This is a genomic window from Streptomyces sp. CB02959, assembly GCF_002803155.1.
Taxonomy (GTDB): domain Bacteria; phylum Actinomycetota; class Actinomycetes; order Streptomycetales; family Streptomycetaceae; genus Streptomyces.
Map to the genome: position 1 here is coordinate 140,687 of NZ_NNBP01000014.1, position 56,505 is coordinate 197,191.

At 72.0% G+C, this 56,505-nt stretch carries 53 protein-coding genes (1 of these 53 running past the window's edge); 26 read left to right on the top strand and 27 right to left on the bottom strand.

Translation table 11 applies throughout. The features are described from left to right. Positions 1 to 64: the 3' portion of a hypothetical protein gene (locus CG747_RS23185; protein WP_100603721.1), read on the top strand. The gene continues 995 nt to the left of window position 1, outside the view; only the last 64 of its 1,059 coding nucleotides appear in the window; its start codon lies beyond the left edge, outside the window; it ends in the stop codon at positions 62 to 64. A gap of 7 nt (positions 65 to 71) precedes the next feature. Here CG747_RS23185 and CG747_RS23190 read toward each other — a convergent pair whose 3' ends face one another. Beyond that, positions 72 to 626 carry a TetR/AcrR family transcriptional regulator gene (locus CG747_RS23190; RefSeq protein WP_100603722.1) on the bottom strand — a complete coding sequence of 185 codons (555 nt, stop codon included), beginning with the start codon at positions 624 to 626 and terminating at the stop codon, positions 72 to 74. A gap of 211 nt (positions 627 to 837) precedes the next feature. On the opposite strand from CG747_RS23190, the gene CG747_RS23195 reads away from it, so the two are divergent. Both CG747_RS23195 and CG747_RS23200 read left to right on the top strand, forming a co-directional pair. Next, complete coding sequence (locus tag CG747_RS23195; RefSeq protein ID WP_100603723.1) at positions 838 to 2,058, top strand: cytochrome P450; 1,221 nt, start codon at positions 838 to 840, stop codon at positions 2,056 to 2,058. A 26-nt stretch (positions 2,059 to 2,084) separates the two neighbouring features. After that, a complete protein-coding gene (locus CG747_RS23200; protein WP_100603805.1) occupies positions 2,085 to 2,285 on the top strand; it encodes a ferredoxin in 201 nt (66 codons plus the stop codon). Positions 2,286 to 2,410: 125 nt separating this feature from the next. Here CG747_RS23200 and CG747_RS23205 read toward each other — a convergent pair whose 3' ends face one another. From CG747_RS23205 to CG747_RS23215, 3 genes are all read right to left on the bottom strand, one after another. Continuing rightward, positions 2,411 to 3,394: a helix-turn-helix domain-containing protein gene (locus CG747_RS23205; RefSeq protein WP_100603724.1), complete on the bottom strand. Its 984-nt coding sequence runs from the start codon at positions 3,392 to 3,394 to the stop codon at positions 2,411 to 2,413. Between the two features lie 319 nt (positions 3,395 to 3,713). Then, a complete protein-coding gene (locus CG747_RS23210) occupies positions 3,714 to 4,301 on the bottom strand; it encodes an HAD family acid phosphatase (RefSeq protein ID WP_100603725.1) in 588 nt (195 codons plus the stop codon). Between the two features lie 329 nt (positions 4,302 to 4,630). Beyond that, positions 4,631 to 5,875 carry a Gfo/Idh/MocA family protein gene (locus CG747_RS23215; protein ID WP_100603726.1) on the bottom strand — a complete coding sequence of 415 codons (1,245 nt, stop codon included), beginning with the start codon at positions 5,873 to 5,875 and terminating at the stop codon, positions 4,631 to 4,633. A gap of 120 nt (positions 5,876 to 5,995) precedes the next feature. Between CG747_RS23215 and CG747_RS23220 the strand changes: the two genes are divergently transcribed. The 6 genes from CG747_RS23220 (at position 5,996) to CG747_RS47380 (ending at position 12,845) form a co-directional block, all read left to right on the top strand. Further along, positions 5,996 to 8,071 carry a DUF2264 domain-containing protein gene (locus tag CG747_RS23220; RefSeq protein WP_100603727.1) on the top strand — a complete coding sequence of 692 codons (2,076 nt, stop codon included), beginning with the start codon at positions 5,996 to 5,998 and terminating at the stop codon, positions 8,069 to 8,071. 289 nt (positions 8,072 to 8,360) lie between these two features. Then, positions 8,361 to 9,272 carry a hypothetical protein gene (locus CG747_RS23225; protein ID WP_257980649.1) on the top strand — a complete coding sequence of 304 codons (912 nt, stop codon included), beginning with the start codon at positions 8,361 to 8,363 and terminating at the stop codon, positions 9,270 to 9,272. A 353-nt stretch (positions 9,273 to 9,625) separates the two neighbouring features. Then, entirely contained in the window at positions 9,626 to 10,498 is an 873-nt protein-coding gene (locus CG747_RS23230; protein WP_257980650.1) for a serine protease, read from the top strand. 170 nt (positions 10,499 to 10,668) lie between these two features. Continuing rightward, entirely contained in the window at positions 10,669 to 11,631 is a 963-nt protein-coding gene (locus CG747_RS23235; RefSeq protein ID WP_100603729.1) for a GNAT family N-acetyltransferase, read from the top strand. A 315-nt stretch (positions 11,632 to 11,946) separates the two neighbouring features. Further along, on the top strand, positions 11,947 to 12,387 hold the full coding sequence (locus CG747_RS23240) for a hypothetical protein (protein WP_100603730.1): 441 nt from the start codon (positions 11,947 to 11,949) through the stop codon (positions 12,385 to 12,387). A 107-nt stretch (positions 12,388 to 12,494) separates the two neighbouring features. Next, a complete protein-coding gene (locus CG747_RS47380) occupies positions 12,495 to 12,845 on the top strand; it encodes a hypothetical protein (protein WP_146022137.1) in 351 nt (116 codons plus the stop codon). A gap of 257 nt (positions 12,846 to 13,102) precedes the next feature. Here the strand turns inward: CG747_RS47380 and CG747_RS23245 are convergent, their stop codons facing one another. Further along, complete coding sequence (locus tag CG747_RS23245; RefSeq protein WP_100603731.1) at positions 13,103 to 13,681, bottom strand: dihydrofolate reductase family protein; 579 nt, start codon at positions 13,679 to 13,681, stop codon at positions 13,103 to 13,105. Positions 13,682 to 13,771: 90 nt separating this feature from the next. Between CG747_RS23245 and CG747_RS23250 the strand changes: the two genes are divergently transcribed. Then, a complete protein-coding gene (locus tag CG747_RS23250; RefSeq protein WP_100603732.1) occupies positions 13,772 to 14,395 on the top strand; it encodes a TetR/AcrR family transcriptional regulator in 624 nt (207 codons plus the stop codon). Between the two features lie 291 nt (positions 14,396 to 14,686). Next, the gene (locus tag CG747_RS23255; RefSeq protein WP_100603733.1) at positions 14,687 to 17,218 is read left to right on the top strand and encodes a hypothetical protein; all 2,532 of its coding nucleotides are present in this window, start codon (positions 14,687 to 14,689) and stop codon (positions 17,216 to 17,218) included. A 54-nt stretch (positions 17,219 to 17,272) separates the two neighbouring features. Here CG747_RS23255 and CG747_RS23260 read toward each other — a convergent pair whose 3' ends face one another. Further along, entirely contained in the window at positions 17,273 to 19,300 is a 2,028-nt protein-coding gene (locus CG747_RS23260) for a S8 family serine peptidase (protein ID WP_100603734.1), read from the bottom strand. Between the two features lie 176 nt (positions 19,301 to 19,476). Between CG747_RS23260 and CG747_RS23265 the strand changes: the two genes are divergently transcribed. Further along, on the top strand, positions 19,477 to 19,848 hold the full coding sequence (locus CG747_RS23265; protein WP_100603735.1) for a VOC family protein: 372 nt from the start codon (positions 19,477 to 19,479) through the stop codon (positions 19,846 to 19,848). Between the two features lie 217 nt (positions 19,849 to 20,065). Then, complete coding sequence (locus CG747_RS23270) at positions 20,066 to 20,155, top strand: K(+)-transporting ATPase subunit F (RefSeq protein WP_100603807.1); 90 nt, start codon at positions 20,066 to 20,068, stop codon at positions 20,153 to 20,155. A gap of 87 nt (positions 20,156 to 20,242) precedes the next feature. Here CG747_RS23270 and CG747_RS23275 read toward each other — a convergent pair whose 3' ends face one another. The 4 genes from CG747_RS23275 to CG747_RS49715 form a co-directional block, all read right to left on the bottom strand. Then, a complete protein-coding gene (locus tag CG747_RS23275; RefSeq protein WP_100603736.1) occupies positions 20,243 to 20,668 on the bottom strand; it encodes a DUF3592 domain-containing protein in 426 nt (141 codons plus the stop codon). A 73-nt stretch (positions 20,669 to 20,741) separates the two neighbouring features. Continuing rightward, entirely contained in the window at positions 20,742 to 23,276 is a 2,535-nt protein-coding gene (locus tag CG747_RS23280) for an ATP-binding protein (protein WP_100603737.1), read from the bottom strand. Positions 23,277 to 23,479: 203 nt separating this feature from the next. Next, entirely contained in the window at positions 23,480 to 23,710 is a 231-nt protein-coding gene (locus tag CG747_RS23285) for a hypothetical protein (RefSeq protein WP_100603738.1), read from the bottom strand. Continuing rightward, entirely contained in the window at positions 23,707 to 24,504 is a 798-nt protein-coding gene (locus CG747_RS49715) for a TMEM165/GDT1 family protein (protein ID WP_257980651.1), read from the bottom strand. The genes CG747_RS23285 and CG747_RS49715 overlap by 4 nt, the downstream gene beginning before the upstream one ends. Positions 24,505 to 24,693: 189 nt before the next feature. On the opposite strand from CG747_RS49715, the gene CG747_RS49720 reads away from it, so the two are divergent. Beyond that, complete coding sequence (locus tag CG747_RS49720; RefSeq protein WP_257980652.1) at positions 24,694 to 24,840, top strand: hypothetical protein; 147 nt, start codon at positions 24,694 to 24,696, stop codon at positions 24,838 to 24,840. On the opposite strand, the gene kdpC is transcribed toward CG747_RS49720, so the two are convergent. The 11 genes from kdpC to CG747_RS23355 all read right to left on the bottom strand — a co-directional run bounded on the left by kdpC (position 24,821) and on the right by CG747_RS23355 (position 37,606). After that, positions 24,821 to 25,477 carry a potassium-transporting ATPase subunit KdpC gene (gene kdpC, locus CG747_RS23300; RefSeq protein WP_100603739.1) on the bottom strand — a complete coding sequence of 219 codons (657 nt, stop codon included), beginning with the start codon at positions 25,475 to 25,477 and terminating at the stop codon, positions 24,821 to 24,823. The two genes, CG747_RS49720 and kdpC, sit on opposite strands and share 20 nt — an antisense overlap. 29 nt (positions 25,478 to 25,506) lie before the next feature. Beyond that, positions 25,507 to 27,636 (bottom strand): potassium-transporting ATPase subunit KdpB, encoded by a 2,130-nt coding sequence (gene kdpB, locus CG747_RS23305; RefSeq protein WP_100603740.1) that lies wholly within the window; start codon positions 27,634 to 27,636, stop codon positions 25,507 to 25,509. Continuing rightward, entirely contained in the window at positions 27,636 to 29,300 is a 1,665-nt protein-coding gene (gene kdpA / locus CG747_RS23310) for a potassium-transporting ATPase subunit KdpA (RefSeq protein ID WP_100603741.1), read from the bottom strand. Before kdpA ends, kdpB begins: the two co-directional genes overlap by 1 nt. Before the next feature lie 12 nt (positions 29,301 to 29,312). Beyond that, positions 29,313 to 29,402, bottom strand: a complete 90-nt coding sequence (gene kdpF, locus CG747_RS23315) for a K(+)-transporting ATPase subunit F (protein WP_100603742.1) — start codon at positions 29,400 to 29,402, stop codon at positions 29,313 to 29,315. A 297-nt stretch (positions 29,403 to 29,699) separates the two neighbouring features. Further along, positions 29,700 to 30,995, bottom strand: coding sequence for an MFS transporter (locus CG747_RS23320; protein WP_100603743.1), 1,296 nt, complete (start codon positions 30,993 to 30,995; stop codon positions 29,700 to 29,702). Next, positions 30,992 to 32,107 (bottom strand): PLP-dependent cysteine synthase family protein, encoded by a 1,116-nt coding sequence (locus CG747_RS23325; protein ID WP_100603744.1) that lies wholly within the window; start codon positions 32,105 to 32,107, stop codon positions 30,992 to 30,994. Before CG747_RS23325 ends, CG747_RS23320 begins: the two co-directional genes overlap by 4 nt. 132 nt (positions 32,108 to 32,239) lie before the next feature. Continuing rightward, on the bottom strand, positions 32,240 to 32,668 hold the full coding sequence (locus CG747_RS23330) for a hypothetical protein (protein ID WP_100603745.1): 429 nt from the start codon (positions 32,666 to 32,668) through the stop codon (positions 32,240 to 32,242). Positions 32,669 to 32,864: 196 nt separating this feature from the next. After that, complete coding sequence (locus CG747_RS47385; protein WP_146022138.1) at positions 32,865 to 33,725, bottom strand: hypothetical protein; 861 nt, start codon at positions 33,723 to 33,725, stop codon at positions 32,865 to 32,867. 48 nt (positions 33,726 to 33,773) lie between these two features. Beyond that, entirely contained in the window at positions 33,774 to 34,307 is a 534-nt protein-coding gene (locus CG747_RS23345) for a hypothetical protein (protein ID WP_100603748.1), read from the bottom strand. 100 nt (positions 34,308 to 34,407) lie between these two features. Further along, positions 34,408 to 36,552 (bottom strand): HAD-IIB family hydrolase, encoded by a 2,145-nt coding sequence (locus tag CG747_RS23350; RefSeq protein WP_100603749.1) that lies wholly within the window; start codon positions 36,550 to 36,552, stop codon positions 34,408 to 34,410. A gap of 55 nt (positions 36,553 to 36,607) precedes the next feature. Continuing rightward, complete coding sequence (locus tag CG747_RS23355; RefSeq protein ID WP_100603750.1) at positions 36,608 to 37,606, bottom strand: carbohydrate kinase family protein; 999 nt, start codon at positions 37,604 to 37,606, stop codon at positions 36,608 to 36,610. A gap of 265 nt (positions 37,607 to 37,871) precedes the next feature. Here CG747_RS23355 and CG747_RS23360 point away from each other — a divergent pair, with 265 nt between their 5' ends. After that, positions 37,872 to 38,192 (top strand): hypothetical protein, encoded by a 321-nt coding sequence (locus tag CG747_RS23360; protein WP_100603751.1) that lies wholly within the window; start codon positions 37,872 to 37,874, stop codon positions 38,190 to 38,192. 62 nt (positions 38,193 to 38,254) lie between these two features. On the opposite strand, the gene CG747_RS48205 is transcribed toward CG747_RS23360, so the two are convergent. Further along, positions 38,255 to 38,425, bottom strand: coding sequence for a hypothetical protein (locus tag CG747_RS48205; protein WP_180985674.1), 171 nt, complete (start codon positions 38,423 to 38,425; stop codon positions 38,255 to 38,257). A 646-nt stretch (positions 38,426 to 39,071) separates the two neighbouring features. Continuing rightward, on the bottom strand, positions 39,072 to 40,019 hold the full coding sequence (locus CG747_RS23370) for an MBL fold metallo-hydrolase (protein WP_374701804.1): 948 nt from the start codon (positions 40,017 to 40,019) through the stop codon (positions 39,072 to 39,074). Between the two features lie 195 nt (positions 40,020 to 40,214). On the opposite strand from CG747_RS23370, the gene CG747_RS23375 reads away from it, so the two are divergent. The 4 genes from CG747_RS23375 (at position 40,215) to CG747_RS23390 (ending at position 43,260) form a co-directional block, all read left to right on the top strand. After that, positions 40,215 to 40,430, top strand: coding sequence for a hypothetical protein (locus tag CG747_RS23375; RefSeq protein WP_100603753.1), 216 nt, complete (start codon positions 40,215 to 40,217; stop codon positions 40,428 to 40,430). Further along, positions 40,417 to 41,808, top strand: coding sequence for an amidase (locus CG747_RS23380; protein WP_100603754.1), 1,392 nt, complete (start codon positions 40,417 to 40,419; stop codon positions 41,806 to 41,808). Before CG747_RS23375 ends, CG747_RS23380 begins: the two co-directional genes overlap by 14 nt. A gap of 62 nt (positions 41,809 to 41,870) precedes the next feature. After that, the gene (locus tag CG747_RS23385) at positions 41,871 to 42,503 is read left to right on the top strand and encodes a TetR/AcrR family transcriptional regulator (protein WP_100603755.1); all 633 of its coding nucleotides are present in this window, start codon (positions 41,871 to 41,873) and stop codon (positions 42,501 to 42,503) included. Between the two features lie 202 nt (positions 42,504 to 42,705). Continuing rightward, positions 42,706 to 43,260 carry a hypothetical protein gene (locus CG747_RS23390; protein ID WP_100603756.1) on the top strand — a complete coding sequence of 185 codons (555 nt, stop codon included), beginning with the start codon at positions 42,706 to 42,708 and terminating at the stop codon, positions 43,258 to 43,260. Between the two features lie 211 nt (positions 43,261 to 43,471). On the opposite strand, the gene CG747_RS23400 is transcribed toward CG747_RS23390, so the two are convergent. Beyond that, positions 43,472 to 45,643 (bottom strand): long-chain-fatty-acid--CoA ligase, encoded by a 2,172-nt coding sequence (locus CG747_RS23400; protein WP_180985675.1) that lies wholly within the window; start codon positions 45,641 to 45,643, stop codon positions 43,472 to 43,474. 208 nt (positions 45,644 to 45,851) lie between these two features. Here CG747_RS23400 and CG747_RS23405 point away from each other — a divergent pair, with 208 nt between their 5' ends. The 7 genes from CG747_RS23405 to CG747_RS23435 all read left to right on the top strand — a co-directional run bounded on the left by CG747_RS23405 (position 45,852) and on the right by CG747_RS23435 (position 53,949). Then, positions 45,852 to 46,859: an AraC family transcriptional regulator ligand-binding domain-containing protein gene (locus CG747_RS23405; RefSeq protein ID WP_100603759.1), complete on the top strand. Its 1,008-nt coding sequence runs from the start codon at positions 45,852 to 45,854 to the stop codon at positions 46,857 to 46,859. Between the two features lie 92 nt (positions 46,860 to 46,951). Continuing rightward, the gene (locus tag CG747_RS23410) at positions 46,952 to 48,010 is read left to right on the top strand and encodes a 3-keto-5-aminohexanoate cleavage protein (protein WP_100603760.1); all 1,059 of its coding nucleotides are present in this window, start codon (positions 46,952 to 46,954) and stop codon (positions 48,008 to 48,010) included. Positions 48,011 to 48,131: 121 nt separating this feature from the next. Then, entirely contained in the window at positions 48,132 to 49,103 is a 972-nt protein-coding gene (locus tag CG747_RS23415) for a quinone oxidoreductase (protein ID WP_100603761.1), read from the top strand. A 21-nt stretch (positions 49,104 to 49,124) separates the two neighbouring features. Further along, on the top strand, positions 49,125 to 50,000 hold the full coding sequence (locus tag CG747_RS23420; RefSeq protein ID WP_100603762.1) for a TauD/TfdA family dioxygenase: 876 nt from the start codon (positions 49,125 to 49,127) through the stop codon (positions 49,998 to 50,000). 42 nt (positions 50,001 to 50,042) lie between these two features. Beyond that, positions 50,043 to 51,386, top strand: a complete 1,344-nt coding sequence (locus tag CG747_RS23425) for an MFS transporter (RefSeq protein WP_100603763.1) — start codon at positions 50,043 to 50,045, stop codon at positions 51,384 to 51,386. Next, on the top strand, positions 51,383 to 51,973 hold the full coding sequence (locus tag CG747_RS23430) for an alpha/beta hydrolase (RefSeq protein ID WP_100603764.1): 591 nt from the start codon (positions 51,383 to 51,385) through the stop codon (positions 51,971 to 51,973). Before CG747_RS23425 ends, CG747_RS23430 begins: the two co-directional genes overlap by 4 nt. After that, the gene (locus CG747_RS23435; RefSeq protein ID WP_100603765.1) at positions 51,967 to 53,949 is read left to right on the top strand and encodes an acetoacetate--CoA ligase; all 1,983 of its coding nucleotides are present in this window, start codon (positions 51,967 to 51,969) and stop codon (positions 53,947 to 53,949) included. Before CG747_RS23430 ends, CG747_RS23435 begins: the two co-directional genes overlap by 7 nt. A 56-nt stretch (positions 53,950 to 54,005) precedes the next feature. Here the strand turns inward: CG747_RS23435 and CG747_RS23440 are convergent, their stop codons facing one another. The 3 genes from CG747_RS23440 to CG747_RS48210 all read right to left on the bottom strand — a co-directional run bounded on the left by CG747_RS23440 (position 54,006) and on the right by CG747_RS48210 (position 56,352). Further along, positions 54,006 to 54,590 carry a hydrolase gene (locus tag CG747_RS23440; protein WP_100603766.1) on the bottom strand — a complete coding sequence of 195 codons (585 nt, stop codon included), beginning with the start codon at positions 54,588 to 54,590 and terminating at the stop codon, positions 54,006 to 54,008. Between the two features lie 149 nt (positions 54,591 to 54,739). Next, positions 54,740 to 56,200 (bottom strand): MFS transporter, encoded by a 1,461-nt coding sequence (locus CG747_RS23445; protein WP_257980653.1) that lies wholly within the window; start codon positions 56,198 to 56,200, stop codon positions 54,740 to 54,742. Next, on the bottom strand, positions 56,197 to 56,352 hold the full coding sequence (locus CG747_RS48210; protein ID WP_180985676.1) for a hypothetical protein: 156 nt from the start codon (positions 56,350 to 56,352) through the stop codon (positions 56,197 to 56,199). The genes CG747_RS23445 and CG747_RS48210 overlap by 4 nt, the downstream gene beginning before the upstream one ends. Positions 56,353 to 56,505 lie beyond the last annotated feature (153 nt).

The following is a 56,505-nucleotide window of genomic DNA, read 5'->3' on the forward strand; positions in this document are numbered from 1 at the left end:
CCGGCTTCCGTCGTCGACCGCGCCCATGCCGGCGTCGGCGGCGGCCCGGCGGGCGGGGTGTTGACCGACTCCTAGCGGGTGTCGCCCGCCCGCTTCGGTGCCGGGTGCAGGATCAGCGGGAGGAAGACGTCGTCGACGATGTCCGCGATGGCGTCGTCGGCGACGGGGGCCCCGAAGAGCAGGAATTCGTTGCGCAGCAGGTCGGCGGCGACCGTGGCGCGCCGGGACTCCAGGATCCAGGCTTCGATCTCGCCGCGTTCGACGGCGCGTTCGAGGATGACGCGGAGGGTTGCCGGGCCGACGGTGTGGACGCTCTCCCGGACCAGTGTGGCGAAGTCGGGGTCGCGGGTCATCTCGGCCAGCAGACCGCGCAGGATGCCGCCGAGCGGGCTGGCCACCTTGGCGGCGATCTGCTGCATCAGGTCGATCACGTCCGTCCGCAGGACGCCGGAGTCGGGCGGGTCGATCTCGGCGACACCGGCCAACCTGCAGGCGTCCACGACCAGTTCGGCGCGGTTGGACCAGCGTCGGTAGAGCGCGGCCTTGCCGGTTCGGGCGCGGGAGGCCACCCGTTCCATGGTCAGTGCGGCATAGCCGGTCTCGCTGAGCTCCTCCAGGGCCGCCATCAGGATGGCGTGCTCCAGCTCCGCGCCGCGGCGGCGGGGGCCTTTGCGGTGGTCGGCGGCGGGGGCGGCGGTGGGATCGGCGTTGGGGGACAGCGTGACTCCTGAAGTTGTCCGGTAGAGGCCGTTGCGTTCTCTATGGGGTCAGTCTATTCTCCAAATTAGAGAACATGGCGTTCTTTAACGGTGAGAGATTCCGATTCGGAGTGGACCGATGACCGATACCGCCACAACGCCCCAGACCACGGACGCACCCGCCTTCCCGAACGACCGGACCTGTCCGTACCAGTTACCGGAGGGCTACGCCAAGCTGCGGGACACCCCCGGACCGCTGCACCGGGTGACCCTCTACGACGGCCGCCAGGTGTGGGTGGTGACCAAGCACGAGGCCGCGCGCAAGCTGCTCGCCGACCCGCGGCTGTCCTCCAACCGCGCCGACGCCGACTTTCCCGCCACCTCGCCGCGCATCCAGGCGATCCGGGAGAGCCGTCAGGCGTTCATCGGAATGGACCCGCCCGAGCACGGCCCCAAGCGACGGATGACGATCAGCGAGTTCACCGTCAAGCGGATCAAGGGCATGCGCCCCGAGGTCGAGCAGATCGTGCACGGCTTCCTCGACGAGATGCTCGCCTCGGGCCCGACCGCCGATCTGGTGAGCCAGTTCGCGCTGCCGGTGCCGTCGATGGTGATCTGCCGACTGCTCGGTGTGCCCTATGAGGACCACGACTTCTTCCAGGAAGCGAGCACGCGCCTGGTGCAGGCCACGGACGCGGAGAGCGCGGCCGACGCCCGCGATGACCTCGCACGCTACCTGGACGGCCTCATCACCCAGTTCCAGGCCGAGCCCGGTCCGGGACTCGTGGGCAGTCTCGTCGCCGACCAGCTGGCCAACGGTGAGATCGACCGCGAGGAACTGGTCTCCACCGCGATGCTGCTGCTCATCGCCGGCCACGAGACCACGGCCTCGATGACCTCCCTCAGCGTGATCACCCTGCTGGAGCACCCTGAGCAGTACGCGGCCCTGCGCGCCGACCACAGCCTCATCCCCGACGCGGTGGAGGAACTGCTCCGCTACCTCGCCATCGCCGATATCGCCGGCGGCCGCGTCGCCAAGGCCGACATCGAGATCGAGGGCCAGGTCATCCGGGCCGGCGAGGGCGTGATCGTCACCAACTCCATTGCCAACCGGGACGGCACGGTGTACGAGGACCCGGACACGTTCGACGTCCGCCGCTCCGCGCGCCACCACCTCGCCTTCGGCTTCGGCGTGCACCAGTGCCTGGGGCAGAACCTCGCCCGCCTGGAGCTGGAAGTCATCCTGACCGCACTCTTCGACCGCGTCCCGACACTGCGACTGGCCGTCCCGGTCGAGCAGTTGAAGCTGCGGCCGGGCACCACGATCCAGGGCGTCAACGAGCTCCCGGTCACCTGGTGACGCGGGAAAGGGGGACCGGAATGACCATGCGGGTGAGCGCCGATCGAACGGTCTGCGTCGGTGCCGGTTTGTGCGCACTGACCGCTCCGGGCGTCTTCGACCAGGATGACGACGGGATCGTCACGGTGCTGGAGTCGGCCCCAGCCGCCGACGACCGGGCCACGGCGCGAGAGGCAGGCCACCTCTGCCCCTCTGGCGCCGTCCGCATCGTCGAGGACACGGAATAGGCGACCCGGGCGCCCCCTGGTACCGGGGAGCGGGGTAGGGCGGGGCCGGTTTCCGCACCGGACGGGGCGGAGACCGACCCCGCCTTCCCTGTTGGGGGACGGCTCACCGCATGAGACGGCGGGCGTCAGATCCACCCTTTTCGCGCCGCGTACAGGGCGAGTTGGAAGCGGGTGGTGGCGTCGGCGGCGCGGTTGAGCTGTTCCAGCTGGCGGGAGAGGGTGCGGCGGCTGATGCCGAGGAGTTCGGCGATGGTTTCGTCCGTGACGCCGCTGCCGAGCAGTTCCAGGATCCTGCGCTGGACCGGGCGCAGCGCGGCCGGGACCCGCCCGCCGAAGTGCAGCGGATAGGCGGACCGCCAGGAGGTCTCGAACAGGCCGGTGAGCGCGCGGAGCAGGCTGGAGGGGTGGACCAGCAGCATCGAGTCGTTCACCTCGGCGTCGCCGAACGCCATCGAGACGATGGCCAGCCGCTGGTCGAAGATGCCGAGTTTGACCGGCAGGGACTGCAGCACCCGGGCCTGCTCGCCCGCCGCGATGCACGGCCGGATGTTGCAGGCGTAGTAACCGCTGTGCTCCACCGCGGACTTGGAGTACACGATGCGGTAGGACACGCCGCGCTCCAGGTTGCGGATCTCGGTCGGGTTGGGCGTGCCGCCGGTGTGCCACGGCGGCGCGTCGAAGCGCAGTACCTCGGTGGCCGCGGCGTCCTCCACCTGCAGGATGCGCTCCACGATCTGCGGTCCGGTGACCACTTCGACGAGGTCGTCGGTGGCCTGCGGGTGCACGTGGCGCCGGTAGGTGCGGTACGCGTCCATGGCGACCAGATGGGCCTGTTGCAGCTCCGCGGAACGGGCGCTGGCGAGGCGGCCCAGGCCGATGGACGGCTCGATCGGGGCGATGCCGGCGCGCTCGGGCCCGTGGCTCGTGGCCAGGCCCAGGTGGATGAGCCCGGTGAGGGTGCGTTCGGTGTCGGCGGGTTCCCGGCCCAGTCGTCGGGACAGTGCGGCCAGGGTGGTGGGTCCGCTGTCCAGCATGGCCAGGTAGGCGGCGGCCTCGGTTTCGGACAGGCCGAGTCGGACGAGATGGGCCGGCCGGTCGTCTTCGCTCATGAGGGGCTCCGGGCGGGGGTGAGGGGGGAGGAGTGCGGTCGCGGAGGTGGGGGCGCGACGGGTGACGGGTTCGGGGGCCCACGGGAGGGCGGTCGACCACTGCCACGGCAGGCGGCGGTCGACCGGTGGTCCGGCGGGGTGCGCGAACGGCGTTGGCGGCCCGCCGCACTTTCCATCCGGCACCGCGTTGCTCCACGCGCGAGGCGCCGGCATCGGCATCGGCTGATCCGCGTCCCGAAGCGCTCGGTTCGCGGTATGCGTGTGGGCCCGCCGATATCGGCGGGCCCACACGCATACCGGAATCCCCGGACCCCGGAAGTCAGCTCAACTGCCCGTCGTAGTCGGGAAGTTTGAATCCCTTTTCGTAGTGACCGCCCTCGAAGTCGGTGCTGCGATTTCCGACGTCGGCTATGAGGGTGTATCCCTGCGCCTCGTACTTCTTCCGGCAGCCGAGCTTGACCTGGGCCTTGCCGGGGCTGTCACCGTCCGGCTTGAGGCAGAGGCCGTCGACGGTGTAACCGGCCGACTCCAGTTCCTCGGTGGTGGCGTCCTGCTTGTCGGCCCCGCGATAGGACGCGAACAGCACCGCCGCGCCGTGCTCTTGCGCGTACCGCGTGGCCTTGAGGATCGCTTCGATCGGCTTGCCCCGGTCGTAGTGCGTCGCCAGCGAGGTGTTGTCGATGTCCAGGACCACCGCGGGCCTTTCGCCGCTCCGGCCATGGGCCAGGCGCTGTTCCAGGTAGTCCTGGAGAGACGCGGCAACCGGAGCGACGTCGTCGAGCCACTCGCTCTCGCTCGGCAGCGAGTCCGGTCGGGCGGCCGCCTGCGCCGACAGGGGCAGCGCCGCCGCCATGGCCAGCCCCAGCACCGGTCCCAGCACAAGGGCGATCCTTTTCCCCTTGACCATGTTTTCCACCACTCCTTCTGTGTGCGTTCGCGTGATGACCGATACGGAATTTCCGCGCCGGAAGTCCGTAGTCGCCCACGACATTGCTACCTGAAGCAGTGGTCCGGCAGTGTCCAGGTCGTGCCAGTGGCCAGGATGGGCGCGGGAGTCGCCACCTGCCGCTTCGCCGGAGAATTCCACCGGTCTGGGCAATGTGGGCGTTTTGCATACCGAGAAAGTGGGGGTTTCCGGCGTGTACGTGGTGGGTTTTCCCGGTGGTGGGAAGAGCGTGCGGGGGGAAGGAGTCGGCCTCCCGGGAAGTCGGGGTTTTGCGGGCGGTCCAAGGGGATTCACCCGGCCGCGGTGGCGAAGTGGTCGGCCAATTCCCGGGACAGCGCCGGGACGTCGACGGGGACGCCGTCGGCGCGGAGCGAGTCGGTGGCGGCGCAGCCGGCGGCCACCGCCTGCCGTGCCGCCACCGGCGAGGTGAGCGTGGGAACGCCGTCGCGTACGAAGTCCACGAATTCGGCCACGAGCCGTGGGTCGGCCCCGCCGTGCCCGCCGTCGTCCGCGGGCACGTCGACGACCAGATCGGCGTCCGCCCGGTAGCCGCTGCGCCGACCGTTCCACACCTTCACCACCGCACCTTCGGTGTCGCCGAAGTTCTCCAGCCGGCCGTGGGTGCCGATGACGGTGTAGTTGCGCCAGTAGTCGGGCGTGAAGTGGCACTGCTGGTAGGTGGCGAAGACGCCGTTGTCCAGCCGCATTGTCATCATCGACAGGTCCTCGACGTCGACCACGTCGTTCAGGCCGGTCAGCGAGGTGGGCGGCCAGTTGGCCTCCGGATCGAACCACTCGGTCATCGTCCGCCCGCCCTGCCCGCCCCGGGCGGTGATGTCGCCGTAGACGGTCAGCCCGCCCATCGCCTGGGTCCGCACGGTGTAGCCGCCGGCCAGCCAGTGGATCACGTCGAGGTCGTGCGCGCCCTTCTGCAGCAGCAGACCGGTGGTCCTGCGCCGGTCCGCGTGCCAGTCCTTGAAGTAGAAGTCGCCGCCGTGGCCGACGAAATGACGGCACCAGACCGTCTTGACCTCGCCGATGACGCCCTCGGCGACGAGTGTGAGCAGGGTCCGGACGACCGGCATGTGCCGCATGTTGTGTCCGACGTAGAGCCTGGTGCCGGTCCGCCGGGCGGTGTCCAGCACCCGGTCGCACCCCGCCGTGGTGATGGCCAGCGGCTTGTCGACGAACACCGCGACGCCGGCTTCCAGGAAGGCGATGGCCAGCTCCTCGTGGGTGTCGTCCGGAGTCGTCAGGAACACCCCGTCCAGCCCCTCGTCGGACAATCGGCGGTGGTCGGCGTACCGGGCCGCCTCCGGATACCACTCCCGGCTGCGTTCCCGGCGGGCCGCGACCGGGTCGCACACCGCCACCACCCGCGCCGGCAGGTCCTGCCCGGCCACGTGCCTGCCGAGCGTTCCGCGCAGGCCGAGACCCACCACCGCGAGCCGCAGGTCTTCCCGTGCGTCGGACTTCCGCCGTGCGGCGGGCTCTTGCCGTGCGCCGGACTCATCCCGGGTGTCTGACAACGTCATCAACCTTCCTTCGGGGCGATGCGGTGGGCGTTTTGCTACGGGGTGCCGGAGCACAACACCACAAGAGCAGCACACCACGGTGGCCGCCCGCCACCAGGCCGCAACGCCTCAAGGAGACCCATGCCGCACACGATCCGGACCGGACCGCCACTGCCGCCCGAGGACCGCACGCTGTCCCCCTTCACCGGATTCGGCCGCGCCCACTGGCTGGCCGTCGCCGACCGGCTGCTGACGGACGCGCACCGCTTCGCGTCCCCGTCCGGCGCCCGCCTCCTGCTGCCCGGCCGGCCCTCCTCGTCGGGCGCCGACTCCGACCAACTCGAAGGCTTCGCACGGACGTTCCTGCTGCTGGCCTTCCGCACCGCGGGCTGCGGCGGGGAAGCGCCCGCCGGACTGCTCCAGTCATACGCCGAGGGCATCGGCGCCGGCACCGACCCGGGACACCCCGAAGCCTGGCCGGCCCTCGGCCAGGAGTGCCGGCAGACACTCGTCGAGGCGTGCTCCCTCGCGCTCGGCCTGCACCTCACCCGGCCGTGGCTGTGGGACCACCTGCCGGACGCGGTCCGGGAACGGGTCGTCGGCTGGTTGCAGGGTGCCTGGGGACTGCGGATCCCCGACAACAACTGGCACCTGTTCCGGGTGATCGTCGGCGAGTTCCTGGCCGGTGTCGGCGGCGCCCACGACCGCGCCGCGATCGACGCCGGCCTGGCGCGCACCGAGGAGTTCTACGTCGGCGACGGCTGGTACCGCGACGGCGGCGACGCCCGCACCGCGGACAACTTCGACCACTACAACGGCTGGGCCCTGCACACCTACCCCCTCCTGTGGGCCCTGATGGCGGGCGGGCGCACGACGGACCCGGCGGGGCGGCTGCCGGTGTTCAGGGCGCGGTTGCGACGGTTCCTGGCGGACTACGCGCTCTTCTTCGGCGCCGACGGAGCCCCCGTGCACCAGGGACGTTCCCTGATCTACCGGTTCGCGGCGGCCACCGCACCGTGGATGGGAGCGCTGGTCGACGCCACCCCGCTCAGTCCGGGCCAGACCCGGCGGCTGGCCAGCGGCGCGCTGCGGCACTTCACCGACCGGGGGTTCCGCGATCGGAACGGGATCGCCACCCTCGGCTGGTACGGGCCGTACCCGCCGCTGGTGCAGGGCTACTCCGGTCCGGCGTCCCCGTACTGGCTCTCCAAGGCATTCCTCGGCCTCCTGCTGCCGGCCGACCACCCGTGCTGGACGTACCCGGAGGAGCCGCTGCCGGTCGAGCGGTGCGATCGGATCCAGGCCCTGCCCGTCCCCGGCTTCGTGATCTCGGCGACCCGCGCGGACGGCATCGTCCGACTCGTCAACCACGGCAGCGACAACTACGCCACGGCCGACCAGGCAACCGGCGACCCGGCAGCGGGCGGCGCCGGGAGCGGCACCCGCGCCCCGGTGCGGGCGGACGGGGATCCGCACTACGCACGCTTCGCCTACTCCACGGCGACCGGCCCGTACCACGGCACCGGCGCCCCGCACCGCCGCCGGCCCGACAACCATGTGGCCCTCCTCCACCCCGAGCTCGGACCGTCCCGCCGCACCCGCATCCACCGCCTGCACCTCCAGGACCGCTACGCCGCGTCCTGGCACCGGCCGGTCTGGCATGGCAGGGCGGACTCCGACGCCCGGATCGAGACCGCGAGCGTGGTCCACGGAGCGTACGAACTGCGTGCCCATCTGGTCGACGCACCCCCGCACCTGCCGGTGTACGACAGCGGCTGGCAGGTCGCGGGCGGGCGGCCACCCCGTGTCCGGACTGCCGGACGCTGGGCGGCAGCCGTCACCGAAGACGGCCTGACCAGCACGTTCGTCTCCCTCGCCGGCCACTGCGAGGTGGCCGTGGCGACCGCTGAGGGCACCAGCGCCTTCGGCCGTCACACGGCTGTACCGCATGCCGTCGGCCGGCGCTCGACGGCACGGACCGTGCACGTCGCCCTGGTCGGCCTCACCGGCCGAGGCACGGATTCCGCGCCTCCGCGGGTACAGTGCGCGGTCGAAGGAACCACCGCCACGGCCGTCTTCCCCGACGGCACTTGGGTCCTCGTCGCCCTGGGCACGGAGACTGCCCAGTCACCGGTCGTGGGCGGGGTGCCGCTTACCGGGCCGGTGCGCTACGCCCGACTGTCCCCGGAGGAGGATCCGGTGGTCGTCCCCGGGTGAGCGCCGTAGCGGAACGACGCTCCGTACAACGCACGGATTCGCTCAATAAATGACAAGTATCTGACAAAATAGTTGAAAATGGGGCCCATGTGGGTGAAGGTTCTGGACGAGGATGTTCCGGGATCTGAACGGATGGGCCTGAGTATCGGGTGCGTCTCGGAGTGCGGGCGGCGGATTGCGTGGCCGGTCGACGCCCGTACGATGCCGGGACCCCGTCCCGCCCGCACCTCATCCGGAAGGCCACCGCGGAATGCCCGTCTTCAGACGCCGCAAAGGCAGTCGTCCCCGTTTGCTCCCCGAACTCGACGATGCCGACCTGGGCCGCGTCCGGCGGCGCGTCGAGACCTGCTGGGACCGCGGTTCGCTCGATACGCCTGTCATGGCCCTGATGGCGGAGACGCTCGACGACGCCGGGGAGGACTGGGACCGCAAGGCACACCGTCTCCGCGTGCTCGCCTGGTCCGCGGGGCGCGCCCTGCCTGGCATCTGGCGGCAGCACAACCCGCGCAACCAGCATGCCCTGCTGCTGCATGCCTGGTCCGACCTGCTGCAAGCGGGACAGGACGGGGCCACCGTCGATCTCGACGCCACCCGGGAGACCTGCCGCCTCGCGGCCGAGCTGCTGCCCGCCGACCCCACACCCTGGATCGTGTACCTGGCCACGCTCCGCCTGGAACGGCATCCGTCCACCGAACTGGCGGCGATCTGGCGTGAGATCAAGGCCCGTGACCCGTGGAACCGGGAGGCCCACCTCCAGGCCCTGGGCTACCTCTCGCCGGACGAGTGCGGTTCCAGCAGCCAGGTGCTGGACCTGCTCGACAGCGTCCGCTCCGCGATGCCCCCGAACGCCCCCGCGGCCGGCCTGGAACTCACCGCCCTCGTCCGCAACCACCAGCGGGCCATGGCCCCCGGAGGGGTGTCGGCCCTCGGCGCCGGCGAGTTCTGGCGTCGCCACGACGCGGTCGCGGCGCTCGACCAGGCGTCGCACTACTGGCCGAGCCCGGGGTTCCTCGACCACGCCCAGGCACTCGCCGATCTGAACCTGCTGGCCTACGCGCTGATCAAGGCCGCGCGGCCGGGCGAGGCCGCGAACGCCCTGCGCGCCACCGGCGGCATGGGCGCGCCCTGGCCGTGGAGCGCGGACGGCGAGCCACTGGAGCGGTTCTCCCACTACTACGCCCGCGCCCGCGAGAGCGAGTGACAGGCACTCCCGCGCCGGGCCGTCGCACGACCCCTCCTGCCTGCACCGCGCCGACACGCGTTCCCTGAGGGAACAGCCAACTCGTCAGCTCAGCCTTGGAGTTGATGCCCCTGCGGCACCCGCTGGCCAGGGTGGCGTCTGCCGCTTGCGGAGGAGTTCGCCGTAGGGGCGGGGTGCGAGGGGCGAGGCGAGCGGCCCGGCGGCCGTCCGGGCAGGAGCTGCCGCCGGCGGAGTGCGCCCGTGCGGGCTGGTCGACAACCCGGACACCACCGGTGGGCCGACCTCCGGGTGGACGGGACGCCGCTGGATTCGCTACGTACCGCCACCCCGGGCCGGTGCCCTACGATCCCGCCATGAACCAAAGGTTCGCTGTGATGGTCGCCGTCCTGGCCGTGCTCGCCGCCGCCTCGGGCTGTGCCGGCCGGGAGGTGCCTGCCGCGGGCAGCATGATGTCCGCCTCGCCCTCCGCCTCCGCCACGCCATCGGCGCAGCACCCTCAAGGGTGGTCGGCCGCCCGGATGCGTGACGCCCACCCGTTCCGCCACCAGCCGGGGGTCTCCCACACCCCGCCGCCCACCACGGCGAACGCCCGCGTGGGCGCGGTGTTCAGCCACGACGGGACCGGCGACCACTTCTGCACCGGAAGCGTCGTTGACAGTCCGAAGAAGTCCATCGTCATCACCGCGGCACACTGCCTCCACGGCGGCAAGGGCGGCGGCTACCAGACCGACCTGGCCTTCGTCCCCGGATACCGCGACGGGCAGGCGCCCAACGGCACTTGGAAGATCACCAAGATGATCGTGGACGACCGCTGGACACAGTCCTCCGACCCCGCCTTCGACGTGGGCTTCGCCGTCGTCGACAAGCTGGACGGCAAGCGGATCGCCGACGTGCTGGGAGCCAACCGCTTCGGCTACAACGTCGGCTACGACAACCATGTGAAGATCACCGGCTATCCGGCGAGCGGCGAGGACCCCATCTCCTGCGCCAACACGACCGTGAAGTTCCAGACGGACCAGATGAAGGTGGACTGCACCGGATACAGCGGCGGCACCAGCGGCAGCCCCTGGCTGGCCAACTTCGACCGGACCACCCGCACCGGCGAGGTCGTCGGCGTCATCGGCGGCTATCAAACCGGCGGCGACACCGACGACATCTCCTACAGCCCGTACTTCAACGACGCCATCAAGTCCCTGTACGACAAGGCCGTCAGCACGGAGGGCTGAGCCGCCGACGGCGGCCGTGACGGGCGCCCGCGCCGGGGGAGCGGAGATCCCCGTGGGCCGCCCGGTGGCCCGAACCAGGCCGGCTGCCCTCTCGCAAAAGTAGGCTCGACGATGACCGTCCCCACGCGCGAGAAAGAACGACGGCAGCCGAACCGACGGAAAGGCAGGGCATGCACCCCATACGCCGGGCCCGCACGGCCGACCACCCCGCTCTCGTGGAGTGCGTCCAGAAGTGGTGGGGCGATTCCCGCAGCCCCCAACAGGCCCGGGAGCTGTCACTGCTGCTGCCGCGGCTGTTCCTCCAGCACTTCGCCGGGACCAGCCTGGTCCTGGAGGACCCGACCGGCATCCGGGCGTTCCTGGTCGGCTTCCACTCCGCGGACAACGGACACCAGGCATACGTCCACTTCGTCGGCGTGGACCCGCAGTTGCGCCGGCAGGACATCGCCCGCCGGCTCTACACCCGCTTCTTCGAGCGCGCCGCCGCGGCCGGCCGCACCGAGGTGTGCGCCGTCACCTCACCGCACAACACCGGTTCCGTCGCCTTCCACACGGCCATGGGTTTCGAGCTGGACCCCGGTGGCCACGAGGCCCGCGGCCTGCCCGTACACAGCGACTACGACGGCCCCGGGCAGCACCGGGTGGTCTTCCGCAGGAAACTCGGCGCGCCGGGCACGGGCACCCTGGAGCCCTTCACGACGCGCCCGGCGGAGCCGGAGGATTTCGACACCGTCGTCGGGGTGATCGACCAATGGTGGGGCCGCCCCGCCTCCCGCGACCTGACGCGGGTCTTCGTCGACCACTTCTTCGCGACCAGCCTGATCGCCGAGCGCGACGGCGAGCTGGCCGGTTTCGTCATCGGCTTCCTCTCACCGTCCAAGCCCGACGAGGCGTACATCCACTTCATCGGCGTCGCCCCCGCCTGGCGCCGCTCCGGCCTCGGCCGCTTCCTCTACGAGCGCTTCTTCGAGCTGGCGCGCGCCGACGGCCGCAGCCTCGTCAAGGCGATCACCTCCCCCTCGAACAGCCGCTCCGTCGCCTTCCACAACGCCATGGGCTTCACCAACTCCGCCCCGATCGCCGACTACGACGGCCCGTCCCTGGACCGGGTCACCTTCACGCGCCCCCTCTGAAGCACCGCTCCAGCCACACCGAACCGCGGCCGCACGACGCGCCCCCGCCGCTTGTCCTCGAAAGGCCGCCGCCCGAGGCCGTTCGCCGTGGAGGGCGCCGTGGCTGCCGGTTACGTTGCGGCCGGCTGCGGCTCGGGGAGCCGGAGCCCGTCGCGGCGCACGCGGAGGCGATGCGCCGGATCTCCGCCGCGGAGTGGGATCACATATACGACTCATAGCCGGAACGAGTGGAATAACCGACACTTTCCACTCTCTCCCGAATGTCCCGATCTCTCCCAGGGGATCCCCTTCCCGGAAGAGCGTTGGGAGATCCGCATGCGTGACACCTCCGGCACCGGCCGCTCGGCGGCGACCGGCGGCTGCCGCATGCTCTTCCTCCTGGCCCTGCTGGCCTTGCTGATCACGGCGTTGACCGCCGGCTACTCCGACGCCGCGTCGTCCGCCACCGGCAAGTGCCCCACGCACGCCGGTGCCCCTGCCCTCGGCGGCACAGCGGAACGGACCTGCGACACCACGGGGTACGTCCTGGCGCCGTCGAGCGACGCGCACCATCACCCGGGCAACGGCTTCCGGCGGTTGTGCCACGCCACGGCCTGCCATCTGCGTCCGCACGTCCCGACCGGGCCGAGCGGCAAAGCCCTGCGGGAATCCGCCGCGGGGGAGTCCTCGGACGCGCCGGGGCACACCGCCCCTCGTGCCGTCCTCCCGGCTGCCGCCACCGGCACGCCCGCGCGGGTGACCGTTCTGCGCTGCTGAGCGAGCCCCGTCGCGCAGCACGCCCCGCCCTCCCCGCAACCGGGCCGATGGGGCCGCCGCGACCTGCCGCACCAGCGTCCACGCCTTCGCCACGCAGGAGTTCCGGCATGCCCGACATCTTCGCCGCCCTCGGCGCGCTCGTACGCGCCGAGGCCCGCCGCAACGCACGCCCGCCAGAGCAGCGCCCGTCAGCCCCGTCCGCACCCGCCGATCCGCCCACGCCGCAGGGCCCGGCGGCACCCGTTCCCGCGCAGCACCCCACCCCGCCGGCCAGGCCGCACGGCGAAACCGCACCCGCCGCCTCGCCCGCTCCCTCCTCGCTTCCCCCCACGCCCTCCTCTTCCGCCGAGAGGCGTCCGCGTCGCGGGCTGCTGCGCAGGCTGTTGGCCCTCGTCGCCTCGCTCGTCCGCCGACGCCGTCGCGGCACCGCCGAACGCAGCCCGGCCTCCGATTCCTAACGGACCGGCCTGCCGGTCACGCCGGTGGGAACGGTGCCGGGTGAGGGGTGGCGCGGCGGTGCGGGTGTCCGGGGTTCCGGTCACCGAGCCGCCGCGCCTGCTCGGCCGCGCATCGACGGCCTGCCCGAACGGGTCGCATCCGGCCCCCGGTTCCGGCCGGTCGGACCCGGGTGGTGAGCCGTCGGGAGTCCGCGGTCGGGGCGGGTCGGGGCCGGCGGCCGCGCCATGGGGCGCCGAGGTGTCCGCCGGTGGCGAACTCAGCTGGTCGGGCGGTAGGTGCTGAGCGACCCGCCGTGGCTGAAGGTGCGTGTCTCCACCAGGGTGAACGGACGGGGGCTGAACCGTCCCGCGAAGACCGGCAGGCCGCCGCCGGCGACCACCGGGTACTGCTTGAGCAGCAGTTCGTCGATCTCCGGCAGGAGCTGTGCCGCCAGCACGCCCCCGCCGCACAGCCAGATGTCGCCGTCGCCGGCTTCGGCCTTGAGCCCGCGCACCAGGCCGATCGGGTCGTCGGGTACGAGTTCCACGGCCGGGTCCGCGATCTCGGGGAGCGAGCGCGAGACGACGTACTGCCGAAGGTGTGCGTAGGGGCTCGTCACGTCGGCGTCCAGGGCCGGTTGGTAGGTGCCGCGCCCCATGATGACGGTGTCGAAGCGCTTGTTGGGCGCTCCCTCCAGCCCGATGTGCGGGCGGATATGGGTCGGGTTGGTCTCGGGGAACTCGGCGCGCAGGTGGTCGACCATGTCCGGCGCCTCCGGGTAGAAGTCGAACTCCCCGTCCGGGCCCGCGATGAAGCCGTCGATGGAGACCGCGACGTAGTACACGAGCTTGCGCATGCAGGACCTCGAATCCCCGAAACAACTTCGGGTGTAGTACTTTGTTTGGAGTGACTGGACCGTAGTACTACAACTGGAGTGGTGTCAATCATGGTGCGACGCAATCCCGAACGAAGGGCGGCACTGCTCGACGCCGCCATCGAGGTGCTGGCCCGCGAGGGCGCACGCGGCCTGACGTTCCGCGCGGTCGACCAGCAGGCGGGCGTTCCGGTGGGAACGGCCTCCAACTACTTCGCCAACCGCGACGAGATGCTCACTCAGACCGGCGACCGCGTGTACGAGCGCCTGGAGCCGGACGAGGCGCTGATCGCCTCCGGCCAGGAAGGCCCGCGCGACCGCGCCCGCGTCACGGGGCTCATGCACGACCTCGTGGAACGGGTGGCGGCCTTCCCGACCGGCTTCCTGGCCCTGCTGGAACTACGTCTGGAGGCCGCCCGCCGTCCCCAGTTGCGCGAGGTCCTGACCCGCCGCATCCGCACCGATGTGGACCTGAACGTCAACTACCACCTCACGTCCGGCCTGCCGGGCGACGCGACCACGGTGGTCCTGCTGTACCTGGCCCTCAACTGGCTGATCGTCGAACGCCTCACCCTCCCCGAGCTCTTCTCGGAGGAGCAGCGGCGGGACTTGGTCACCGCCCTGGTCGAACGCCTCCTGGCCGGCCAGCCGGATGCCGGTCAGCCGGACTCCGGGGAGGCGCGCCCGGCGGGGTGAGGCGCGGCGGCCGTTGCGCACCCCCCTCCGGCCTGTCAGGCGGGCGGGTGTCGGACCGGCCGCTGCCGCACTTCGCGCGCAGGCCGGAACGCCGGTTTTCCACAGGGGAGTTGGGTCCCGCCGGGCACTGTCAGTGGTCTGTGCCACGATCAAGAACGTATGCGCAACCAGGCATGCGCAACCAGGCATGCGCGACAACGCAGGAGCCGGTGCGGACGGACCGTTTCGTGCGGCGTCGTGCACCGATGTGCCTGCTCCAGCCGCCAGCCACGCCGTGAAGGGACCCGACCCGTGAGCGACAGCTCCCGCTCCGCGCTTCGTCTGGCGCTGAGCCTCGCCGACCCGGCCACCGCCGACGCACTCGCCGAGCGGATGCGGCGACCACTGCTCGCCCTCCTCGCCGACCGGTTGGGACTGCCGGAGAAGATGGTCGACGAGCTCCTGGGCAGGGACGCCGGGCAGCTGCGGGCCGCGCTGGAGGCGGACCCCGTGGAGTGGCTCGCCGCGGCGGCGGAGACCGGCGATCCGCTGGTCGGACGGGCGCTGTGGGACGCGGAGTACCGCGCCGACGACGGCAGTTCGGTACGCGCGATGGTGGAGGCCCCCGGGCTGCTGCCGATCCTCCTGGACGCCGCCGACTTCTGGGACTCCCGTTGGTATGCCGACGACGGCCTGCTGTCAGTGGTCTACGACGTCGACAGTCCCCTCATGGCGCTGGTGCTGACCCACGGGTTCGCGGGGCTCTCCGTGGAGGGCCTCGGCGCATTCTGCGCGTACCTCCCGCCACCGGCCGTCGTCGATGCCTGTCTGAGTCTCCTCGGCCTCTGGGGCACCATCGAACCCCTCGTCGACTATCTCTCCCTGCACGACCAGGTCCCCATCATGAGCGCCTGCCATCCGTGGCTGCCTGACCTGGTGCGCGCGGCCATCGCCGCCCCCGATCCGGAGGCGTTCCTCCGGCGGCACCGGCCGGCCGGGGAGTGGGCCGACCCGGAGCACCTGTACGCGCTGGCGACGCTGCGCTGCGGGTACGACGACTTCACGGCCAAGCCCGAGGGCCTGGACTGGGAGTTGATCCTGCGCGAGCAGGCGCGCATGCCGTTCTGCCGCGCCAACCTCCCCACGACCGACCCCCGGGCGGAGAGTCCGCTGCTCCTGCTCACCCAGTGGGAGGGCTGCCCGGCCGACCTGGTGTGGGAGAGCTTCCGGGAGGACCCGATCGGGACCGCGAGGCACGCCGCCGACCTTCCCATCGAGGCGTTCACCGGGCCGTGGGCGGACGACGACGAGCGCAATGCGGTGTTCTTCTTCGGTCTTGAGCCCGGTATCCGCACGGGTCGGCTGTCCGTGGAGCGGGTACTGGCCGAAGTGGCCCCGGCCGAGGCGGTGCTGACCTATCTGCCGCTCGACCACGAACCGACGCGCAAGGCACTCGCGCACCTCCTGGACGCGCTCGGCACCGACCCCGCCAACTGGCTGACGTTCTACGCCCGCATGAGTACGGCCCGCGGCAGCGTCACCGCACTCGTCGCGGACGCCACCTCGCCGCACGCCCGCAGGAAGCGCCACACCAGCTGGCCGCGGCCGGTCCCGGCGCAGTTCCCGGCCGAGTCGCCCGAGCACGCCCGGCCCACCTTCCTGCAGGTGTTCGCGTGCGCCTCCGAGGAGGTCCAGTGCGCGGTCGTGCCGTACTTCGACGCGCGGGCCGTGCAGCAGCTCCTCGTCTTCGGCAACCCGTCGCCGGCGGTCCGCGCCGCGGTGGTGGCCGCCCACGGCCGGTCCGCCCAGGTGGCGATGGCCGCCGGATACGCCCTCTCCGACGAGAAGCTGCGGTACCTCCTCGACCTCGACGAGCCCGCGGTGGACGCCACGTTGTTCCGGTACGGCCGCCTCGACCAGGCCGAGTGCGCACGGATGCTGGCCGGCCGACTGCGGGACGGCGGCAGCCGACCGGTCCCGGACGAACTGCTCGCGGTCCTGGACGATCCCGACGCCGACTATCCCCGCGTACAACTGGCCACCGGCCTGGGATCCGGGGACCTTGGCGTGGCGCGCAGGATCCTGGCGCGGCTGCGGTCGCTGCACCTCCCGGCCTCCCGATTGCGGGTGCTGGTCGCCGTCTGGGAGCGCGGCGGCCCCGATGCGGTCCGCGAGATCCTGGCGATGGACCACCTCCCGGTCACCCTCCGCCGCCGCACGGCGAAGCTGCTGGACACCCCCGACGGCCTGGCGCTGCTGCGCACCCGGCTCGCCGAAGCGGAGTCGCCGGAGACGCTGCTGGCGTACCTCGCCGCGTCGACCAGCCAGCCCAGGGACCGGCTGCAACGGCTCCGCAGCGAGGGCCTGGCACCACCCTGGCCCGCCCTCACGGCGGCTCAGGAGGCCGGGTCCCTGGACGGGGAGCTGCTGAGCGCCCTGTTGCAGGAACCGGACTGCCCGCGCCCGCTCCTGCTGGCGGCCCTGGACGACCTCCCCGTCTGGGGAGCGGACTGGATACCCAACGGGCTCGGCAGCGGCCGACTCACCCCCACCGATCTCCTGACCCGGGCGGCGCCGGCCCGCGCCGCCCTCCACAGCCTTCAGCAGTACGTCGACCACCAGCCCGGCGACGGGTTGGGCGCCGGGCCCGACGACGAGTCCGGCGCCCAACTCTCCGGCGCGACCGGGCAGTCGGTGTGCGTTCGGGCCGAGGCCCTTGCCCAGGAGCATCTGGGCACGGACGTCGATGCCTGGGCCGTCTGCCTCCAACTGCTGCCGACCTTCGCCGGGACGCTCCCCGAACTCCTGGCGACGGCCGGCGCCTTGACACAGCACGCCGTATGACACCGTCCGGCGCCAGGTGGCGCTGGCCGACCGGGCCGGTGGGGAGCCGGCCCGTCAGGACAGGCGCCAGGCCACGGCGTACGGCTGGGCGAACTGTGTGATCCGGTGCGCGCGGACGACGATCTGGGCGTCCCCGCTCGGGATGTCGGCCCAACGCACCTGCTCGACGTTGTTGACACGGTCGAAGCCGGTGTCCGTGCCCATGTTCCCGTGGCGTTCCTGCCCGCCCGCCCGGACGATCAGGTCGAGGTCGTTCTGCAGGGCAGGACCGGGCGGATCCGTCCAGACCAGCGTGATCTTCAGCTGGTGACTGCCGCCCGGCGGGACCGTGAGGGTGAACGGACGCTCCTGGTCCTGGTCCAGCGGGCCCTCGTCGGCGAAGCCCGCCTGGTTTCCCGCGTCGGGCAGCACGATGGCCTGTTCCAGGTTGACCAGGCCGAAGCCGGAATTGTTGTTGGGGGAGGGGCCGGCCTCGGTCGGGTCGTACTGGCCGGGGAGGTCGTCGGCGCCGTTGATCAGCATCGCCTTGACCAGTGCGGCACTCGGATCGGGGGTGCCGTTCTTCACCAGGGATTCGCGCAGCACCGCCGCACACCCGGCGACCAGCGGCGTGGCCATGCTCGTGCCGCTGTCGAAGAAGAAGTCCGGGTCGTCGGAATCCCCGAAGACCGTGCTGAACTTCGCCGCACGCGAGTGGGTCGACAGGATCGACGTGCCCGGGGCGACGACGTCCGGCGCGATGCGGCCCTCCTGCGTGGGGCCTCGGCTGCTGAACGCCGCCATCCCGGCGGAGTTGTCCGCCTGCCGGTCGTCGTGGATCGGATCGACCGGGAAGGACGACGAACTCAACTCGCCGTAGGTGAGCGGGATATCGGGGCGTTCGCTCTCGCTGGCGCCGACGGTGAGGCAGTTCTTGGCCGCGGCCGGGCCGCTGACGGAGGCCGGGCTGATCCGGCCGACGCCGCCCAGGTCACGGCCGGCGTTGCCCGCGGCGAAGCAGATGACGAGGTTCTTGTTGTTCCACACCGTCTGGTCGATCTCGGTCGACTGCTCGTTGTAGGGCAGGCTCGGCCGGACCGGGCCCCAGGAATTGGTGTGGACCCGTGCCCCGTCCTCGGTGTAGGGCGGCTCGAACAGATCCTGCAGATCGGTCGGGATGCCGCTCAGTGCGCCGTTGCCGTCGAGCAGCGACTGCAGGACCAGGGTCGCCTCGGGAGCGGTGCCGGCGATGGCGCCGCCCATCGACGCGGACGTGCCGTCGCCGAGGACCGAGCCGGCCACGTGGGTGCCGTGCCCGTCGGGGTCGTCGGTCCGGTCCGGCCCGGTGCGGCCCAGCGCGATCAGGCGCTTGACCCGGCCTTGGAACGCCGGGTGCACGTCTTGGGTGGAGCCCTTGTCGAGACCGGTGTCGGCGATGGCCACCACCTGCTCCGCGCCCCGGAAATCCGTGCCGTTGTGGGAGACCCGCGCGTGCAGGAGCCCCCCGGCAACGGAGTTGTACAGCACCATGTCGGGGACTTCCTCGACGTGCCGTATCTCGTCCAGGGACGTCAGTGCGGTGAGGTTCTCCTCCGGCACCGTCATACGCACCTTCTGGCGGCCGGATCGGACGTCGCCGACCTCCACTCCACCGGCCGAGGCGATCCGCTCCCGCACGTCGGTCCCGCTCGGATCGACGTCCTGGTGCAGGACGACGTCAACGGTGCGGGTACGGGGCTTCGCCGCTTCCAACGGTTCGGCGAGAACGGCGATTCCGGGCCGCAGTCGGCCCGAGCGCAGCGACGGGGCGAGCTTGAAGCCCTTGAGGTAGACGTCCGCCCAGGCCACGAACGGCAGGGCCCGGACGGCTTCCAGGTCGGACGGTCGGTATCCGCACAGATAAGTACTGTCCGGTACGTACTCGTGGATGACCACACCCAGTGCCGACAGCTGTTCCTTCTCCGCCGCGGTGGGCACATGCGTGGTTTGGACAAGCAGATAGTTTGATGCCGAAGCATCCTCGAAGACCAGCGATTCACTGGCCAGCTCTGCGGACTGGGCCAACGGGTCGACAGTCACGCCGTTGATGGTGATGCGAGCCACGCCTAGCTCCCGGGTTGTGGATGTACGGTGGCTACATTTCTCACTATATAGGCCAAATGGGTGACTGTTGTGGGCCGATCGCCGCGGGTTCGCTGTCGCTTTCAAGTTCTCGGCCGCAACCGCCGCACGGGCAAATCCGCTGGACGGGCACCCGGCACTGCCGAATAGTGCGCCGCATGTCCTCTCTCGTACGGCACCTCACTTTCGACTGCTCCGACGCCTACCGCCTCGCACGGTTCTGGGCCGAGGTCCTCGACGGCTCGCTGGCCGACGACGACTTTCCAGGCGACCCCGAGGCGCTGGTCACCGCGCCGGGCTCGACGCTGCTGTTCGTCACGGTGCCGGATGCCAAGACCGTCAAGAACCGGGTGCATGTCGATCTGCAACCCCAGGACCGGTCGCGGGACGAGGAAGTGGAACGCGTCCTCGCCTTGGGGGCCACGGTGGTTGGCGATCACCGCAGGCCCGACGGAACCGGCTGGGTGACCCTGGCCGACCCCGAGGGCAACGAACTCTGCATCGAACGCAGCGCCGCCGAGCGCGCGTAGCGCCCCTGCTCCGAGCCGCGCCGGGCAGCGGACCCCGACTGCGCCGCCGCGACGCGTGCCCGACGGCGGCCGCGCCGTTCGGATTCCGTTAGGGAACCGGCCGCCGTACACACACGGGCGGTGCCGGCCGCCACGGTGGAGCGGATCCCGATCGGGCGGAGCGTACGAGGAGGTCCGTGGTGGAAAACCGTGGTGGGGCCGTGCCGGTGGTGGCGTGGTGAGCGCGGAGCGCATCGTGGGGGTGCTGGTGGCGGTGGCACTGGTCGGGCTGTTGGTGGCCGGTGTGAAGTTCCCGGACCGGTTCTGAGGGGATCGGTCCTCGACGGCTCGCCGGCCCGTTCGATGCCGTGGAGGACCGCAGGCCCGACCGGCACACGCCCGGAGCGGGCGCCGTTCAACGGTGCGTGCACGCCACCGTGAGCAGCACCAGGGACAGGACGAGGACGACCGCACCGCCGGCGATGAACGCACGCTCCACTCCCAGGCGTTCGCGGCCCTCGACGACGACCGTACGGGGATCGGCGGGGTCGTAGCGGAGGAGCACGCGGTCCCCGTCGGCGAGCGGACGGCGGCGCGCCGGCGCCACGGGGCAGACGATCTCCATGATCCGGCCGTCGTCCGTCACGAACTGGAGCAGCGGGCGGGGCGCGGGCGACTCGTCCGCGCTCCTGACCGGGGGCTGCTTGACCAGGGCCGGCACGTACCCGCCCGTCCGCTGCACCCGGCGGACCTGACGCAGCCCGTGCAGGCCGGCGAGCACGCCGAGCAGCCCGCCGAAGGCGGCGATCCCCGCCAGCACGGCCACGGCCCCTGTATCCATCGACCTGCCTCCTCCTTCGGATTCCCTTCGCCTGGTGCGCTGTTGTGCGTCCCAGCGGGGGCGCGGTGGTCGGCTAGCCGGGGTCCACCGCCTCCACCGGCTCGGCCGCCGCGGCGGCGCGCAGGGAGAGGACCATGGTCAGCCCGCCTCCCGGGGTGTCCTCGGGGGTGAGGGTGCCGCCCATCGCCTCGGCCAGGCCTCGGGAGAGGGCCAGACCCAGCCCCAGGCCGCTGGTGTTGTCCCGGTCGCCCAGCCGCTGGAAGGGCACGAAGATCCGGTCCCGGTCCTCCGGGCGCAGCCCCGGTCCCCGGTCGACGACCCGCAGTTCGACCCGCGGGCCCAGCGAGCTGGCGGTGATCAGCACCGGTTGGGCCGCGGCGGAGTGGCGCACCGCGTTGGTGACGAGGTTGGCGATGACCCGTTCCAGCAGCGGCGGGTCGGCCAGGACGTCGCAGACCTCCGCCAGCCCCCGGGAGGCGATCCGCACCGGTGTCGTGGCCAGCGTCGACAGGGCCAGCGGCAGTACGTCGGCGAAGGCGGTGGGTTGGAGGTGCAGGGAGAGGGCGCCGGCGCGGAGCCGGCTCATGTCGAGCAGGTTGTCGACCAGGCGGTTGAGCTCGATGAGCGACTCCTCTGCGGTGGCCAGCAGTTCGTCCCGTTCCACCGTGGTGAAGTCCACGTCGGTGCTGCGCAGGGAGCTGATGGCGGCCCGCCCGCTCGCCAGCGGAGTGCGCAGGTCGTGGCTGACCGCGGCCAGCAGTGCGGTCCGCAGCCGGTCCGCCGCCTTGACGGGTTCGACCTCGGCGGCGGCCTCCATGAGGCGCGCGTGGTCGAGGGCGGCAGCGAGGTGGGCGGCGAAGGCGGTCAGTACGCGGTGTTCGGAGGCGGGCAGGCGGCGGCCGCGGAGGACGAGGAGCAGGTCCGGCCCGGCCGGCACCTTCACCAGGCCGGCACCGTCGACGTCGGCCCCGGTCTCCTGATCGGTGCGCGGGACGAGGTCGGCGGACTCCATGCCGAACGTCTCGCGGGTGCGTTCCAGCAGCACCGACACCCCCTGGTCGCCGCGCAGGATGGTGCCGGCCATCGAGGACAGCGTCTCGGCCTCGGCGGTGGCGCTCGCGGCGCGCCGGGACAGCCGCAGGGAACGGTCCACCAGCACCGCGACGGTGACGGCGACCAGTGCGAAGACGGCCAGCGCGAGCGCGTTGTTGGGCTCGGTGATGGTGAACTCGCCGCTCGGCGGGATGAAGTAGTAGTTCAGCAGCAGGGACGCGGTGAGGGAGGCCAGCAGCGCCGAGACCACACCGCCGAGGCAGGCCACGCCGACGACGGTGACCAGGAAGAGCAACGCCTCACTGGTCAGGTTGAGGGGGCCCCGGATGTGGGTGAGCACGGCGGTCAGGAGGAAGGGCAGCACGAGGCCGGCGACCGGTCCGGCGATGCGGCGGGCGTGCGGCAGCTGCCGGCCGGGGATCGACAGTCGACGGCCGCGACCGGCCCGTCCGTGCGTGACCATGTGGACGTCGATGTCCCCGGAGAGCTCCACGGTGTCCTCCCCGATGCCGCGCGGCGCCAGCAGGCGGGACAGCCAGCCGCGCCGGCTGGTGCCCAGGACGAGTTGGGTGGCGTTCTCGGCGCGGGCGAAGTCCAGCAGCGCGGTGGGGACATGGTCGCCGACGACCGAGTGGTAGCTGCCGCCCAGGCTCTCGACCAGGGCGCGCTGTTTCGCGAGGGCGGCGGGGGAGGCGTAGGCGAGACCGTCGCTGCGGGCGACGTGCACGGCCAGCAGGTCGCCGCCGGAGGAGCGGTCCGCGATCCGCTCCGCGCGGCGGATCAGGGTCTCGCCCTCCGGGCCGCCGGTGAGCGCCACCACCACGCGCTCGCGGGTCTCCCAGACGGTGCCGATGCCGTGCTCGGAACGGTACTTCTGCAGGGTCTCGTCCACCCGCCCGGCGACCCACAGCAGCGCGAGTTCGCGGAGGGCCGTCAGATTGCCGATGCGGAAGTAGTGCGCGAGCGCGGCGTCCACCTTCTCCGGTTGGTAGATGTTGCCGTGCGCCATGCGTCGGCGCAGCGCCTCGGCGGGCATGTCCACCAGCTCGATCTGATGGGCGCGGCGGACCACCTCGTCCGGCACGGTCTCCCGTTGCGGGACCCCGGTGATCTTCTCGACGACGTCGTTGAGCGATTCCAGGTGCTGGACGTTGACGGTGGTGACCACGTCGATCCCGGCGGCCAGCAGTTCGTCGATGTCCTGCCAGCGCTTGGCGTTGCGGCCGCCGGGCACATTGGTGTGCGGCAGCTCGTCGACGAGGGCGACCGCCGGGCGGCGGGCGAGGACCGCGTCGAGGTCCAGCTCGGTGAACTTCGTGCCGCGGTACGCGCGGTGCAGCCGGGGCACGACCTCCAGCCCCGCGAGCATCTCCTCGGTGTGCCGCCGGCCGTGGCACTCGGCGTACGCCACCACCACGTCGGTGCCGCGTCTGAGGCGCCGGCGCCCCTCGTCCAGCATGCGGTACGTCTTGCCGACCCCGGGCGCCGCACCGAGGAAGACCTTGAGCTTCCCCGGCCGTTCGCCCGCTGTGTCGGCGGATACTCTCGGCGCCACCGAAGGCCCCTCCCTCACCCTGCCTGCACGGTCCCACGGCGCCTGGTTCGGCGAGGGGGACCTCGGGCGGCCGAGCGGACATGGGTTGTCCGACATGTTCACACCGGTCCGCCCGGCGCGCGGCGGAACCCGGCTATGTTGACGTTTTCCTGATTCGGCGGCCGGCCCGGGAGCGTCGGAGGTCCGATGCTGGTGACGCTTCGTCAACGACGGCCGCGGCGGCCCACGTCGAGGAGCAGCGCGACGGCGAAGCCGCCCATCAGCAGCAGGCCGAGCAGCGCGGCCAGCAGCCCGCCGGGAGCGGCGCCGGCGAGCACCGCGACCACACCGACCAGCAGGACCGCCACCACGGACACGGCGATCTTCCAGTCGTCGCCGATGAGGAAGGCGTACCAGAAGCGGACGAAGCCCTTGGCGAGGGCGAGGACGTTCACGGCGCTCCCTCGAACTCGTTCGGCGGGGTGCGGTCCGGGCGTCGGGCGACGGCCGGCGCGACCCGGATCAGCAGGCGGCTCACCGCGAACCAGGCCGCGATCAGCACGGGGATCGCCCAGTCGTGGCCGAACCACACGATGCTCGCCCCGTCGGGTGTGAAGACGCCGAGTCCCGCCACCGCCCAGTACGTGCCGAAAGCGGCCAACAGCAGCCCGACGCCGTACTTGAGAGTGTTCTCCGGGATCCGCGACAGCGGTCGGTGGGCGAAGTATCCGGCGACCGCCACGCAGACCGCGGCGGCGGCCGCGGTGCCGGCGGCCACCGGCACGTTGTGGGCGCTGGTCCCGAAGGTGATCACGATGAAGACGATCTCCACCCCCTCCAGGAAGACGCCCTTGAGGGAGACCGTGAAGGCGAACCAGTCCAGGCCGAAGCGGGTGGCCCGCCCGGCGCCGCGGGCCGCGGAGGTCTGCTCGGCGAAGGCGGCCGCTTCGTCGTGCCGTGCCCTCAGCCCGGCGCCGCGGAGGATCGCCTTGCGCAGCCACTGCAGTCCGAAGACCAGCAGCAGGGCGCCGACGGTCAGCTGCAGCGCGGCCTTGGGCAGCCAGGTGGCCAGTGCGTAGCCCGCCGCGGCGGTGAAGGCCGCGAGGGCCACGGCGGCCGCCGCGGTACCGGCCCAGGCGGACTTCCAACCCCGGGTCATACCCATCGCCATGACGATGGTCAGCGCCTCCACGGCCTCGACCACCGAGGCCAGGAAGACCGCCGCCACCAGGCCGTACGTCGCGCCCATCCAGGCGCCTCCTCCCACGGGACGGTGCCGGCCCAGAATGCCGGACACCGCCGCGCCCCGCAGCGGTCCGTCCCCGTCCGGCGTGGCGCGCCCACCGCCCCGCCTGCTGGAGGACGGCTCGATCACCTTGGGACGTCGCCACTGGGACGCCGACCGGGACGGACTGCCGGGGTGGAGGTGGAGTTGCGGGTGAGCCGCGGTGGGCGCTTCCACGGCCGGTTCATGCTGCAGGGCGCCCCGGGTGCCGCGCCGCCGCCGGCCGCCCGGCTGGTCGCGGTGACGCTGGCCAACGAGGTCGGGGTGGCCTTCGCGTCCGTCAGCCCGGCGCGCGCCTGAACCTCGGGCCGTCCGGACCGGCCGCGTCGGCCAGGGCCTGGTTGAGCTCCACGACGTTGACGTAAGGATCGCCCAGAAAGCCCAGGTCGCGGCCGTGGAGGTGCCGGGAGACCAGGTGCCGGACCGTGGCGGCGGAGAGCCGGCGGGCCCGTGCCACCCGCCGGACCTGTTGGTACGCGTACGCCGGGGAGATCGCCGGATCCAGGCCGGAACCGCTGCCCGTGACGGCGTCCGCGGGGACGGCCGCCGGGGGCACCCCGTCGAACGCCGCGACCGCGGCGCGGCGGGCCCGGACGGTCGCCGTGAGCACGGGGTTGGTCGGACCGAGGTTGCCGGCTCCCGAGTTGCCGGGGTCGTAGCCGCCGGCGGAGGGCCGGGGCTGGAACCAGCGGGGGTCGGGCAGCGGAGCGCGCGGACTCCGCCGGCGGAGGGTGAAGTTCTGGCCGATCAGGCGCGAGCCCACCGCGGTGCCGTGCGCGGTCAGCAGCGAGCCGTTGGCCCGGTCGGGGAACCCGGCCTGCGCGATGCCGGTGACGAGGAGGGGATAGCCGATGCCGGTGAGCGCGGTGAACACCAGCAGCATGCGCAGGGCCGCCAGATGGTGGCGGAGCGCGCGGGGAAGAGGGGTGTGCGCCATGGATCCGTTCTCCTCTCGTCGCCGGTCCGTCAGCGCAGGCCGGGGACGAACTGGATGACGAGGTCGAGCAGTTTGATGCCGAGGAACGGCAGGACGAGGCCGCCGAGGCCGTAGATCCAGATGTTGCGGCCGAGGAGTTCGGCGGCGGAGGACGGGCGGTAGCGCACCCCGCGCAGCGCGAGCGGGATCAGCGCGATGATGATCAGCGCGTTGAAGACGATCGCGGAGGTGATCGCCGACGCCGGGCTGTGCAGCCGCATGATGTTGAGCCGGTCCAGGCCCGGGTGGACGCTCGCGAACATCGCGGGGATGATCGCGAAGTACTTGGCGACGTCGTTGGCGATCGAGAAGGTGGTCAACGCGCCCCGGGTGATGAGGAGTTGCTTGCCGATCTCGACGATCTCGATGAGTTTGGTCGGGTTGGAGTCGAGGTCGACCATGTTCCCGGCCTCCTTGGCGGCGGAGGTACCGGTGTTCATCGCCACGCCCACGTCGGCCTGGGCCAGTGCCGGGGCGTCGTTCGTCCCGTCGCCGGTCATCGCTACCAGCTTCCCGCCCTCCTGCTCGCGCCGGATCAGCGCGATCTTGTCCTCGGGGGCGGCCTCGGCGAGGAAGTCGTCGACGCCCGCCTCCTGGGCGATGGCGCGGGCGGTCAGCGGATTGTCGCCGGTGATCATGACAGTCCTGATGCCCATCCGGCGCAGCTGGTCGAACCGGTCGCGCATGCCCTGCTTGACGACGTCCTTGAGGTGGACCACGCCCAGCACCCGGGCGTCCGGCGTGCCCCCGCGCCGGGTCACCTGGCCGACGACCAGCGGGGTTCCGCCGCTTGAGGAGATGCCGTCGACGAGGTGCCCGACCTCGGCGGTGGGATGACCGCCGTTGTCGCGGACCCAGCGCATCACCGCGGTCGCCGCGCCCTTGCGCAGCGACCGGCGCTCCCGAGGATCGTCGAGATCGACACCGCTCATCCGGCTCTGCGCGGTGAACGGGACGAACGCGGCCCCGTCCAGTTCGCCCGCTTCCCGGCCGCGCAGCGCGTACTGCTCCTTGGCGAGCACGACGATCGAGCGGCCCTCCGGGGTCTCGTCGGCGATGGAGGACAACTGGGCGGCGTCGGCGAGCTCCTCGACGCTCACCCCGGGCACCGGCAGGAACGCGGCGGCCTGCCGGTTGCCGAGGGTGATGGTGCCGGTCTTGTCCAGCAGCAGGGTGTTGACGTCCCCCGCGGCCTCCACCGCGCGCCCCGACATCGCCAGCACATTGCGCTGTACGAGCCGGTCCATACCGGCGATGCCGATGGCCGGGAGCAGCGCGCCGATCGTGGTGGGGATGAGCGCCACGACCAGGGCGACGAGGATGACGAGGGACTGCTCGGCACCGGCGAAGACGGCGAACGGCTGGAGGGTCGCCACGGCGACCAGGAAGATGACCGTGAGGGAGGCGAGCAGGATCGTGAGCGCGATCTCGTTCGGGGTCTTCTGCCGGGCCGCCCCCTCCACCAGGGCGATCATCCGGTCGATGAAGGTCTCCCCGGGCCTGGCGGTGATCTCGACCACGATCCGGTCCGAGAGCACCTTCGTGCCGCCGGTCACCGCCGACCGGTCACCGCCCGACTCGCGGATAACCGGCGCCGATTCGCCGGTGATGGCCGATTCGTCGACGCTCGCGATGCCCTCCACCACATCGCCGTCGCCCGGAATGAGCTGCCCCGCCTCGACGACCACGTGGTCGCCCAACCGCAGTGCGGTACCGGGCACCTGCTCCTCGACGAGGTGGGCCGCGCCGGGCCGCCAGCCGGAAAGGCGCCGCGCCGTCGTGCCGGTCTTGGTCCGGCGCAGCGCCGCCGCCTGGGCTTTGCCGCGGCCTTCCGCCACCGCTTCGGCGAGGTTGGCGAAGACCACCGTCAGCCACAGCCAGGCCGTGATCACCCAGGCGAAGACGGTGGGCGTCCGGATCGCCGCCAGCGTGGTCAGCGCCGCGCCGACCTCGACCACGAACATCACCGGGCTGTGGAACACCACCCGCGGATCCAACTTCCGCAGTGCGTCGGGGAGGGACCGCAGCAGCTGCCGGGGGTCCAGCAGCCCGCCGGAGACGCGCTGCGGCCGACGGTCGGCACCCGGTGGAGTGGCGGGTGGAGTGGCGGGCGAGGACATCAGCGCAGACCCTCCGCGAGGGGACCCAGCGCCAGCGCCGGGAAGTACGTCAGACCGACGACGATCAGGGTCACGCCGGTCAGCAGGCCGACGAACTGCGGCCGGTGGGTGGGCAGCGTGCCGGCGGTGACCGGCACCGGCTGCTGCCCGGCGAGCGACCCGGCCAGCGCCAGGACGAACACCATCGGCAGGAACCGGCCCAGGAGCATCACCACACCCAGGACCGTGTTGTACCAGACGGTGTCGGCGCTCAGCCCGGCGAACGCCGACCCGTTGTTGTTGGCGGCCGAGGTCAGCGCGTAGAGCACTTCGGTGAAGCCGTGCGCCCCCGGGTTGAGCATGGCCGCCCGCTCACCGGGCAACGCCATGGCCAGTCCCGCGCCGACCAGGACGAGCGCGGGCGTGGTCAGGAGGTAGAGCGACGCGTACCGCACCTCCTGGCCGCGCAGCTTCTTGCCCAGGTACTCCGGGGTGCGGCCGACCATCAGCCCGGCGACGAAGACCGCGACCACCGCCAGGATCAGGATCCCGTAGAGCCCGGAGCCGGTGCCGCCGGGTGCGATCTCGCCCAGCATCATGTTGAAGAGCGTCATTCCGCCGCCGCCGGGGGTGTACGAGTCGTGGGCGGAGTTGGCCGCGCCGCAGGACGTGAGGGTGGTGGAGACGGCGAACAGCGCCGAGGCCCAGATGCCGAACCGGGTCTCCTTGCCCTCCAGCATCGCCCCGGCCGCGTGGCCGGCCGGGCTGCCGGTGCGGTGCAGTTCGTTGGCGGTCACCAGGGCGACCGAGGCGGCCCAGAGCAGCACCATCACGGTGACGATCGCATAGCCCTGTCGGCGGTCGCCGACCATCGTGCCGAAAGTCCGCGGCAGCGAGAACGGGATCACCAGCATCAGGTAGATCTCGATCAGGTTGGTCAGGCCGCCGGGATTCTCGAAGGGGTGGGCGGAGTTGGCGTTGAAGAAGCCGCCGCCGTTGGTGCCCAGCTCCTTGATCGCCTCCTGTGAGGCGACCGGCCCGCCCGGCAGGCTCTGGTGGCCGCCGGCGACGGTGGCGATGCCATGGGCGCCGTGGAGGTTCTGGATGACGCCCGCGGCCACCAGCACGAGGGCGAAGACGAAGGCGATCGGCAGCAACACGCGCAGCACCAGCCGGGTCAGGTCCGCCCAGAAGTTCCCGACGCGTTCGGTCCGGTTCCGGGTGAAGCCGCGGATCAGCGCGGCCGCCACGGCGATGCCCACCGCCGCGGAGACGAAGTTCTGCACGGCCAGCCCCGCCATCTGCACGAGGTGTCCCAGCGCCGCCTCGCCGGAGTACGCCTGCCAGTTGGTGTTGGTGACGAACGACGCCGCGGTGTTGAACGCCAGGTCGGCCGGCACCGGCTTCCGGCCCAGGGAGAGCAGGAACCGGTCCTGGAGGCGGAGGAACGCGTACAGGAACAGCACCGACACCAGCGAGAAGGCCAGCAGGCTGCGCAGGTAGACCGGCCACCGCTGGTCGACGTCCCCGTTCACCCCACCCAGCCGGTAGACCAGGCGCTCCGCGCGCCAGTGCCGCCCGGTGGTCAGGACGCGTGCCAGATGATCGCCCAGCGGGCGGTGGGAAAGCGCCAGCGCCACCACCAGGGCCGTCACCTGCAGCCAACCCGCCGCTGTGTCGCCCATGCGCGCCCTCCCCTAGAACTTCTCCGGAAAGATCAGGCAGAGGATGAGGTAGATCACCAGCGCACCGGCGACGATCAGACCGACGATGTTCTCCACGTTCACCGGCGACCGACCCCCTTGGCGGCCAGGCCGATGAGGGCGAACACCACGGCCGTCAGGCCGACGTAGGCAACGTCCGACATGGGTGTGGCACTCCGCAAGTCTTCGGGGACGAGACGCTCGCCCCGTCCGGGCATATGGGCTTACGAGCGTTTCTGACGGTATATCAGGTCTGCTGAGGGGGCCGCCTGCCGCGCCGTGCGGTCGCCGACCCGGGAGCGGCGGGTGGGGGCCGAACCGATCGGGGCGGGCGGCAGCCGCCGCCCGCCCCTTTCAGCGCACGAAGCGCCGTTGCCGGCCTCAGGCCGTCACGGGTCGCCCTTCCGCGACGTCCGCGGCCATCCGGCCGCTGCGTTGCAGACCGTGCAGCGCCGCGCCGCAGACCAGGCCCAACACCGTGAGGGCGAGCCAGGGGAGGGCCGACAGACCCGCCGCCCGGGCCGCGTCCAGCGCCGCCCCGGTCAGCAGATTGCCCACGGTGATGCCGATGCCGCACAGGGTGTTGTAGAGGCCGTAGTGCGTGGCGACGAGCCGGTTGCCGGACAGCCGGACGATGGTGTCCATCTCGAACGGATAGGTGATCATCGTCCCCAGTGCCAGGAGCAACGCCGCCAGGACGGGGGGCCCGGCGGCCAGTACCCAGCGCGCGGGCCCCTCGCCCGGTACGGGCACCGCGCTCGCCACCAGCAGCGGCACGAAGGCGGCGGCCATGACCGCCAACCCCAGGGCGAGCGCCTGCCCGGGAGCGAGCCGGTCCCGGCACCAGGCGGTGACCCGGGTCTGGCCGAAGATCGTGCCCAGACCGGACGCCGCGAAGAGCAGCGCCACCGCCACCGTGCCGAACTCCCCGTCGCCGCCCAGGCGTCGGACCTCCAGCGGCAACGACAGGTACACCTGGAACGACAGCACGTACGACCCGATCATGGCGCCGGAGAACCACAGGAACGGACGGTTGGCCAGCACCCTGCGCCACTGGCGCAGCACGCCCTCGCGGCCCCCGGACGCCGGCTCGCCCGCACCGCCCCGGCGGGCGGGCAGGGACCGGATCTGCACCACGCTCAACAGCGCGAAGACGCCCGCCGACACCAGGCAGGTCACCTTGAAGTCCACCCCGGTGAGGACCATCCCGACGAGCGGACCGAGCAGGATGCCGGCCTGGTAGAAGACGTTGAACAGGGCGAACGCCGCCACCCTGCGCTCACCCGCGTCGGCGGCCACATACGCGCGCACGGCGGGATTGAACAGCGCACCGGCCAGACCGGTGGCCGCGGACGCCGCGAGCAGCGCCGGCAGCGAGTCCACCAGCCCGAGCGCGGCGAACCCCACGGTGCGCAGCAGGCAGCCGGCGACGATCAGCGGCTTGTAGCCCAGCCGGTCCGCGAGCGTCCCGCCGAGCAGGAACATCCCCTGCTGACTGAAGTTGCGGACGCCCAGCACCAGTCCGACCGTCCACCCGGCCAGGCCCAGCGTCCCGGACAGGTGCTGCGCCAGATAGGGCATCAGCATGTAGAAGCCGAGGTTGATGGTGAACTGGTTGAGCAGCAGCAGCTGCACGCTGCGGTCGTACGAGCGGGCCTGGCGGAACACGTCCCTCACCGGTCCGCACCGCCTTCCGGCGCCGCCGCCGCACCGGCCCGGAGGGCGAGCGGATCCACGACGGTCGTGCACCGGGTCCAGCGGGTGACCTCCTTCTCGTCCGGCCGGCCGATCAGCTCCGGTCCGGCGGCCGGCGGCGCGTCCAACAGGCCGTGCTCCGCGCAGTACCGGTCGTCGTAGATCGTTTCCAGGTACCGCTGGGGGCCGTCGGGGAAGACGGCGGCGATACGGGTGCCGGGGGCGCTGGTGCGGGCCAGCCAACTCGCGGTGAGCGCGACCGCTCCGACGCTCCACCCGCCGGTGGCGTAGTGCGAGGCGGCCAGCCGCCGGCAGGTCCACACCGCCTCGGCGGGCGCGACCCAGTGGACCTCGTCGAACCGGTCGTAGGCGACGTTGCGGGGGAAGATGCTCGACCCCAGGCCGCGCATCAGCCGTGGCCGGGCGGGCTGGCCGAAGATGGTCGAACCGACGGTGTCGACACCGACGACCCGCAAGGCCGGGTAGAGGTTGCGGAGCACCCGGGAGAGGCCCGCGGAGTGTCCGCCCGTGCCCACGCTGCACACCAGGACGTCGAGGTGGCTGAGTCCGGAGGCGAGTTCCAGCGCGAGCGGGGTGTAGGCGGCGACGTTGTCGGGGTTGTGGTACTGGTCGGGGCACCAGGCACCCGGGTGCCGCGCGAGCAGGGCGCGCACCCGGTCGCGGCGGGCCTCCTGCCAACCGCCCGTCGGATGGGGCTCGGTGACGAGGTCGACCTGGGCCCCGTGCGCGGTCAGCAGCCGTGCCATCGACGGCTCCAGACCCGGGTCGGTGACCAGGGTGACGGGATGGCCGTGCACCAGGCCGGCCAGGGCGAGCCCCAGACCGAGCGTGCCACTGGTCGACTCGATGATCCGGCCACCGGGGCGCAACTCGCCGCGGTCCCGGGCCCGTTCCACCATGTGCAGGGCCGGGCGGTCCTTGATACCGCCGGGGTTGAAGCCCTCCAACTTGGCCCAGAAGCCGGTGCCGGGCGGGCAGAGCGGTTCGGAGACGTGCAGCAGCGGGGTGTTGCCGACCAGCCCGGGCAGGGAGGCGCGGGCAAGGGGGGCGTTGTTGCTGAGCAGAGAGGTCATGGCGTCTTCTCGTTCGTCGGAATGCGTCATGGGCTCATCTCGCGTGCCGGGTCGGCGGGCCGGGCGCGGACGTCCGGCCCGCCGGTCGCGGCAGGCGGCAGCCGCCGGTTCGGGAGGCTGCGGGGGCGGCCTCTAGATCCGCCACCGGCAGCTGACGGAGAGCCGACACCGTCCGCCGGATCCCCCGCAGTCCGGTCCGCGCACGACGCGGCCGGCCGCCGGTACGGCCGCTGCCGCCACGGGCGCGGACCCGTTCGGGAGTTCCCGGTCCGCCGGGCCCGGACCGGTGCGCTGGCCGGACCGCGCGAGGACCGGAACCGCCGCTGCCGGATGGCAGGACGGCGCGGAGTGCGACGCGCCGGCAGCGCCCACCCGCGGACCGTCGGGCACCCGACGGTCGAGGACGGAACCGGAGCCGGCGGAGGACGCGAACAGCAGGGGACCCGGATGGTGTTCCGCGACCGTACGCAGGGGACACACCAGGGTCAGCAGCAACAGGCCGCCGATGACGGCGAACGGCAGCCGGCTCAGGACCGGACCGCGGAATCGGGGGTGAGGCACAGTTCCTCCGTGCACGGACAGCCGGCGGCACCACGAGGCGGGGCCGCGAACGGATCGTCGGAGCAGGAGCGCCCGCGGCGCCGTCCCGAGGGGAAGCGGACACCGGACGGCCGGACAGCCGAACGGGCGCGACGAACCGGGGCATGGCTGACTGCGGCGCAGCCACGCGCCTACCGGTTCGAAGGGCGTGCCGGGACTAGATCAGCAGAACTGCCGAGCGCGGTGCGGAACCGTCCGACGGCAGCGCGGAGTGCGGACCGCACCCGTCGAGCGCCGTCCCGAGCCGCGTGGTGGGCGGAAGGGCACAACGGTCCAGCGGTGCCTGGTCGGGAGCGTGCACGCCGGCCCCCTGGGGCGGCTGCCCGGAGAGGCATGCGCCCGTCGGATGACTGTCCGGCTGCTCCTGCCGCCCCTGGCCGCGGTCCACCACCGAAGCGTGCTGCGCCTCCGCGGCGGGGCGCTCCCCGGCGGACGGCTGTACGTCGCTGCCGGCGAACGAGGACGACAGGTGGCCGACGCCGCTCTCCGCGCTCAGCCCGTGGGTGAGCGCAACGGCGAGGAGCACCGCGAAGAGGCACCACAGCCCTACCGGGCCCGCCGAGCGGCGGGTCCGCCGCATGCCGAAGGGCGACCGGGCCGTGACCATGCCGTGAGCGTAACCCCCGGCACGACGCCCCGGTACGGCCCACGACGGCGAGCAGTGACAACCGGCCACACAACGGCCGGTCCGCACCTGCTCGCGGCGGCTCCGGTGCAGTTCACGCAGCAGCCGTCTGCCGCTGCCCTGCCAGTGCCGCCTCGGAAGCAGGGCCAGCTGTGCCGTCCGGGTCAGGGCTCGGCAGGCGAGGAAGGCGACCTCGACCGGGCCGTCGGCACCGGCCAGGTCGTCGAGCAGGTCCGTGAGTTCGGAGCGGTGGGCCGCCAGTTCGGCCGGGATCGTGGCGGCCGGGCCTCCCAGCGCGACGAGTCGCGGTAGGGGTTCTCCCGCGGCCCGGTCACGACGACCATGTCCGGATCGGCCGATGCCCGTACGGCTCCCGCCCGGTCGGATGCTCACGAAGGCCCCGTGCGGGGTGGCCTACGGCATGCGGCGCGGCGGCGTCCGTCACTCCGCAACCGCTCGCCCGGCAGCCGATGCCGCGGCGAGCGTCCAGGCAGCCACGCCCCACAGCGAGAGCGCGCACATCAGGCCCACCACCAGACGAACCGTCGCATCCGGCCCGCCGGCGCACCACACGGCGCCGCCCGCCGCCCCGGCCGCGACCAACAGGGCCGCCGGCACGCGCAACCGCGGCTGTGCGAACACCGCCGCCAGCGGCAGGAAATGGAGCCCCACGACCACCGCGACCAGCGGACCCACCAACACCGGCACCCCGGTGCGCAGACACCCCACGACAACGGCGACGATCAGGAGCCACTGCACGACGTTGACCTGCCGGAACCGCCGCCGGCGGTCCGCGGGGAAGGCGCCCCCGCCCGTCGCGGGAAGCAGCCGCCGCGCGGCGAGCATCAGCACCACCGGCGCCAGGCAGCCGACCGCGATCGAGATCAGTCGGATGGGACCGTCGAACGCGCTGGTCCCCAACACCCACCAGCCGAACCCGAAACAGGCAAGGAAACCCACCCCCGATGTGAACATGCCGGCACTTTATAGGGGGCTCCGGGCGCTGACCAGGGACGCGGCGCGACGAGATCCGACGGGGCGGCGCCGTCCCGTGTGCCTGGCGACCGTTGCCGGCTCACCCCGTGTCCGCGGGCGACGTACCGCCCGTGCCGCGGATCTCCGCGATGATGGTGCGGGCCCAGTCGGCGGGGGAGTGGGTACCGAGGAGCGCGGCCAGGGCGGCGGTGTGGGCCGTGCGCCGGCCGGGGCTCATGGTCAGCGCCCGGTACAGCGTGTCGACCAGGTCCCGGGGCGAGTGGGGGTCGGTCAGCAGCGCCGCGGCGGCGAGTTGTTCGGCGGCGCCGGTGTGGCGGGACAGCACGAGGACGCCCGGCCGGCCGGTGGCGGACCGGGCGGTGACGTACTCCTTGGCGGCGAGGTTCATACCGTCCGCCACGGAGGTCACCCAGAACACATCGGCCGCGAGGTACTGGTCGACCACCTGGGGGAACGGCAACGCCTGCGGACGGTAGTCGACCGGTTCCCAGTCACCGCTGCGCCAGCGGGCGTTGACGGCGGCCACGGCCGCTTCGAGGGCGGTGCGGGTGGCGTCGTAGGCGTGGATGCCCGGCTCGGGAGGTGGGCACACCAGGCGGAACCGCAGCTGCTTCCGCAACCCGGGTTCCCGTTCCAGGAGCGCGTCGATGGCGTGGACCTTGTGGACGGGTGCCTTGGCGTAGTCGAGGCGTTCGACGGACAGGACCAACCGGGGAGGCGCGTCGGCGGTGCGGTGCGCGGTGCGGGCGCGGGCCCGCTCCAGGGCCAGTGCGGAGACGGTCGCGTGGTCGATGCCCAGGGGGTGTACGCCGGTGCGCGGGGAGTGGTCCGAACCGGCGAGCAGCCGGCGGAAGTTGTCGGCGAAGGCCGCGGTGTGGAAGCCCGCCCAGTCCAGTCGGGCGAGGGAGCCGACCAGCTGTTCGGCGTCCGGGAGCTGCCGGAAGACCTCCGGCGGTGGGAACGGGGTGTGGTGGAACAGGCCGATGCGCAGGTCCGGGCGCTGTGCTTTGAGGATGCCGGGGACGAGCCAGAGGTTGTAGTCGTGCAGCCACACCGTCGCGCCGTGGTCGGCGTGCGCGTCGATGTGACGGGAGAAGGCGGCATTGACCGCTTCGTAGTCGGACCAGTGGGACGGGGCACGGCGGATGAGGTGGGGCTGGGACATCAGCGCCGGCCACAGCGTTTCCTTGCAGGCGCCGTGGAAGTAGCCGGCCCACCGCTCGGACGTCACCGGCAGCAGGGCGAGCGGAAGTCCGGTGGCGGGGACGGGGGGTCCGGCGGCGGGTCCGTCCTCGACGAGGGCGGCGGCCCACGTGGCGTCCAGCCCGCCTGTGTCGTCGCCGAGCACGGAGGTCAGGGTGGGCAGGATCCCGTTCGGGCTGACGGGCCGGCGCCACTGTCCGTGCGACCGGTGCACCGGCGGGCGGTGGTAACCGATGACGACCGGTGTGGTGCGCCGTACCCAGCCCACCCGCTCCAGGGCGTCCAGGATCGCCGCCGCGCCCTCCGACGGGGAGCGGTGGACCAGCTCGCTGTCGGGCGCCTGCGCCAGGAGCGCGGGTTCGGCGTTGCCCATGATCACGCCGTGGGCGCCGAGGTGGAAGAGCGAGAGGTCGTTGAGCGAGTCACCGGCGACCAGCAGTCCGGACGCCGGCCATTGGAGCTTGTCCGCCAGTCGTTGCACGGCCTGGCCCTTGCCGGCGTGCGGCGGCAGCACGTCGAAGAAGCGGTTGGCGGAGTAGGTCCAGGAGCAGCCCAACCGGGCCACGGCCGCGGTGATCTCGGGGGACAGGCGCTCGGGGGCCAGGAAGAAGGAGCAGCGGCCGTCCTGCGGCACACCGTCCTGGTGGACGAGTTCGGGGAATCGGCGGAGGGCCGCCCGGACGCGTTCCGCGCCGGGCCAACCGGCGCGCAGCTCCGCTTCCAGCGCATCGACGTGGGCCATGCCGACGGCGTCGATGACACTGGCGCCGACGTCCGCGATGATCCAGCGCGGGGCGGGGAGCAGCGGATCGCGGGCGAGGCGGGTCCGGATCGAGGGCAGGCCGCGGCCGGTGGCGAAGACGACGGTGATCTCCGGGTGCCGGTCCAGTGCCCGGCGCAGCCGCTGCCGCGCGGCCCGGTCGCCGCCGAGCAGCGTGCCGTCCAGGTCGGTCACCAGCACCCGCACGTCCTGCCCGGGTGGTCGGGCCGTCACCGTGTCGTCCCACGCTCGTTCGGGCATCTCGCTCCTTCGCCGCCGGTGCACTGCAACTGAGTCGTCTGACGTGCCGCCGGCTTCAGGCCGGGAGGCGGGTGAGCCAGGTCCGGAGTCCGGCGGAGTCCGGCGCGGCGCTGGACCCGGGGCCGGTGACCGCGGCCGCGCCGCAGGCCACCCCCGCGGCCAGGCAGGCGTCGAGGGATCCGCCCGCCAGCCGCTCGTGCAGGAAGCCCACGTTGAAACAGTCACCGGCTCCGGTGGTGTCCACCACGGGCACGGGCGGCGCCGCCCGCTCGGCCCGCCGCCCGCCCGCGGCGGCGACCGCACCGTCGCCGCCCCGTTTGACGACCGCAACGGGCACCACGTCGGCCAGGGCCTCCAGCGCCGCCACCACGCTGTCCGTCCCGGTGATCCGCAAGGCTTCGGCTTCGTTGGGCGCGAAGACCTGTACGCGGGAGAGTGCCTTGGCCACCTCGGGCATCCCGAGGTGGCCGGGGTAGTCCTGGCAGTCCATGAAGACCTCGGCGCCGTGCCGGGCGGCCACGTCGAGCGCTGCCGACACCTCCGGCCCGAACTGCAGGTACGGCAACATCACCACGGCGGGCCGGTGGGTTTCGATCAGCTCCGCCAGCGGGCGTACGGCGATCGGGTCCTCGTACGCGACCATCGCCCGGTCCCGGGGGCCGGACAGTGCGACCGTGACGTTCCGCACGGGCTGTGCATGGTGCCGGAACCCGCGCTCGTCGATGCCTTCGGCGCGCGCCGCGGCCAGCACCTCACGGCTGAAGACATCGGATCCGAAGTCGGCCGCCCACACCACCTCGCGGCCCAGCCGTCGCAGGCCCATCGCCAGGGTGAACGCGCCACCGGGCACCATGCCCAGTCCACCGGCCCACACTTCCGAGCCGAACGCGACCGGTCCGGCCAACTCCCGGAACACCAGGTCCACCGAGTAGGCGCCGACGACCAGCACCGAAGGCCCAGTTCGGCGCGCGGACGGATCGCTTCGCCTGCCCTGCGGATCCGTCGGCGGTGTGCCGTGTCGGGGCGCCTGCGGAACGCCCTGCTCGTCAGCCATGCGGGGAACTGTAAGGGGACGTCCGGTGCGGGAGTTCGCCAACGCAACGGCATGGCCGAAAGTCGTCGGTGGCGGCGCGGTTCCGGGTGTTCCGGGGGCGGGCACTCGAACAGATGATCTTGCCTGACGGTCCCCGCGCTGGGAGGAACGCGACCCTCACCGCCGAACAGTCGGGTCCGGTGTGGCGCCCCAACTTCCCCGGCGCCGTATGGAGTTCGGCGGCCATGTGGCACGGTAGGACCGGCGCGGCACGGGAGGGAGCACAGTGACAGGCAAGAAGGTGTGGGCGATAGGTGCGGCATCGTTCCTGCTCGGCGCCGGCGCGGCATTCGCGGTGACGACCGCGGTGGATGACGGTGCGAAGGTGACGGTCCAACCGGAGTCCGCGGCGACCTCGGACATCCCGCAGACCCGCGAAGGGCTCGTCACCGCGTGGACGGCCGAGCTGAAGAAGGCGGGCAAGACCAAGCCCGGCGGCTGGGAGATGCTGATGACGGAGGAGATCCGCGGCCGGTACATGTCCCAGGTGTACGCCAACGCGCCGGACGCGAAGGACATCGACCCGGGCATGGTCAAGCGGGACTGACCGGCCCGAAGGGGAGGGGCTCCGCGGCCGGCCGGCCGCGGAGCCCCTCGCGTGTGCGGTGCCTACTTGTTGATCTCGTTGATCACCGCTACGGCCTGGTCGCCGTGTTCCGAGCCGAGCAGGTCGTCGTTCTTGCGGGAGACGCCGTCACCCTCGGTCTCGTAGTGGGAGTTGGCGCTGATGATCTGTGCCTCGGTCGTGGCGATCGGGCCGCCGGACGCGCCCCGGCCCATGTCGCAGTCGACCTTGACCCGGTCGTCGAGCGGGTTGAAGTCGGACGCGTCCCGCGTTGCCGGTGCAGTAGAACTGTTTGAAACCGTCCATGTCGGAGCGCTTGTAGCCCTCGCCGGGGAACCCGGAGCCGATGACGTCGGAGAAGTCCGACCCCGCGCCGAAGCGGTATCCCAGCGCGCCGACCGCGGCCGTCAGGGACGTGTACCCGGACGGAACGGTCACGTCGAACGCGGCCATGTCCGCGTCCTCGACATCGCCGTCGGCGGTCCACTGGGTGGGGGCGACCTTCTTCGTCGCCGTCCACTTGCTCCACGGCGCGTCATAGCCGTCGGGTGAGTCGCTGCGGTGATGCCTTCCGATGATGGGTCGTCATGTCCCTGTCGCGCCGAAGCAGTGAACCACGGACCGTGCGCGCCGACCCAGCAACTCCCTTTGCATATGCGCGAGTTCGGTCACACCCACAAGGGATGGCGAAACCTACTGTTCATCAGGTGACTGGGTGGTAACAGCGAGCCTGAAGCGGTCGGCCGTCCCCCTCGAAGCCGTCCGCACCGACACCGCGGCGGCCGGCAAAGCCCCCGGCGCGCGCCGAGGGCCTCCTTCCGGACCGCAAGGGGGGACCGGCCGTGGACGCACAGGTGACGGTCAGGGCGCCGCGTGCGCGGGGGGCGGGGTGTCCGCGGGGACGGGGGCCAGTCGGTAGGCATCGCCGTCCGGGATCACCCGGCCGCCGGTCGGGGGCGGGAAGTGGGTGCCCAGGACGAGGGTTTCGCGGGCGGCGAGCGAGGAGAGCAGCGCGTGGCGGGTGGCTCGGGCCTGGTCGGGGTCGATGTCGACGCAGCTGCCGAGCGCCGGGTGGGCGAGTTGGACGGGGTGGTGGAGGCAGTCGCCGGTGATCAGCGCGGTGGCGCCGCGGCTGTCGACCTCGACGGCGAGGTGGCCCGGGGTGTGGCCGGGAGTCGGGACCAGTCGCAGGCCGGGGGCGATGTCGGCGCCCTGGGCGGGCACGTCCACGAGGTCGAGCAGCCCGGCGTCCTCGACGGGATGCACCGAGTCGCGGAACATCTGCCGGCGCGGCTCGTCCATGGCGTACCCGGCCCAGAACTCCCGCTCGGCCCGGGAGACCACATAACGGGCGTTGGGGAAGGTGGGGACCCAGGCGCCCTCGTGTGCCCGGGTGTTCCAGCCGACATGGTCGGCGTGGAGGTGGGTCAGGACCACCAGGTCGACGCGGTCCGGGGCGAAGCCCGCGGCCGTGAGGCGTTGCAGGTAGTCGGTCCGCAGGTCGTGCCAGGCAGGGTTCGCGCGGGTCTTTCCGTTGCCGATCCCGGTGTCGACCAGCACGCGCAGGCCGCCGACGGAGAGGGCGAAGCTCTGACTGGCGAGGCGCAGCACGCCGGCCCGGTCCGCGAAGTCGGGGCGCAGCCAGTCGTGTCGGTCGACCACGTCGGGGGTGGCGCCGGGCAGCAGCCAGGGCCCGGTCTCCGGTGGCAGGTGGACCTCGTCGATGCGGTGGACGGTGACGTCGCCCACGGTCCAGGAGGGGGCGGCGGCAGGGTCGGTGGTCCGGGCGGCTGAGGTGGACATCGGCATCGGTGGTCGTTCCTTCGTCCGGTGCGGTGGGGGCGGTAGGGGTTGGTGGGGACGGGTGCCCACCGGGGCGCTAAAAGCAATCCGTTTGCGTTAAGTCGACTGTAGGCCCTATCGTCTCCTAACGCAAACAATTGGCTTTTAGTTGTGGAGGGGGTTCCCATGCCCCACCACCGGCCCGATCAGGAGACGACACCCATGCCGCATCCCGTCACCCCGCTCACTCCCCAGGAGGCGGCCCAGTGGGCCGCGCGCTCCGGACTTCCCCTGCCGGTCGACCGCCATGCCGCCGTGGCGGCCACCGCCCAGCACATCCACTCCGTCGTATCGGTTCTGCGTGAACTGGACTTCGGCGACACCCCGCCCGCCGCCGCGTACCGCCTGGGGGAGGAGAAGCCCGATGCAGCCGTATGAGCTCTCCGTGGCCGCCGCGGCCGACGCGCTGCGCGCCCGCCGGCTGTCGCCCGTCGAGCTGGTGGACTCCGTGCTCGACCGCATCGAGCAGGTCGAACCGCACCTGCGCGGCTATGTGACGGTGACCGCCGAACGGGCCCGCCGGTCCGCCCGCGCGGCCGCCCGCGAAACCGCCGACGGCCGCTCCCGCGGGCCGCTGCACGGCATCCCGATGGCACTGAAGGACCTGATCGACGCCGCCGGCACGGCGACCACGGCCAGCTCCCGGGTCCGCGCCGACCACCTCGCGGACGCCGACAGCACGGTCGCCGCGCGCCTGGCGGCGGCCGGCGCGGTGCTCGTCGGCAAGACCCACACCCACGAGTTCGCCTACGGACTGACCACCCCCCAGACCCGCAACGCCTGGGACGGGGAGCGGGTCGCCGGCGGCTCCAGCGGCGGATCGGCCGTCGCGGTGGCCGCGGGAGCCGCCGGCTTCGCCCTGGGGACCGACACCGGAGGATCGATCCGGGTACCGGCCGCACTGAACGGAGTCGTCGGCCTGAAGCCCACATACGGCCTCGTCCCCCGGCACGGCGTCACCTCGCTGTCCTGGTCGCTGGACCACGTCGGCCCCCTCACCCGCACCGTCGAGGACGCCGCCCTGGTCCTGTCCGCCTTGGCCGGCCACGACCCGCGCGACCCCGGCTCCCTGGTCACCCACCCCACGGACGACCAGCCGCCGCGCGGAACCGACCTCACGGGACTGCGCGTCGGCGTCCCCGGCAACTACTACTTCGACCACGTCACCCCGGACGTCGAGGCCGCGGTCCGGCGCGCCGTCGACCGGCTGGCGGACCTCGGCGCACACCTCGTCGAGGTCGAGATCCCCATGACGCGCTACATCCAGGCAACGCAGTGGGGCCTGATGGTCCCCGAGGCCACCGCCTACCACGAGCGCACCCTGCGCACGGCCCCCGACCGCTACACGGACGACGTCCGGATCCTCCTCGAAGCCGGCGAACTGCTGTCCGCCGGGGACTACCTGCGCGCGCAGCGCGCCCGGACGCTGATGCGCCAGGCATGGCAGCAGCTGCTCGACGAGGTCGACGTGATCGCCGCCCCGACCGTCCCCACGGTCGCCGTACCGTCGGGCCAGGAGACGATCACCTGGCCCGACGGCACGGTGGAGAGCGTCTCCGACGCCTACGTACGCCTCTCCGCGCCCGCCAACATCACCGGAGTGCCGTCACTGACCGTCCCGGTGGGCCACGACCCGGCAGGCATGCCGATAGGCATGCAGCTCCTGGGGCGCCCCCTCGGGGAGCCCGTGCTGCTCCGGGTGGGCCACGCCTACGAGCAGTCCGTACCCACCCGCGCACTGGCGCCGGTGGCCTGAGGCCGCGCACCTGCCGCCCCGGTAGAAGCAACGGCTTTGCGTTAAGGCTTTAGGGTGGTGTCATGAGTCCGAGGCCGATGGCGCGTCCGGGCGGGCGCAGCGCCCGTGTCCAGGAAGCGGTGCACACCGCCGTACGCGAGCTGGAGTCCGAGGTGGGCCGCGACGCCCTGACGGTGCCGCTGATCGCGGCCCGCGCCGGTGTCACTCCGTCGACGATCTACCGCCGCTGGGGCGATCTGCGGGAAGTCCTGTCCGATGTGGCCGTCGAGCGCCTCCGCCCGGAGGCGCCGCCGGCGGACCACGGCGACCTGGCCACCGATCTGACCACCTGGGCCGAGCACTTCCTCGACGAGATGACCTCGCCGCCCGGCCGCGCGTACCTCCGCGACGCACTGCTCGGCGACCCGGACGGCACCAACGCCGGTCAGTGCTCGGCCTACGCGGCCGACCAGGTCGACGTCATTCTCGCCCGCGCCACCGAACGCGGCGAGCGGGCGCCCGACGTCGAAACCGTCATCGACCACGTCGTGTCGCCGATGATGTACCGCATCCTCTTCCGCCCCAGCCCCCTCGACGCCGCCTACGCCCACCGCCTGGTGGCGGGACTCCTCGACGTCGCACGACCGGCATCGCCACAGGTCGATGGGGAGGAGGCGGGAGAGGGCGCGGCGCCCCGCGGCGCGGGGCGCCGCTGACGCGGCGGGCTCCCGGGAGCGGTCTTGTGCAACCGGAGTGTGGTGGCGCTGAACTGCGGGTTCGGCCGGGCGGTCCCGGAGCGGGGACGCCTGCGGACCGGACCGGACCGCCGCGGCACGTTCGGGTGCGGCACCGAACCGTCTCCCTGAAGGGCGCACAACTCGTTCGCCTGATGCCGGTCCTCGGTGGCAGGGTGCACCCATGCAGCAAGCAGAGGTACTGCTCATCGGAGGGCGCGCCGGAGTCGGCAAGACGACGCTGGGATGGGAGATCTCCGCGCGGCTGCGTGCCGCGGGGGTCCCGCACTGCGTCATCGAAGGGGACTTCATGGGGCAGGCGCATCCCGCACCGGAGGGAGACCCCCGCCGCAAGAAGATCGCCGAGCGCAACCTCACGGCGCTCTGGTCGAACTACGCCGAGCTCGGGTACCGCCGCCTGGTCTACACGAACACCGTGAGCGTGCTGGCTGAGAACGAGGGCATGTTCCAGCGCGCCATGGGCATCGACGTCAGGATCGTGCGGGTACTGCTCACCGCCTCCGACACCACCACCCGTGAGCGGCTGACGGGTCGGGAAATCGGCTCGGAGTTGGAACGGGAGGTGCGGAACAGCACCCGCAAGGCACGGATCCTGGACGAGCAGGCTCCCGCGGACACCGTGCGCGTGGCGACCGACGGGCGTTCCGTCGCCGACCTCGCGCACCAGGTGCTGGGCGCCACCCGCTGGCTCACCGGGACCGGCAGCCGGCTGCCTTGAGGGTCCGTCGCCGACCGGTCCGGAACCGAGAACCCGTTGGTCCGGGCCGCTGTTCCGCATGCCGGGCACCGGCGTCCCCGCCCCGTGCGGGCCGGGGGAGCGCGCGTCGAGGCGGGGCACCTGGGCTCGTACTTCACGGTGCGGGCCGTCCTGACCCACGCGGAGACCACCTGGGACGGACGGCCGTTCGGAGCGGTCCCGGCCGGGGACGTCACGGGATGACGATCTCCCGCTTGAGGATCTTCCCGGTGGCGCTCTTGGGGAGGCTGTCGGTGAAGGTGATGATGCGCGGGTACTTGTAGGCGGCCAGGCGCTGCTTGAGGTAGGCGCGCAGCTCGCTCGCGGTGATGTGGGCATCGGGCCGGAGGGTGATCGCGGCGGCGACTTCCTCTCCGTGCAGTTCGTCCGGAACGCCGATGACCGCGGCTTCGGCGACGGCGGGGTGTGTGTAGAGGAGCTCCTCGATCTCGCGCGGGTAGACGTTGTATCCGCCGCGGATGATCAGGTCCTTCTTGCGGTCGACGACGAAGTAGTAGCCGTCCTCGTCGACGCGGGCCAGATCGCCGGTGCGGAACCACCCGTCGCGCATGGCCTCCGCGGTCGCCTCCGGGCGGTTCCAGTAGCCCTTCATGACGTTCTCGCCGCGGATCGCGATCTCGCCGATCCCGCCGGGACCCACCGCGGTTCCGTCCGGTGCCAGGAGCCGCATCTCCACTCCGCGGACGGGGTGGCCGATCGCTCCCGGTTTGCGCGGCCGGTCCGGATGGTTGAACGCGGCGACCGGCGATGTCTCGGAGAGCCCGTAACCCTCCAACACCGGGACACCGAAGCTCCGTTCGGCCGCGTGCAGGGCCTCGTCGGGCAGGGCGGCACCACCGGAAACCGCCAGGCGGAGCCGGGAGAAGTCGTGGTGGTCGGGGAGCCCGGAACGCAGCAGGGACGTGTACATCGTGGGCACGCCGAGGAAGACGGTGACCCGGTCCCGGCTCATGATCTCCAGCGCTCGCTGCGGTGCGAAGCGGGGGATGAGGGTCAGGGTCGCGCCGGCGGCGACGGCGGCGTTGAGCGCGCAGGTCTGGCCGAAGGCGTGGAACAGCGGAAGGGCTCCGAGGAGCACGTCGTCGGGATCGAGGCGGAGTATCGACGCGGCCGTCGTGGCCGCGTTGGTCAGCAGGTTGTGATGGGTGAGCTCGGCTCCTTTGGGGGTGCCGGTGGTGCCCGAGGTGTAGAGGATGACCGCGGTGTCGTGAGCCGACCGTGCGACGACCTCCGCCATGGGGTCGGTGGCCCGCAGCAGGGTGCCGAGGGTGCCGGAGTCGGAGACCAGGCACTCCGTTCCCGTCTCCGCCGCGGCCGTGCACACCTCGTCGGCGGCCTGAGGATGCGTCAGTACGGCCGTGGCCCCGCAATCACGGAAGGCGTAGGCGAACTCCCGGGCCTTCAGCAGCGGGTTCAACGGCACCACCACCGCCCCGGCGCGCAGGATGCCGTAGTAGGAGATCGGGAAGTGGACGACGTTCGGAACGGCCAGCGCGACGCGGTCGCCGGGGCGGACACCGATGGTGTGGAGCAGGGCCGCGACGCGTGCGCTGGCGTCGTCGAGCAGGCCGTAGCTGAGCGCGGTCTCGTCCTGGCGGACGGCGATGCGGTCGCCGTCGGCTCGGGCCGCGTCGGCCAGGCATAGGGCGAGATTGGTCATGCGGGCTGTCCTTCCGGAGGCGTGATGACGTCGCGGGGGAGGATCCCGCCGCGGCCGGGACCGCAGCGGGCGCCGTGCGGTTCTCCCCAGAAGTACGAAGGCAGCATGCGAGGTTGATGGGGCGTCAGCCACATGCGGAGCACGTGCCGCTGCCGCTCGGACTCGGGGGCGCGCGGCGAGCCGAGGGCGCTGCGCCAGCAGGCCGTTGTAGACGGCCGCCGAGCTGGCGAGGGAGACGCGGCCACCGCTGCGGGCCGGTCGCAGACACAGCAGGGCCAGGACGTCGGACTCATCGGTGTGGAACGGCAGCGCGGCCCGGGTCTGGTAGCCGCGTACCCCCGGGTCGGTCAGGGGGTGGCCGGTGTCGCGGACGTGACCCAGCATGTGGCCCGTCGCGTTCTGCGACACCGGGACACCCAGATGCCGGCCGATTCCCCACAACAGGGTGGCTGCCGCCGCGGCGCCGTACCGCTCGACGGGAAGCTGCTCGACGAGTGCGAAGCCCCGCCCGTTCTCCAGTACGTCGGCGATGCGCCGCAACTCCCCGGCGAGCGTCGGCAAGGGGAAGTCGTCCGCGGTCGCCTTCAGCAGCGGAGTGCCGCGTGCACGGACGGCGCGCACCGCCGCGTCCAGCTCCTGGAGGTGCGAGGGTTCGAGCCGTAGTGCCCACGCGCGATTCGCCACCAGATCCGCGCCCCGCCACACTGCGGGTCCGGCGAGGGGCCGGGTGAGCACACTGCGCACGCCTGTCATGTCTGCCTTCCGGACAGTGGGATGGGGTGATGCTGGGCGCCGTTGCGGTGCTGCAACGCTAGGTGAACTCCCGATCCGACGCTTGACGTGGCGTGACGATGGACTTATCACTTGGGGACACTCGGAGGGGAGTGAACATATGAAGCCCCTGGTCCGCTACGCGGCGCTGAGCAACTACGTCGAGTTGTGCCGCTCACTGGGCATCGACCCGCAGGCACTGATGCGGCGGGTGGGCCTGGACATCACCGGGCTCGCGGTGCAGGACCGGTGGATCCCGGGCATCGCGGCCACCCAACTGCTCGAACTCTCGGCGGCCGTGTCGCACCACGAGGACTTCGGCCTGCGCCTGGCCGAGCGCCGGCGGCTCTCGCACCTCGGCCCGATCAGCCTGGTGGCCCGCGAGGAGCCCGATGTCCGCAGCTCACTCGGGCTGCTCATCCGCCATGAGGGCATGTACAACGAGGTGCTCCACACCCGACTCATCGAGAGGAACGGACTGGCCACCTTGAAGGTGGACTTGGAACTGGGCGAGCCGGCGCCCACCCGGCAGGCCAGCGAACTCGCGGTGGGCGCCTTCCACCAGGTGCTCCGGGGGTTCCTCGGCCTTGCCTGGCAGCCGCTGTCGGTGTGCTTCACGCACGTCGCGCCGGCGGACGCCCGTACCCACCGGCGCCTGTTCGGGCCCACCGTGGAGTTCGACCGGGAGTTCAACGGCATCGTCTGCTACGTCGGTGACCTCGAAACCCCCAACACGGCCTCGGATCCGCAGCTCCGCACCTACGCCGGGCAGTACTTCGCCTCCCTCGCGGTGGCGCGGGACGCGACCCTGCGGGACCGGGTGCGGGAGCTGATCGAGGTGCTGCTGCCGACCGGACGCTGCTCGATCGACCAGGTCGCACGGAGCCTGGGAGTGGACCGCAGGACGATCCACCGGCACCTGGCGGAATCGGGGGAGTCGTTCTCCTCACTGCTCCACCAGACACGCGCCCACCTCGCGGAGCAGTTCGTGACGAACCCGCGCCGCTCGCTGACGGAGATCTCCGAACTGCTGGGGTTCTCCGCACCCAGCGCCTTCTCCCGCTGGTTCCGCGAGCGGTTCGGCTGCAGCCCGAGCGCGTGGCGCGCCCAGTCCCCAACTGGCAAGTGAACTGTCCCGCACGGTAAAGCATCGGGCCCGGCCGCGACCTAGCGTGGCACCACCGCGAGGCCGACCATCCCACCCGATCAAGGAGTTGGACCGTGCACTTCCTCGACGACTCGCTGCTGCCGGAGAACCAAGAGAAGCTGGTGATCCAGGTTGCGCCCTACGGCCCCGAGTGGCTGCCCGGCGACGCCGACGACCTCCCGCTCACCATGGACGAGCACGTCCAGGCGGCGGTCGACTGCTACAACGCCGGCGCCACCGTGCTCCACATCCACGTACGTGAGCTGGACGGGCACGGCTCCAAGCGGATGTCCATGTTCAACGAGCTGCTCGCCCGGCTGCGCGAGGCCGTGCCGGAGATGGTCCTCCAGATCGGGGGATCGATCTCCTTCGCCCCCGAGGACGAGGGCGCGGACGCCAAGTGGCTCAGCTACGACACCCGCCACCTGCTCGCCGAACTCACCCCCCGGCCCGACCAGGTGACCATCGCCATCAACACCAGTCAGATGAACATCGTCGAGATCATGACCGACGACGACCTCGACGGCACCTCCATCGCCAAGCCCGAGTTCTACCGCGCCTACCGTGACATGGTGGTCGAGGCCGGCCCCGACTTCTACCTGGAGCACCTCAAGCGGCTCCGCGCCAACGGCATCCAGCCGCACTTCCAACTCGCCCACCTCCCGCAGCTGGAGACCGTGGAGCGACTGATCCGCGCCGGCGTCCACACCGGGCCCCTGGTGCTCAACTACGTGGCGATCGGCGGGGGCTTCGCGGGACGGCACCCGGCCGACCTGATCGAGTTCGTCCGCCGCACCCCGGACGGCGCCGTGCTGACGGTCGAGAGCTCCATGCGCGCGGTGGCACCGATGAACGCCATCGCCATCGCCCTCGGCGTGCACGTGCGGGTGGGCAACGAGGACAACCTGTGGCGGCGCGCCGGCGAGCGGATGACCTCCGTCGAGCAGGTCGAGCAGATGGTGCGGATCGCCGACGCGGTCGGCCGCGACGTGGCCACCGGCGCCGAGGCCAAGCAGATCTACCACCTGGGCGAGCACTACGCGGACTCCACGGAGACCCTGGCCAGGCTCGGCATGGTCCCCAACCGCCGGCCCGGCCGACGCGGCTTCATGCTGCGCGAGACCGCGAGCTGATCCCCGCAGGCGGCGACCGCGAGGATGCCGCCGGGGGAGGGGACCCCCGCGGCCGCCGCCCACCCCACGCAACCACCAGGCACAACGACCAGACACCGCAACACAGTAAACGGAGCATGCCTTGGCACACGCCATCCGCTTCCACCAGACCGGCGGCCCGGACGTCCTGCGCTGGGAGGAGGTCGCCGTCGGCGACCCCGGCCCGGGCGAGGTACGCATCCGCCACTCCGCGGTCGGGATGAACTTCGCCGACACCTACTTCCGCACCGGCCTCTACCCGGCACCGCTTCCCGCCGGACTCGGCGTCGAGGCGTCCGGCGTGGTCGAGGCCGTCGGCGCAGGAGTGCGGCACGTAGCCGAGGGCGACCGCGTCACCTACACCGGCAGCCCGCTCGGCGCCTACAGCACAGAGCGGGTCATGCCCGCCGACTCGCTGATCACCCTGCCGGCCGCGATCAGCTGCGAGACCGCCGCGGCGATGACCATGCGCGGCCTCACCTCGGCCTATCTGCTGCGCCGGATCCACCCGCTGAAGGCCGGCGACACCGTACTGCTGCACGCCGCGGCGGGCGGCGTCGGCCTGATCTTCTGCCAGTGGGCGAAGCTGCTCGGACTGACCGTCATCGGCACGGTCTCCAGCGAGGAGAAGGCCGAGACCGCCCGCGCCCACGGCTGCGACCACATCGTCTACTACCGCCGCGAGAACCTCGCCGAGCGGGTGCGCGAACTGACCGGCGGCGCCGGAGTCCCAGTCGTCTTCGACTCCATCGGCAAGGACACCGTCGCCGCCTCCATGGCCTCGCTCAGCCGCCGCGGCCTGCTGGTGTGCTTCGGCACCTCCTCCGGGGTGCCGCCACTGGACGCCATGCAACTCGCCCTGCACGGGTCGCTGTTCGTCACCCGCCCGGCCCTCGCCGACTACATCGCCGACCCCGCGGAGCGGGACGCCCTGGCGGGCGAACTGTTCGACCACGTCGCTGCCGGGCGCATCACGATCCCGATCAACCAGCGCTACGCCCTGCCGGACGCCGCCCAGGCGCACCGCGATCTGGAAGCCGGGCGGACCACCGGGTCCTCCATCTTCGTCCTCTGACCCCGGGAGTGAGTGAGCATCATGTCCCAGACCGTCCACCGCACCTCGATCACGGTCGAGCCGCTGACCTGCACCCTCGGCGCCGAGCTGCGCGGCGTCAACCTCGGTGACGCCGCCCGCGACGACGAACTCTTCGCGCGGATAAGGGAGTTGCTGCTGCGCTACAAGGTCCTGTTCCTGCGGGACCAGGACATCACCCGCGCCGAACACGTCGCCTTCGCCTCGCGCCTGGGCCCGCTGGAGGACCACCCGGTGGTCGGCAGCGACCCCGAGCACCCCGGCCTCGTCCGCATCTACAAGGACCTGGACAGCAAGCCCGAGCACTACGAGAACGCCCTGCACTGCGACGCGACCTGGCGGGAACGCCCGCCCATGGGAGCGGTCCTGCGCTGCGTCGAGGGCCCGGAAGTCGGCGGCGACACGATCTGGGTCGACATGGCCGAGGCGTATCGCAGCCTGCCCGAGCGGATCAAGACGCAGATCGCCGGCCTGCGCGCCCGGCACAGCATCGAGGCGACCTTCGGCGCCGTCATGCCGGCCGAACAGCGCCAGGCATTGAAGGAGCGCTTCCCCGACCCGGAGCACCCCGTGGTGCGCACCCACCCGGAGACCGGCGAGCAGATCCTCTTCGTCAACGCCTTCACCACCCACTTCGTCAACTACCACACACCGGAGAACGTCCGCTTCGGCCAGGACTACGCGCCGGGCGCGGGCAACCTGCTCAACTACCTGATCAGCCAGGCGGCCGTGCCCGAGTACCAGGTCCGTTGGCGCTGGCAGAAGAACAGCGTGGCCATCTGGGACAACCGCTCCACCCAGCACTACGCCGTCCAGGACTACTGGCCCGCCGTCCGCAAGATGGAACGCGCCGGCATCGCCGGCGACCGACCGTTCTGAGGTGCCGGGCCCCGACCAGCCGCGACGAAAGAGGTGACGCACATGGGACTGCCCACCGCCGACCCGACCTTGCCCGGCACATCTCCCGCCCCGCCGCCGGACTCCCGGCGCTACCCCTGGCTGGTGTTCACCCTCAGCTTCGGGCTCCTGCTCTCCGACTACATGTCGCGACAGGTACTCAACGCGGTCTTCCCCCTGCTGAAGGCCCAATGGCTGCTCTCCGACGCGCAGTTGGGCTCCCTCAGCGGCATCGTCGCCCTGATGGTCGGGCTGCTCACCTTTCCGCTGTCGCTGCTGGCCGACCGCTGGGGCAGAGCGCGCTGCCTGGTGGCCGCCGCCGTGCTGTGGAGCCTGGCGACCCTGGGCTGCGCGGTCTCGGCGAGCTACGGCCAGATGTTCGTCGGGCGGTTCTGCGTCGGGGTGGGGGAGGCGGCCTACGGGAGCGTCGGCATCGCCGTGGTGCTCAGCGTCTTCCCGGTACGCATGCGGGCCACCCTCTCCGGCGCGTTCATCGGGGGAGGGGCCTTCGGCTCCGTGCTGGGTGTGTCGATCGGCGGTGTGCTGGCCCAACAGTTCGGCTGGCGCTGGGCGTTCACCTTCATGGGCCTGCTCGGGTTGGCCCTGGCCGTGGTCTACGGACTGGTGGTCACCGACAGGCGACTGGCGGCACACGCACACCGGTCGAACGGCCCGGCGCGGGGCACCGGATGCGAACGCCCGCCCCTGCGCACGCTGCTGCCGAGGTTGTTCTCCTCGGTCTCCGTGGTCTGCGCCTACCTGGGCAGCGGACTGCAGATGTTCCTCGCCATGGCCCTGCTCGCCTGGATGCCCAGCTTCCTCAACCGCACCTACGCCATGTCGCCCGCCCAGGCCGGCCTCGTCGCCGGGCTCTTCGCGCTGATCACCGGCATCGGCACGGTCGGCGGCGGGATCGTCGCGGATCGCCTGAGCCGAACCGCCCCCTCCCACAAGTGGACCGTCGCGATCCTGAGCAGCCTCGGCTCGCTCGTCCTACTGACGACCGGGCTCCAACTGGCGGCCGGACCACTGCAGCTCGCCCTGCTCGGCGCCGGGACCCTGCTGTCCAACGCCACCGCCGGTCCGGCGGCCGCCATGGTGGCCAACCTGACCCCGGCCGCCATCGCGGCCACCGCCATGGCCACGCTCACACTGGCCAACAGCCTGCTGGGCCTGGCCCCCGGGCCCGCCGTGACAGGCATGCTCGCCGACCGCATCGGGCTGCCGGGCGCACTGCGGCTGATCCCGCTCGTCGCCCTCCCCGCCTGCGTCGCGTTCGCCCTCGGAAAGCACTACTACCCACGAGACCTGCGCCGTCTGACCCCGCTCACCGAGGCGGCGCCCGTCAACCCGGAGATCCCGTCATGAAGACCGCCGCGCCACCGACCGTCGTGATCGTGCCCGGACTGCGCGACCACCTGCCCGAGCACTGGCAGACCCGCCTGGGCGACCAGCTGCCCGGCGCTCGCACCGTCCCGCCTCTGGAGACGGACCGGCTGAGCCGCGACGCGCAGATCGCCGCCCTGGACCAGGTGCTGTCCGAGGTCACCGGACCGGCGGTGCTGGTGGCGCACAGCGCCGGCGTGCTCACCACGGTGCACTGGGCGCAGCGCCAACACCGCATGATCCAGGGCGCGTTGCTGGCAACTCCGCCGGACTTCGACGCCCCGCTGCCCGCCGGCTACCCCACCCCGGAGGAACTGCGCCGCAACGGCTGGACACCGGTGCCTCGCGCGCCGCTGCCCTTCCCCAGCATCGTGGCCGCCAGCACCAACGACCCGCTGGCCGGCTTCCCCCGTGTGGCCGCGCTCGCCCGGGACTGGGGCAGCCGCCTGATCGACCTCGGCCCGGTGGGGCACCTCAACCCCGCGGCCGGCTACGGCGACTGGCCCCAGGCACCGGATCTGATCCGCGAACTCGGCCGCCCGGCGACGGTCGCCGGGAGGGGATGGTGAGCACCGACGCCGACCTGCTCTGGTCCCCGAGCCCCAGCCGGATCGCGAACTCCAACGTCACCGCCTTCCTGCGTTGGCTGGGCCGGGAGCGGGGCCTGTCCTTCGCCGACTACGCCGAGCTGTGGCGGTGGAGCACCACCGACCTGCCTGCGTTCTGGTCCGCCGTATGGGAGTTCTACGGTCTGGACGCCGTCACCGGCTATGAACAGGTGCTCGGCGACCCGTCGATGCCGGGAGCCACCTGGTTCCACGGTGCGCGGCTGAACTTCGCCGAACGCTGCTTCGCCCGGGCCACCGAGGACCGCCCGGCCATCGTCGCACTGTCCGAGGACGGGTCACCGGTGGAGATCTCCTGGGAGCAGCTGCGCTGCCAGGTCGCGGCCCTTGCCGCGGCCCTGCGGGAGATGGGGGTCGGGCCCGGCGACCGGGTGGCCGGCTACCTCCCGAACACCCCGCACGCCGTCGTCGCGCTACTGGCCAGCGCCGCCGTCGGCGCGGTGTGGACGGTGTGCTCGCCGGACTTCGGTACGCCCAGCGTACTGGCCCGGCTGCGGCAGGCCCGGCCGAAGGTGCTGCTGGCGGCGGACGGCTACCGCCACGGCGGCAAGGAGTTCGACCGCCGAGCGGACGTCTCGGCGATCGTGGACGGACTGCCCACGGTCCGACACCTGGTGGCGATCGACCACCTCCACCCCTCCCCGGCCGGACCGCCGTGGCCGGAGCGGCCCGGGGTGACCGGGCATGCCTGGTCCGAACTGCTCGGGCGCAAGGCCCAACTCTCCTTCGCCGACGTCCCGTTCGACCATCCGCTGTGGCTCCTCTGGTCCTCGGGCACCACCGGCGTTCCGAAGGGCATCGTGCACGGCCACGGCGGCATCGTCGTCGAACTGCTCAAGGCCCTCGGCCTGGGCGCCGACCTGCGCGCCGAGGACCGGTTCCTCTTCCACACCTCCACCAGCTGGATGGTCTGGAACTTCATGGTCGCCGGCCTGCTGCACGGGGCCACCGTCGTCCTGTACGACGGCAGTCCCACCCACCCCGACATCAACGGGGTATGGCGGGCCGCCGAGCGGACCCGCGCCACCATGGTCGGGGTAGGGGCGGCCTACCTGGTCGCCGCGGAGAAGGCACAGGCACATCCGGCCGCCGACACGGACCTGAGCGCTGTCCGTTCGATCCTGCAGACCGGCTCATCGCTTCCGCCCAGCACCTGGCGGTGGGCGTACGACCGCCTCGCCCCCGATGCCTGGCTGCAGTCGATCTGCGGGGGGACCGACATCTGCTCGGTGCTCGCCGGCGGCAGCCCGCTGCTGCCGGTCCGGGCCGCCCGGATACCCTGCCCCGCGCTCGGGGTCGCCCTCGCCGCCTGGGATCCCGCCGGTCGACCCGTGGTCGGACAGCAAGGAGAACTCGTCGTCACCGCCCCGCTGCCCTCCATGCCGCTGCACTTCCTCGACGACCCTGACGGGCAGCGCTACCGAGCGAGCTATTTCGACACCTACCCGGGAGTCTGGCGGCACGGTGACTGGGTCACCGTCGACGCCGACCTCACGGTCGTGGTGGCCGGGCGCTCCGACTCGACGCTCAACCGCATGGGCGTACGGATGGGCTCCGCGGACGTGTACGCCGTCGTCGAACAGTTCCCGGAGATCGCGGACAGCCTCGTCATCGGCGCCGAACTGCCGGAGGGCCGCTACCGCATGCCGCTCTTCGTGGTCCCCGCGGCGGGGGAGCGGTTCGACGACGCGCTCCGGGAGCGCATCGTCGCGGCCATCCGACACCAGTTGTCGCCGCGCCATGTGCCCGATGACATCGTCCCGGTGGCGGCCGTGCCCCGCACCCCGACCGGGAAGAAACTGGAGGTCCCGGTCAAACGCATCCTTCAGGGCGCCGCCGTCGTCGAGGTCTGCGCCGCGGGGAGCGTCACCCATCCCGAAATGCTGGACTGGTTCGCGGAGTTCGCGGCGACGTGGTGAATCCTCGGCCCCTGGCCTGATGCCGGGGGCCGAGGGACGGCCGGTCGAGGTCCTGGTCAGACGTGGGTCTTGGCGAGCAGGTCGAGGATGTCTTCGGTGCGGCCGCTCTCGCCGAGGCGGGGGAAGATCTTTTCGGTGCTGTGCCGGTGGGCGTCCGCGTCCAGGTCCGCCATGGCGTCGGTGGCCAGGGTGAGGTGGTAGCCGTGCTCGTGCGCGGCGCGGGCGGTGGACTCCACGCCGATGCTGGTGGCGACGCCCGTGAGCACGATCTGCGTGACGCCCCGGCGGCGCAGGTGCAGGTCGAGGTCGGTGCCGTAGAAGGCCGACCAGTTGCGCTTGGTGACGGTGATGTCCCCCGGGTGGCCGGCGAGTTCGGGGACGATCTCGTCCCAGCCGGCGGGCGGGGTGTTCCTGGGGCGGGGCGCCTCGGACCGTCCCGGTACGGCGTCGGCGCCGTCGGGGGAGGAGGTGACGCGGACCAGGACGACGGGCAGCTCGCGGGCGCGGAAGGCGTCGGCGAGCCGGGCGGTCCGCGTGATGACGTCATCGATGGTGTACGGGGTGCCGGGCAGGGCCCGGAGGCCGTTCTGCAGGTCGATGACGACCAGGGCGGTCTTGGGGTCGAGGGTGGTGAGGCTCATGCTGTGCGGGTCTCTTTCGTCTCGTGTGCCGCTGTTTCGCACGGCGGGATCGAACGGGGTCGGGGTCGGGGGTGCGTGGGCTTCTGATGGTCCGTCAGGGTGGTGTGTGGGCGGCCGGACGGGCGGGTGCACCGTGGCCCGGGCCGCGGTCAGCGTCCGGCCTGCTGTGGCCGGGATGTCTCGGCGGGATCGCCCTCGCCGTCACGGGCCCGACCGACCCGGTGGAGCGAGCGGTCGGCGACACTGACGACCAGGAACGCGGCGGCGACGGCGAGCAGCAGCCGGCTGAGGTGGTGCAGTCCGCCGGTGGTGGCGCCGTGCCGGAAGAACGCGGCGTCGGCCGCGGAGGCGGCGAGCGCGCCGAGGTACATGAAGGTCCGCAGCAGCCCGGCCGACGACCCCATCCGGGCCGGATCGGCCTGGGCGTACAGGGCGTTCTGATTGGCCAGGCCGTTGAGGCCCTGGGGAATGCCGATGACGGCACCGATGGCCGCCAGCAGCCAGAGCGGACTGGTTGCGTCGACCCACAGCAGCGCCGCGCAGCCGACGAGCTGGACCAGCGATCCGACGACGAGCTTGCCCCGGACGGCGGCGCGCCGCCCGGTGACCGCGGTGACGGCCACGGCCGTCGCCGACATCGGCAGCAGTACCAGTCCGGCGGCCGCCGCGCTGAGCGAGCGGCTCTCCTCCAGCCACTGGGTGAAGCCGTAGAGGAAGGCGTAGGCCGTGGTGTAGGCGAGTAGTTGGCGGCCGTAGGTGGCCAGCAGCGGAGCGTTGCCGCGCAGCACCCGCAGGTCGATGAAGGGCTCGGAGGTACGCAGTTCCCGCACGGCGAACGCGACGCCCGTGAGCAGGCCGAGCAGCGGCAGGTACCAGGTGGTGGCCCGCGGGTTCATCAGGAACAACATGAAGCTGGTCAGCATGGCGGCGAACAGCGCCATCCCGGCCGCGTCCGTACGCTGCGCGGGGCGCACCCCACTGGTCTCCTTCAGGGTGGACAGCCGCGGCAGGTGCAGCGCACCCAGGACCAGACACGCCGCGGACAGCGGCACGTTGATGCCGAAGATCAGGTGCCAACCACCCGCGGAGATCAGCAGCCCGCCCAGGGTCGGGCCGACCACGGCGATGACCTGGCCGCAGACCGACAGGGCGGCCAGGATGCCGCTCGGGCTCCGCAGCCCCGTGCGGTCGGACTCGGCGCGCAGCAGGAACATCGACGCCGGATACGCCGCCGACGTCCCGAATCCCAGCATCACACGGGAGACGACCAGCACCCCCAGGTTCGGGGCGAGCACGCCCAACAGCCCGGCGAGGCCCACCAGCGCGGTGCCCGTCAGGTACAGCGGACGCGGACCGTAGGAGTCCACCAGGCGACCGATCACCGGTTGCCCGACCGCGGTGGCCAGGTACAACGCGGAGACCAGCCAGGCGGTTTGCGAGGGCGGGGCGCCGAATGCCCGGCCGATCGGGATCAGGGCCACGGCGAGCATCGAGGAGTTGATCGGGTTCAGGATCGAACCGAGGATCATCGGCGCGATCAGCTTCCGGTCGAACCCGCCGCGGTCCGCTGCGCGGCGCGGCGCCTGTATTCGAGCGGCGAGCCCCGTCATGACCGGGCCACCGCCGAAGCCTGCGCCGGGGCGAGGTCTTGGTCGGCGGGCAGTGCCTTGAAGCGTCGTTCGAGGCGGCCGCACGTGACCCGCGCAGGGGCGGCCGCACGGACCGCCGCCCCGGACAGGGGGCCGTCGATGCTCTCAGTCATGCTCCGACGCTAAATATATTCAACCTGGACTGTCAATATTGCCTTGATCAATTGAGCCTGTTGGTTGACCAAGTAAGAAAGTGAAGCGGTTGCACTTTTGCGTCTGTTCCACTTATGGTGGAAGGGCGGGCGGATCGGCGCGACCGACCGCGA

Excerpts from the sequence above, each read along its gene's own strand:
- CG747_RS23190 (WP_100603722.1), bottom strand. The coding sequence starts at position 626 with ATGGCGGCCCTGGAGGAGCTCAGCGAGACCGGCTATGCCGCACTGACC.
- CG747_RS23195 (WP_100603723.1), top strand. The coding sequence starts at position 838 with ATGACCGATACCGCCACAACGCCCCAGACCACGGACGCACCCGCCTTC.
- CG747_RS23200 (WP_100603805.1), top strand. The coding sequence starts at position 2,085 with ATGCGGGTGAGCGCCGATCGAACGGTCTGCGTCGGTGCCGGTTTGTGC.
- CG747_RS23205 (WP_100603724.1), bottom strand. The coding sequence starts at position 3,394 with ATGAGCGAAGACGACCGGCCGGCCCATCTCGTCCGACTCGGCCTGTCC.
- CG747_RS23210 (WP_100603725.1), bottom strand. The coding sequence starts at position 4,301 with ATGGTCAAGGGGAAAAGGATCGCCCTTGTGCTGGGACCGGTGCTGGGG.
- CG747_RS23215 (WP_100603726.1), bottom strand. The coding sequence starts at position 5,875 with ATGACGTTGTCAGACACCCGGGATGAGTCCGGCGCACGGCAAGAGCCC.
- CG747_RS23220 (WP_100603727.1), top strand. The coding sequence starts at position 5,996 with ATGCCGCACACGATCCGGACCGGACCGCCACTGCCGCCCGAGGACCGC.
- CG747_RS23230 (WP_257980650.1), top strand. The coding sequence starts at position 9,626 with ATGAACCAAAGGTTCGCTGTGATGGTCGCCGTCCTGGCCGTGCTCGCC.
- CG747_RS23235 (WP_100603729.1), top strand. The coding sequence starts at position 10,669 with ATGCACCCCATACGCCGGGCCCGCACGGCCGACCACCCCGCTCTCGTG.
- CG747_RS23240 (WP_100603730.1), top strand. The coding sequence starts at position 11,947 with ATGCGTGACACCTCCGGCACCGGCCGCTCGGCGGCGACCGGCGGCTGC.
- CG747_RS47380 (WP_146022137.1), top strand. The coding sequence starts at position 12,495 with ATGCCCGACATCTTCGCCGCCCTCGGCGCGCTCGTACGCGCCGAGGCC.
- CG747_RS23245 (WP_100603731.1), bottom strand. The coding sequence starts at position 13,681 with ATGCGCAAGCTCGTGTACTACGTCGCGGTCTCCATCGACGGCTTCATC.
- CG747_RS23250 (WP_100603732.1), top strand. The coding sequence starts at position 13,772 with ATGGTGCGACGCAATCCCGAACGAAGGGCGGCACTGCTCGACGCCGCC.
- CG747_RS23265 (WP_100603735.1), top strand. The coding sequence starts at position 19,477 with ATGTCCTCTCTCGTACGGCACCTCACTTTCGACTGCTCCGACGCCTAC.
- CG747_RS23275 (WP_100603736.1), bottom strand. The coding sequence starts at position 20,668 with ATGGATACAGGGGCCGTGGCCGTGCTGGCGGGGATCGCCGCCTTCGGC.
- CG747_RS49715 (WP_257980651.1), bottom strand. The coding sequence starts at position 24,504 with ATGGGCGCGACGTACGGCCTGGTGGCGGCGGTCTTCCTGGCCTCGGTG.
- kdpC (WP_100603739.1), bottom strand. The coding sequence starts at position 25,477 with ATGGCGCACACCCCTCTTCCCCGCGCGCTCCGCCACCATCTGGCGGCC.
- kdpB (WP_100603740.1), bottom strand. The coding sequence starts at position 27,636 with ATGTCCTCGCCCGCCACTCCACCCGCCACTCCACCGGGTGCCGACCGT.
- kdpA (WP_100603741.1), bottom strand. The coding sequence starts at position 29,300 with ATGGGCGACACAGCGGCGGGTTGGCTGCAGGTGACGGCCCTGGTGGTG.
- CG747_RS23325 (WP_100603744.1), bottom strand. The coding sequence starts at position 32,107 with ATGACCTCTCTGCTCAGCAACAACGCCCCCCTTGCCCGCGCCTCCCTG.
- CG747_RS23345 (WP_100603748.1), bottom strand. The coding sequence starts at position 34,307 with ATGTTCACATCGGGGGTGGGTTTCCTTGCCTGTTTCGGGTTCGGCTGG.
- CG747_RS23350 (WP_100603749.1), bottom strand. The coding sequence starts at position 36,552 with ATGCCCGAACGAGCGTGGGACGACACGGTGACGGCCCGACCACCCGGG.
- CG747_RS23355 (WP_100603750.1), bottom strand. The coding sequence starts at position 37,606 with ATGGCTGACGAGCAGGGCGTTCCGCAGGCGCCCCGACACGGCACACCG.
- CG747_RS48205 (WP_180985674.1), bottom strand. The coding sequence starts at position 38,425 with ATGGGCCGGGGCGCGTCCGGCGGCCCGATCGCCACGACCGAGGCACAG.
- CG747_RS23370 (WP_374701804.1), bottom strand. The coding sequence starts at position 40,019 with ATGCCGATGTCCACCTCAGCCGCCCGGACCACCGACCCTGCCGCCGCC.
- CG747_RS23375 (WP_100603753.1), top strand. The coding sequence starts at position 40,215 with ATGCCGCATCCCGTCACCCCGCTCACTCCCCAGGAGGCGGCCCAGTGG.
- CG747_RS23380 (WP_100603754.1), top strand. The coding sequence starts at position 40,417 with ATGCAGCCGTATGAGCTCTCCGTGGCCGCCGCGGCCGACGCGCTGCGC.
- CG747_RS23385 (WP_100603755.1), top strand. The coding sequence starts at position 41,871 with ATGAGTCCGAGGCCGATGGCGCGTCCGGGCGGGCGCAGCGCCCGTGTC.
- CG747_RS23390 (WP_100603756.1), top strand. The coding sequence starts at position 42,706 with ATGCAGCAAGCAGAGGTACTGCTCATCGGAGGGCGCGCCGGAGTCGGC.
- CG747_RS23405 (WP_100603759.1), top strand. The coding sequence starts at position 45,852 with ATGAAGCCCCTGGTCCGCTACGCGGCGCTGAGCAACTACGTCGAGTTG.
- CG747_RS23420 (WP_100603762.1), top strand. The coding sequence starts at position 49,125 with ATGTCCCAGACCGTCCACCGCACCTCGATCACGGTCGAGCCGCTGACC.
- CG747_RS23425 (WP_100603763.1), top strand. The coding sequence starts at position 50,043 with ATGGGACTGCCCACCGCCGACCCGACCTTGCCCGGCACATCTCCCGCC.
- CG747_RS23430 (WP_100603764.1), top strand. The coding sequence starts at position 51,383 with ATGAAGACCGCCGCGCCACCGACCGTCGTGATCGTGCCCGGACTGCGC.
- CG747_RS23435 (WP_100603765.1), top strand. The coding sequence starts at position 51,967 with ATGGTGAGCACCGACGCCGACCTGCTCTGGTCCCCGAGCCCCAGCCGG.
- CG747_RS23440 (WP_100603766.1), bottom strand. The coding sequence starts at position 54,590 with ATGAGCCTCACCACCCTCGACCCCAAGACCGCCCTGGTCGTCATCGAC.
- CG747_RS23445 (WP_257980653.1), bottom strand. The coding sequence starts at position 56,200 with ATGACGGGGCTCGCCGCTCGAATACAGGCGCCGCGCCGCGCAGCGGAC.
- CG747_RS48210 (WP_180985676.1), bottom strand. The coding sequence starts at position 56,352 with ATGACTGAGAGCATCGACGGCCCCCTGTCCGGGGCGGCGGTCCGTGCG.